Annotated in this window: 62 protein-coding genes and 2 tRNA genes (2 of these 64 running past the window's edge); 52 read left to right on the forward strand and 12 right to left on the reverse strand. The window is 45.1% G+C overall.

Going from position 1 to position 56,360, the window contains the following annotated elements:
• A protein-coding gene (locus ACJV2T_RS00990) for an APC family permease (RefSeq protein ID WP_415683279.1) crosses the window boundary here: on the forward strand, positions 1-1,191 show its 3' portion. Its footprint begins 435 nt before the window's first position; 1,191 of the gene's 1,626 nt are visible here — the last part of the coding sequence; the start codon falls outside the window, past its left edge; it ends in the stop codon at positions 1,189-1,191.
• Between the two features lie 128 nt (positions 1,192-1,319).
• Entirely contained in the window at positions 1,320-1,652 is a 333-nt protein-coding gene (gene fdxA / locus ACJV2T_RS00995; RefSeq protein ID WP_419398892.1) for a ferredoxin, read from the forward strand.
• 34 nt (positions 1,653-1,686) lie between these two features.
• Here the strand turns inward: fdxA and dinB are convergent, their stop codons facing one another.
• Positions 1,687-2,997, reverse strand: a complete 1,311-nt coding sequence (dinB, locus tag ACJV2T_RS01000; protein WP_419398893.1) for a DNA polymerase IV — start codon at positions 2,995-2,997, stop codon at positions 1,687-1,689.
• Between the two features lie 109 nt (positions 2,998-3,106).
• Between dinB and ACJV2T_RS01005 the strand changes: the two genes are divergently transcribed.
• The 43 genes from ACJV2T_RS01005 to ACJV2T_RS01215 all read left to right on the forward strand — a co-directional run bounded on the left by ACJV2T_RS01005 (position 3,107) and on the right by ACJV2T_RS01215 (position 35,645).
• Positions 3,107-4,039, forward strand: coding sequence for an EamA family transporter (locus tag ACJV2T_RS01005; protein WP_415683282.1), 933 nt, complete (start codon positions 3,107-3,109; stop codon positions 4,037-4,039).
• 112 nt (positions 4,040-4,151) lie between these two features.
• Positions 4,152-4,238: transfer RNA gene (locus ACJV2T_RS01010), tRNA-Ser, on the forward strand.
• A gap of 298 nt (positions 4,239-4,536) precedes the next feature.
• Complete coding sequence (locus tag ACJV2T_RS01015) at positions 4,537-7,434, forward strand: peptidase (RefSeq protein WP_419398894.1); 2,898 nt, start codon at positions 4,537-4,539, stop codon at positions 7,432-7,434.
• A 183-nt stretch (positions 7,435-7,617) separates the two neighbouring features.
• The gene (locus tag ACJV2T_RS01020; RefSeq protein WP_415683284.1) at positions 7,618-7,911 is read left to right on the forward strand and encodes a metal-sensitive transcriptional regulator; all 294 of its coding nucleotides are present in this window, start codon (positions 7,618-7,620) and stop codon (positions 7,909-7,911) included.
• Between the two features lie 15 nt (positions 7,912-7,926).
• On the forward strand, positions 7,927-8,595 hold the full coding sequence (locus ACJV2T_RS01025) for a YigZ family protein (RefSeq protein ID WP_419398895.1): 669 nt from the start codon (positions 7,927-7,929) through the stop codon (positions 8,593-8,595).
• A 10-nt stretch (positions 8,596-8,605) separates the two neighbouring features.
• A complete protein-coding gene (locus ACJV2T_RS01030; protein ID WP_415687221.1) occupies positions 8,606-9,232 on the forward strand; it encodes an AbrB family transcriptional regulator in 627 nt (208 codons plus the stop codon).
• Positions 9,233-9,240: 8 nt separating this feature from the next.
• Positions 9,241-11,415, forward strand: a complete 2,175-nt coding sequence (malQ, locus tag ACJV2T_RS01035; protein ID WP_419398896.1) for a 4-alpha-glucanotransferase — start codon at positions 9,241-9,243, stop codon at positions 11,413-11,415.
• Positions 11,416-11,647: 232 nt separating this feature from the next.
• Positions 11,648-12,097, forward strand: a complete 450-nt coding sequence (gene rplM / locus ACJV2T_RS01040; protein WP_004129067.1) for a 50S ribosomal protein L13 — start codon at positions 11,648-11,650, stop codon at positions 12,095-12,097.
• Between the two features lie 17 nt (positions 12,098-12,114).
• Positions 12,115-12,603: a 30S ribosomal protein S9 gene (gene rpsI / locus ACJV2T_RS01045; RefSeq protein ID WP_004105525.1), complete on the forward strand. Its 489-nt coding sequence runs from the start codon at positions 12,115-12,117 to the stop codon at positions 12,601-12,603.
• A 366-nt stretch (positions 12,604-12,969) separates the two neighbouring features.
• Entirely contained in the window at positions 12,970-15,675 is a 2,706-nt protein-coding gene (adhE, locus tag ACJV2T_RS01050) for a bifunctional acetaldehyde-CoA/alcohol dehydrogenase (RefSeq protein WP_415683288.1), read from the forward strand.
• A gap of 322 nt (positions 15,676-15,997) precedes the next feature.
• Positions 15,998-16,306 (forward strand): 30S ribosomal protein S10, encoded by a 309-nt coding sequence (gene rpsJ / locus ACJV2T_RS01055; protein WP_003808013.1) that lies wholly within the window; start codon positions 15,998-16,000, stop codon positions 16,304-16,306.
• 16 nt (positions 16,307-16,322) lie between these two features.
• Entirely contained in the window at positions 16,323-16,973 is a 651-nt protein-coding gene (rplC, locus tag ACJV2T_RS01060) for a 50S ribosomal protein L3 (RefSeq protein WP_004105519.1), read from the forward strand.
• Between the two features lie 5 nt (positions 16,974-16,978).
• Positions 16,979-17,644, forward strand: a complete 666-nt coding sequence (rplD, locus tag ACJV2T_RS01065) for a 50S ribosomal protein L4 (RefSeq protein ID WP_415687902.1) — start codon at positions 16,979-16,981, stop codon at positions 17,642-17,644.
• A gap of 5 nt (positions 17,645-17,649) precedes the next feature.
• A complete protein-coding gene (gene rplW / locus ACJV2T_RS01070; RefSeq protein ID WP_004105515.1) occupies positions 17,650-17,946 on the forward strand; it encodes a 50S ribosomal protein L23 in 297 nt (98 codons plus the stop codon).
• A gap of 34 nt (positions 17,947-17,980) precedes the next feature.
• Positions 17,981-18,811, forward strand: a complete 831-nt coding sequence (gene rplB, locus ACJV2T_RS01075) for a 50S ribosomal protein L2 (RefSeq protein WP_004574091.1) — start codon at positions 17,981-17,983, stop codon at positions 18,809-18,811.
• A 15-nt stretch (positions 18,812-18,826) separates the two neighbouring features.
• Positions 18,827-19,105, forward strand: a complete 279-nt coding sequence (gene rpsS / locus ACJV2T_RS01080) for a 30S ribosomal protein S19 (RefSeq protein ID WP_004114357.1) — start codon at positions 18,827-18,829, stop codon at positions 19,103-19,105.
• A gap of 16 nt (positions 19,106-19,121) precedes the next feature.
• On the forward strand, positions 19,122-19,481 hold the full coding sequence (gene rplV / locus ACJV2T_RS01085) for a 50S ribosomal protein L22 (RefSeq protein ID WP_004105510.1): 360 nt from the start codon (positions 19,122-19,124) through the stop codon (positions 19,479-19,481).
• Between the two features lie 2 nt (positions 19,482-19,483).
• Complete coding sequence (rpsC, locus tag ACJV2T_RS01090; protein WP_004574090.1) at positions 19,484-20,302, forward strand: 30S ribosomal protein S3; 819 nt, start codon at positions 19,484-19,486, stop codon at positions 20,300-20,302.
• A gap of 4 nt (positions 20,303-20,306) precedes the next feature.
• On the forward strand, positions 20,307-20,726 hold the full coding sequence (rplP, locus tag ACJV2T_RS01095) for a 50S ribosomal protein L16 (protein WP_004109684.1): 420 nt from the start codon (positions 20,307-20,309) through the stop codon (positions 20,724-20,726).
• Entirely contained in the window at positions 20,726-20,977 is a 252-nt protein-coding gene (gene rpmC, locus ACJV2T_RS01100; protein WP_004105502.1) for a 50S ribosomal protein L29, read from the forward strand. Before rplP ends, rpmC begins: the two co-directional genes overlap by 1 nt.
• A gap of 2 nt (positions 20,978-20,979) precedes the next feature.
• Positions 20,980-21,246, forward strand: a complete 267-nt coding sequence (gene rpsQ, locus ACJV2T_RS01105) for a 30S ribosomal protein S17 (RefSeq protein ID WP_004114365.1) — start codon at positions 20,980-20,982, stop codon at positions 21,244-21,246.
• A gap of 91 nt (positions 21,247-21,337) precedes the next feature.
• Positions 21,338-21,706, forward strand: a complete 369-nt coding sequence (rplN, locus tag ACJV2T_RS01110; RefSeq protein ID WP_004574089.1) for a 50S ribosomal protein L14 — start codon at positions 21,338-21,340, stop codon at positions 21,704-21,706.
• A 1-nt stretch (position 21,707) separates the two neighbouring features.
• Positions 21,708-22,043, forward strand: coding sequence for a 50S ribosomal protein L24 (gene rplX / locus ACJV2T_RS01115; RefSeq protein ID WP_004105501.1), 336 nt, complete (start codon positions 21,708-21,710; stop codon positions 22,041-22,043).
• Positions 22,040-22,612, forward strand: a complete 573-nt coding sequence (gene rplE / locus ACJV2T_RS01120; protein WP_004109679.1) for a 50S ribosomal protein L5 — start codon at positions 22,040-22,042, stop codon at positions 22,610-22,612. Before rplX ends, rplE begins: the two co-directional genes overlap by 4 nt.
• 1 nt (position 22,613) lies before the next feature.
• Positions 22,614-22,799 carry a type Z 30S ribosomal protein S14 gene (locus ACJV2T_RS01125; RefSeq protein WP_003808046.1) on the forward strand — a complete coding sequence of 62 codons (186 nt, stop codon included), beginning with the start codon at positions 22,614-22,616 and terminating at the stop codon, positions 22,797-22,799.
• An 86-nt stretch (positions 22,800-22,885) separates the two neighbouring features.
• On the forward strand, positions 22,886-23,284 hold the full coding sequence (gene rpsH, locus ACJV2T_RS01130) for a 30S ribosomal protein S8 (RefSeq protein WP_004105495.1): 399 nt from the start codon (positions 22,886-22,888) through the stop codon (positions 23,282-23,284).
• A 16-nt stretch (positions 23,285-23,300) separates the two neighbouring features.
• On the forward strand, positions 23,301-23,840 hold the full coding sequence (gene rplF, locus ACJV2T_RS01135; protein ID WP_004105494.1) for a 50S ribosomal protein L6: 540 nt from the start codon (positions 23,301-23,303) through the stop codon (positions 23,838-23,840).
• 1 nt (position 23,841) lies between these two features.
• Positions 23,842-24,213 (forward strand): 50S ribosomal protein L18, encoded by a 372-nt coding sequence (gene rplR / locus ACJV2T_RS01140; protein WP_004109670.1) that lies wholly within the window; start codon positions 23,842-23,844, stop codon positions 24,211-24,213.
• On the forward strand, positions 24,210-24,938 hold the full coding sequence (gene rpsE, locus ACJV2T_RS01145; protein WP_004574087.1) for a 30S ribosomal protein S5: 729 nt from the start codon (positions 24,210-24,212) through the stop codon (positions 24,936-24,938). Before rplR ends, rpsE begins: the two co-directional genes overlap by 4 nt.
• Positions 24,938-25,120 carry a 50S ribosomal protein L30 gene (gene rpmD, locus ACJV2T_RS01150; RefSeq protein WP_004105491.1) on the forward strand — a complete coding sequence of 61 codons (183 nt, stop codon included), beginning with the start codon at positions 24,938-24,940 and terminating at the stop codon, positions 25,118-25,120. The genes rpsE and rpmD overlap by 1 nt, the downstream gene beginning before the upstream one ends.
• Positions 25,121-25,122: 2 nt before the next feature.
• On the forward strand, positions 25,123-25,578 hold the full coding sequence (gene rplO, locus ACJV2T_RS01155) for a 50S ribosomal protein L15 (protein ID WP_419398897.1): 456 nt from the start codon (positions 25,123-25,125) through the stop codon (positions 25,576-25,578).
• 195 nt (positions 25,579-25,773) lie between these two features.
• Positions 25,774-27,117, forward strand: a complete 1,344-nt coding sequence (secY, locus tag ACJV2T_RS01160) for a preprotein translocase subunit SecY (RefSeq protein ID WP_415683289.1) — start codon at positions 25,774-25,776, stop codon at positions 27,115-27,117.
• Positions 27,118-27,145: 28 nt separating this feature from the next.
• Entirely contained in the window at positions 27,146-27,706 is a 561-nt protein-coding gene (locus tag ACJV2T_RS01165) for an adenylate kinase (RefSeq protein ID WP_012913828.1), read from the forward strand.
• 142 nt (positions 27,707-27,848) lie between these two features.
• A complete protein-coding gene (infA, locus tag ACJV2T_RS01170) occupies positions 27,849-28,067 on the forward strand; it encodes a translation initiation factor IF-1 (RefSeq protein ID WP_004105485.1) in 219 nt (72 codons plus the stop codon).
• A 20-nt stretch (positions 28,068-28,087) separates the two neighbouring features.
• The gene (rpmJ, locus tag ACJV2T_RS01175) at positions 28,088-28,201 is read left to right on the forward strand and encodes a 50S ribosomal protein L36 (RefSeq protein ID WP_003842636.1); all 114 of its coding nucleotides are present in this window, start codon (positions 28,088-28,090) and stop codon (positions 28,199-28,201) included.
• 144 nt (positions 28,202-28,345) lie between these two features.
• Positions 28,346-28,723: a 30S ribosomal protein S13 gene (rpsM, locus tag ACJV2T_RS01180; protein WP_004105472.1), complete on the forward strand. Its 378-nt coding sequence runs from the start codon at positions 28,346-28,348 to the stop codon at positions 28,721-28,723.
• Positions 28,724-28,806: 83 nt separating this feature from the next.
• Entirely contained in the window at positions 28,807-29,205 is a 399-nt protein-coding gene (gene rpsK / locus ACJV2T_RS01185) for a 30S ribosomal protein S11 (protein ID WP_004105468.1), read from the forward strand.
• A 79-nt stretch (positions 29,206-29,284) separates the two neighbouring features.
• Positions 29,285-30,280 carry a DNA-directed RNA polymerase subunit alpha gene (locus ACJV2T_RS01190; protein ID WP_004574084.1) on the forward strand — a complete coding sequence of 332 codons (996 nt, stop codon included), beginning with the start codon at positions 29,285-29,287 and terminating at the stop codon, positions 30,278-30,280.
• Positions 30,281-30,357: 77 nt separating this feature from the next.
• Positions 30,358-30,792, forward strand: coding sequence for a 50S ribosomal protein L17 (gene rplQ, locus ACJV2T_RS01195; RefSeq protein WP_004129014.1), 435 nt, complete (start codon positions 30,358-30,360; stop codon positions 30,790-30,792).
• 129 nt (positions 30,793-30,921) lie between these two features.
• Positions 30,922-32,160 (forward strand): Mbeg1-like protein, encoded by a 1,239-nt coding sequence (locus tag ACJV2T_RS01200; RefSeq protein ID WP_419398898.1) that lies wholly within the window; start codon positions 30,922-30,924, stop codon positions 32,158-32,160.
• 28 nt (positions 32,161-32,188) lie between these two features.
• Entirely contained in the window at positions 32,189-33,097 is a 909-nt protein-coding gene (gene truA / locus ACJV2T_RS01205; protein ID WP_419398899.1) for a tRNA pseudouridine(38-40) synthase TruA, read from the forward strand.
• A gap of 249 nt (positions 33,098-33,346) precedes the next feature.
• Positions 33,347-33,432, forward strand: a tRNA-Ser gene (locus tag ACJV2T_RS01210).
• Positions 33,433-34,388: 956 nt separating this feature from the next.
• A complete protein-coding gene (locus ACJV2T_RS01215; RefSeq protein WP_419398900.1) occupies positions 34,389-35,645 on the forward strand; it encodes an ATP-binding protein in 1,257 nt (418 codons plus the stop codon).
• 221 nt (positions 35,646-35,866) lie between these two features.
• On the opposite strand, the gene ACJV2T_RS01220 is transcribed toward ACJV2T_RS01215, so the two are convergent.
• Positions 35,867-36,916 (reverse strand): hypothetical protein, encoded by a 1,050-nt coding sequence (locus ACJV2T_RS01220; protein ID WP_419398901.1) that lies wholly within the window; start codon positions 36,914-36,916, stop codon positions 35,867-35,869.
• A 170-nt stretch (positions 36,917-37,086) separates the two neighbouring features.
• Here ACJV2T_RS01220 and nusA point away from each other — a divergent pair, with 170 nt between their 5' ends.
• The 5 genes from nusA (at position 37,087) to ribF (ending at position 44,372) form a co-directional block, all read left to right on the forward strand.
• Entirely contained in the window at positions 37,087-38,169 is a 1,083-nt protein-coding gene (nusA, locus tag ACJV2T_RS01225) for a transcription termination factor NusA (protein WP_012913832.1), read from the forward strand.
• A 320-nt stretch (positions 38,170-38,489) separates the two neighbouring features.
• Complete coding sequence (infB, locus tag ACJV2T_RS01230) at positions 38,490-41,354, forward strand: translation initiation factor IF-2 (protein WP_419398902.1); 2,865 nt, start codon at positions 38,490-38,492, stop codon at positions 41,352-41,354.
• 2 nt (positions 41,355-41,356) lie between these two features.
• Positions 41,357-41,899 carry a 30S ribosome-binding factor RbfA gene (gene rbfA / locus ACJV2T_RS01235; protein WP_419398903.1) on the forward strand — a complete coding sequence of 181 codons (543 nt, stop codon included), beginning with the start codon at positions 41,357-41,359 and terminating at the stop codon, positions 41,897-41,899.
• Positions 41,900-41,947: 48 nt separating this feature from the next.
• Positions 41,948-43,069 (forward strand): tRNA pseudouridine synthase B, encoded by a 1,122-nt coding sequence (locus ACJV2T_RS01240; RefSeq protein WP_419398904.1) that lies wholly within the window; start codon positions 41,948-41,950, stop codon positions 43,067-43,069.
• A gap of 61 nt (positions 43,070-43,130) precedes the next feature.
• Positions 43,131-44,372, forward strand: coding sequence for a bifunctional riboflavin kinase/FMN adenylyltransferase (ribF, locus tag ACJV2T_RS01245; RefSeq protein WP_419398905.1), 1,242 nt, complete (start codon positions 43,131-43,133; stop codon positions 44,370-44,372).
• Between the two features lie 49 nt (positions 44,373-44,421).
• Here ribF and ACJV2T_RS01250 read toward each other — a convergent pair whose 3' ends face one another.
• From ACJV2T_RS01250 to radA, 7 genes are all read right to left on the reverse strand, one after another.
• Positions 44,422-45,249, reverse strand: a complete 828-nt coding sequence (locus ACJV2T_RS01250; RefSeq protein WP_119527066.1) for an amino acid ABC transporter ATP-binding protein — start codon at positions 45,247-45,249, stop codon at positions 44,422-44,424.
• Positions 45,249-46,190, reverse strand: coding sequence for an amino acid ABC transporter permease (locus ACJV2T_RS01255; RefSeq protein WP_419398906.1), 942 nt, complete (start codon positions 46,188-46,190; stop codon positions 45,249-45,251). The genes ACJV2T_RS01250 and ACJV2T_RS01255 overlap by 1 nt, the downstream gene beginning before the upstream one ends.
• A 211-nt stretch (positions 46,191-46,401) precedes the next feature.
• Positions 46,402-47,247 (reverse strand): ABC transporter substrate-binding protein, encoded by an 846-nt coding sequence (locus ACJV2T_RS01260; protein ID WP_119527062.1) that lies wholly within the window; start codon positions 47,245-47,247, stop codon positions 46,402-46,404.
• Positions 47,248-47,500: 253 nt separating this feature from the next.
• The gene (locus tag ACJV2T_RS01265; RefSeq protein ID WP_415683301.1) at positions 47,501-48,028 is read right to left on the reverse strand and encodes a cupin domain-containing protein; all 528 of its coding nucleotides are present in this window, start codon (positions 48,026-48,028) and stop codon (positions 47,501-47,503) included.
• 125 nt (positions 48,029-48,153) lie between these two features.
• On the reverse strand, positions 48,154-49,575 hold the full coding sequence (locus tag ACJV2T_RS01270; RefSeq protein ID WP_119527060.1) for an amidohydrolase family protein: 1,422 nt from the start codon (positions 49,573-49,575) through the stop codon (positions 48,154-48,156).
• Between the two features lie 120 nt (positions 49,576-49,695).
• Positions 49,696-51,201: an adenosylhomocysteinase gene (locus ACJV2T_RS01275; protein WP_419398907.1), complete on the reverse strand. Its 1,506-nt coding sequence runs from the start codon at positions 51,199-51,201 to the stop codon at positions 49,696-49,698.
• A gap of 53 nt (positions 51,202-51,254) precedes the next feature.
• On the reverse strand, positions 51,255-52,754 hold the full coding sequence (radA, locus tag ACJV2T_RS01280) for a DNA repair protein RadA (protein WP_419398908.1): 1,500 nt from the start codon (positions 52,752-52,754) through the stop codon (positions 51,255-51,257).
• A gap of 107 nt (positions 52,755-52,861) precedes the next feature.
• Here radA and ACJV2T_RS01285 point away from each other — a divergent pair, with 107 nt between their 5' ends.
• Entirely contained in the window at positions 52,862-53,518 is a 657-nt protein-coding gene (locus ACJV2T_RS01285) for a hypothetical protein (RefSeq protein ID WP_419398909.1), read from the forward strand.
• A gap of 104 nt (positions 53,519-53,622) precedes the next feature.
• Positions 53,623-53,712 carry a 30S ribosomal protein bS22 gene (locus ACJV2T_RS01290; RefSeq protein ID WP_004268639.1) on the forward strand — a complete coding sequence of 30 codons (90 nt, stop codon included), beginning with the start codon at positions 53,623-53,625 and terminating at the stop codon, positions 53,710-53,712.
• Between the two features lie 415 nt (positions 53,713-54,127).
• Here the strand turns inward: ACJV2T_RS01290 and rpiA are convergent, their stop codons facing one another.
• From rpiA to pgm, 3 genes are all read right to left on the reverse strand, one after another.
• Positions 54,128-54,826, reverse strand: coding sequence for a ribose-5-phosphate isomerase RpiA (rpiA, locus tag ACJV2T_RS01295; RefSeq protein ID WP_004105437.1), 699 nt, complete (start codon positions 54,824-54,826; stop codon positions 54,128-54,130).
• A 145-nt stretch (positions 54,827-54,971) separates the two neighbouring features.
• Positions 54,972-56,093, reverse strand: a complete 1,122-nt coding sequence (locus tag ACJV2T_RS01300) for a ribonuclease H family protein (protein WP_419398910.1) — start codon at positions 56,091-56,093, stop codon at positions 54,972-54,974.
• 34 nt (positions 56,094-56,127) lie between these two features.
• Positions 56,128-56,360: the 3' portion of a phosphoglucomutase (alpha-D-glucose-1,6-bisphosphate-dependent) gene (gene pgm / locus ACJV2T_RS01305; RefSeq protein ID WP_004134346.1), read on the reverse strand. It continues 1,441 nt past the right edge of the window; only the last 233 of its 1,674 coding nucleotides appear in the window; its start codon lies off the right edge, out of view; its stop codon occupies positions 56,128-56,130.

A 56,360-nucleotide genomic window follows, 5' to 3' on the forward strand; every position in this document is an offset into this window, starting at 1 on the left:
TTTAACTTAGGTGGTTTCAATATTGATGTTGCTCCAATTATAATCGTTGCATTCTTTACAACTATGCTTGTTCTTGGAACTAAGCTTTCTGCACGCTTCGACGGCGCTTTAACAATCTTGAAGATTGGTATCGTTCTGTTCGTGGTTGTTGTGGGCTTCTTCTACATTAAAGCCTCCAACTTTACACCATTTGTGCCACCTGCAACTGACGTTGCAAGCGTAAAGGGAATAGAAGTTTCTGGCGTTATGAGCCAGCCTCTGTGGCAGTGGGTAACTGGCATGCAGCCAGCCGTTTATGGCATTCCTGGCATTCTTTCCGGCGCGGCACTCGTGTTCTTCGCATTCATCGGTTTTGACGTTGTTGCAACAACAGCAGAAGAAACTAAGGATCCGCACAAGAACATTCCACGAGGCATTGGTCTTGGTTTGCTTATTGTTACCGTTCTTTACATCCTCGTCGCAGTTGTAACAACCGGTATGGTTTCCTACAAGGATTTGGCAAATCAGCCATCTCCTTCGCTTTCCACAAGCTTCGAACTCGTGGGAGCTACTTGGGCTGCAAAGATTATTTCCCTCGGCATTGTTATTGGTTTAACAACCGTTGTGATGGTTCTTTTGCTCGGTCTTACACGTATTATCTTCGCTGTGAGCCGCGATGGCTTGCTTCCACGTAGTTTCTCTAAGGTAAGCAAGCGTGGTATTCCTGCAAGGCTTCAGATTGTTTCCGGCATTGTTGTGGCAGTTGTTGCTTCCACTCTCGATATTGGCATTCTTTCCGACATGGTGAACATTGGTACGCTTTCTGCGTTCTTGCTCGTTTCTGCTGGTGTGCCGATTATGCGTATGCGCAGGCCAGATTTGCACCGTTCGTTTAGCGTTCCAGGCAATCCGTGGCTTCCTCTGTTTGCAGCGCTTTCCACATTCTGGCTCATGCTTAACTTGTCTGTATTGACTTGGATTCGTTTTGCAGTGTGGCTGGCAATCGGTTTTGCTGTGTACTTCGGCTACTCTTACCGCAATTCGTTACTTGGTAGGCAAATGCGTAAAGCTAAGCAGCTCGGTGTTCCTGTTGAAACTTTGTTTGCTCAAGATGCTGCCGCTGCAGAAAAGGTGGCTGAAGGAGAAACAGAAGAGCAGGCTCGTGCAGAAGCTAAAGCTGAGGCTGCTGCTGCGTCCTCGCAAAATAATTAAAATTAATAAATTATTTATTTAGCAAGAAGTCGGCATACGTTTATATCGCATGCCGACTTTTTGTGTCATAGACTTTTCAAAAATGTTCTATAATAGAAAAGTTGCATAAAAGCAGAAAGGAGGGCGTTATGCCATATGTAATCGCAGAGCCTTGCGTTGATGTAAAAGATAAAGCGTGTGTTGATGAATGCCCTGTTGACTGCATTTATGAAGGCGATCGAACGCTTTATATTAACCCAAACGAGTGTGTGGATTGTGGAGCTTGTGAACCAGCTTGCCCAGTAGAAGCCATTTTTTACGAAGATGATTTGCCAGAAGACTGGGAGTGGTACCGCGATGCTGCGGTTGATTATTTCGACAAGCTCGGAGATTTGGGAGGAGCTACGGATGCTGGAGCTTCCGGATGGGACGAAGCTCGCGTAGCTGCACTGCCTCCGCGTTCAGATAAAGCAAGTAGCTAATTACTTGTAAAGTATTGCTTAGTGTGGCGCGAGTTTACAATCCAATATGAGCCGCGTTGTTGCCATATTTTTTGCGAACGGCATCTAAAGCGTGTTCTGCGTGACGTAATCTAGTATTTTTATTCATTGCGGACATGCTGTTTTGCGTAGGATTTTTAGATTCGCGAGTATTTTCCTCCATAATATCGTTTATAGAAGGCTGGAGTGAAACCTTATTTGCTGGCACAAGATTATTAGCTGTAACTCCAGCCAAACGAACCGGGCTTAAAAGCTTTGTGTTATTGCCTCCAAGAATGTAATTATGCACAGTTGGATTAGCTTTAGAAAGCAAAACAACGACATGCTCGTAAAATTCATGTGTTGAATCAGTTGCATTTTGCAAAGTAGAAGATCTAGTAACATAGTGCAAATCGCTAAATCGCAGTTTTAGCGTTATAGTGCGTGCCATAAGCTTTCTGTTTCGCAACTGCTGAGTTACTTCGCTGCAGCATTGCTGCAGTAATTGTTTAACAGCATTCTCGTCCGTTGTGTCTGCATCAAGAGTTCGCTCAGTTCCAATAGATTTTTCAGGCGCATGCGCAGTAACAGTGCGCTCGTCTATGCCTCTAACTGATTGATATACCATTCTTGCTAAGATTTGCGAACCTGTTATACGAGCAAGCGTTGCTTCGTCAACATTTTTAAGAGATGCAACAGTAGATAAGCCCCAATCCTCAAGTTTATGTATTAAAGATGAGCCAATTCCTGGTATTGCACGCAAAGGCATTATTGACACAAAATCTTCATTACATTTTTGCGGAATAAGAAGCATCCCGTTAGGTTTTGCGTTAGTTGAAGCCATTTTTGCAATAAGTTTATTGCTGGCAATACCAACCGAGCATGTAATATGATACTTTTCAAATACTTCTTTTCGTACCCAAGTTCCAATATTTACAGGCGATTTCCACTGTAATAAAGCCGATTTAACATTCATATAGCATTCGTCAACAGAAACTTTTTCAACTTGATTAGTAATATGCAAAAAAATATTTTCAAAAATACTTTTGGAAACGCTTGAATAATAAGGAATGTCAACTGGCAAGAAAAGTCCTTGTGGGCAAAGATTTCTAGCTTTAACAACCGGCATAGCGGAATTAACGCCGTAAGCGCGCGCTTCATAGCTTGCTGCAGAAACAACAGCACGATTTCCTGTGCCAATAATAAGCGGCTTTCCTTTAAGCTCTGGATGTCTCGCAACTTCTAACGAAGCATAAAATGCATCCATGTCGACGTGAAGTATGTTACAACCTGAGGTGTCGTGCCCCCAATCACGTTTCGCTGCTTGTACTCTCGGTGCTGTACTCATAAGTTTATAATAGAACAAACGTTCGATTTTGTGGAAAATTTTTGCGTATAAAACTAATGTTTTTGCAAAAAAGCGTATGTCGACTAAATATTAATGTAGGGTTGTTGCTATGAAGCAATTTGTTGTCAATCTTTTACATCGCATGCCAGTGCTGCTTATTATCGTCATTGAGGCTTCAATGGTGTATACAGCAACTTCTGTTGCAAAAGTAGCTTTTAGCCAACTGGATCCTCTGTACGCAGTGTGGTATCGCGTAGGATTTATGACATTGTTGCTTTTGGCTTGGAGGAGGCCATTTTCTCGCAGCAAACGTAGTTTTTTGCCAAAAACGCTACGAGAATGGGGAATTGTTGCAGCTGTTGGCGTGTCGTTAGTTGCTATGAACACTATGTTCTATGTTGCTATTAGTTGCATGGCTGTTGGTGTTGCAGTGACTATAGAATTCATAGGTCCTTTGCTTGTGGCTGTTATTACTGGTCATGAATGGCGAGAGCGTGTGGGAATTGTGATTGCTGTTTGTGGCATTATGTTGTTAGCTAGCGCTTCTATGCATAGTTCAGTAAGTCCGCATTTTCTAATTGGATTATTCGCCATTCTTGTTGGCGGTTCAATGTGGGGCCTATATATTGTTTCAGGTCGCATGTTGGCAAAAAGTTCGCACGCTATTGACCGTGTAAGTGTTGCAGCTCTTATTGGATGGTTGCTGCAGTCTGTTGTTCTTGCAGTTCCTGCAATTCAGCATGTTATTTCGCCTAAACCGGAAGCTACTTGGGCTGCTCGTCCTGGTGGTTCTTTTGCTTTACTTGCGTTAATGCTAGTGATTGCAATATGTGCTTCTTTCTTCCCAACTTTGCTTGATCAAGTTTTATTGAAACGTGTTAGTTCTGCAAAATACTCTGTTATGCAAGCATTGTATCCTGCAATCGCGGTTATTATTGGAATGGGATTTGGTGAAATTCCAACATTGACTGATATTGCAGGAATAATTCTTGTTATGCTTGCTGTAGTTGTAACGTTCTCTGGGGATAATAATCCTATGTAGCACTTGGCATTTTTATATTAAATCTTATTTTAAAGTGTGTCGCCAAGCTTGTTTACAGTCCTTAAGAGGTGCTATAGTGTCAATCTGTTGCTGTTATGTACAGTAAACAAGTGGAGTCATGCCTGAGTGGCCGATAGGGGCACCCTGCTAAGGTGTTAGTCGCGTAAGCGGCTCGAGAGTTCGAATCTCTCTGACTCCGCAAGTTACTCCGGATTGCTTTTTGCAGTCCGGAGTTTTTGTTTTTGTTTTATCAATTGCGTATAGAAAATGTGCAATACGCAATTAAAATGTGCTTACTTTACTACTTAGAAATAAAAAATAATATAGCAAAAGAAAAAATTGTGGATTTGTGGATAGTTTCGTATTCTTGCTCAAGCTTTTAACCACAATGTTAAAAAAATATTTACTCATACTTTCTTTAAGCTCATAGTTGACCTATGAGCGCTTATTAAAAGTGTTCAAAACAAATATTAAAGGGTTGGGTAAAGGAGATTTTTATGGAAAAGTATGGGGGGAAGCATAATAGTGTTCATAGTGATAACAATATGCGCACTAGTATGAAGCGTAAAACTACTCGTAATATGTCAGCATTTTTTGCTTCTATTTTTATAATTCCTATTATATTCTGCTCGCAGTCAGCTTTAGGTTATCATGAGGGGCCTGGAGTACTTTATAAAGTTTCAGACAAAATAGAATGGCTTAAGCCTGGTTATCTTCGCAGAAAGCTTGGTCCTACAGTAAATTATTGGGATGATGAAAAGAACGTATCTTATTGTATTGAAACAAGTGTAGATTTTGGACGTGACACAGATGATTGGAGACAAGAATTAGGTGAAGATTGGCGCATTGCTGCAGAAATGATAAAAACTCATAGCACTGATAACAATATATTTACTCAAGCGGCTATGGCCTTTGCAATTCATGATCACTTCGATATTAAAAAAGATGAGTGGAAAAAAGCTGTAGACAACGGTTTTGAAGATATCTCCACTGATACTTTGAAGCAAATAGCTAAGAATTTGTGGGAAACAGCCGAAAATGATACTCCTATGAACTTAGAAGTTAATCAAGAGTATACTTCAGGAAAGCATGCTGGAGTTGTACAAGCGAAGGTGACAAATATTAAGGATCATGTTCTTAAAGATGTTCCTATTAAAATCGAATCTGAAAACGCTTTAGTTGAATTTAATGATGGTAAACGATCTGTTGAATTAAAGTCAAAAGATGAAATAGTGAATATTCCTTGGAAGTCTAAAGGAAATGGTACCGCCAAAATTAAAATTGTATTTTTAGCTCCTAAAGCTGAAAGATATTATTCACCTAAACATCAAGACGAAATACGCTCTATTCACGATGCTGAATATGGCGAAACAATTTCGTTTGGAGTAAAAGACAGTTTCCAGCCAACTCTTACTTCAAAAGTTGCAAAACATGAGCTGCGTGTTGGGGAGAAGGTCGATAGCACAATAACTAGTGGAGTGCAAGCAAAAGATAGTTGGCCAAACGGAGTTACTTTGCATGCGCAAGGATATTATTTCGTTGGATCTGCTAAAGATATTTTGCAAATTAGACAACGTAACAATGGCGAATCTGCAGTTCAATACTTGAAGCGTATTAGAGCTTTGCCAGATTTGCGACAGGTTGCTGCGTCAAAAGCTGACTTTTCTAAAGCTAACGAAAGTGTGAATGCTAAGGCTAAACGTGCAAGTGGTGATATTAGTGCATCAGATTTGAAGGAAGCTGAAGATTACAAAGTTGCTGATAATGAAGCTGGTCTTTTTGGCACATGGGTTTGGATTATTTCTCGTGACGCGCAGAAAAAAGAAGATGCAGATAAATTAGATGATGAAGTTGTGAAAGTATTTGGTTCTGCAGATTCTACTTCTGTATACCAATCAACTGTAAGTTCTGATGTTGTTACAAAACAGAAAATTGTTGGTATTGGCACAGAAATTGTTAATGAAATCACTGTAAGAGGTCTTCCAGAAACATATGGAACGTTTAACGGTAATGAATCATATGGTTTTAATGGTGACAAAAAGGCGCATATCCGTGTTTGGTGGGCTGGAGAAGGTAGTGAAAAAAGCACTAAAAAAGATAATGAAAAGTATATGCCTGGATCTAAAGGTGAAGCAGCAGAGCAAGAGCCAAAAGAAGATGCGCATCATCGTTTAATTGGTAATTGGGAAGTTCCGGCTGTAAATGGAGTTTATAAGGTTGGTAATGGAAGCATTACAACGCGTCCTATTGATGGCGTAAATAGATCTTCTTCGGAGCCGAAAGTTTTGAAGGATAATGTGCATATTCGCGCTAATAAAAATAGTGAGTCAGGATGGTATGTGTTTGTTTATGATTTTCCTGGTTCTTCGCGCGCTTTAGCTCATAAATCCGCGTATGACGGATTGTGGAGTCGTGCTTTAGTTGAACCGAATGTTTTAACTACTCCTGTATCTGTTACAACTAGAGTAAGCGATGAAAAAGTTAAGGCTGGTGAAAAGTTCCACGATAATGCTCGTATTACTGGCACATTGCCAAAAGGAAGTTACGTAGTGTTTAGCGCATACGAGTATGAAGATGGTAAGGAAAATAAGAGTGATTCTAGTGATGCTAAGAATAGTGAAACTAAAAATAGCGATGCTAAGAATAGCGATGCTAAGAATAGTGGTACAAAAAACAGTAATTCTGAAACTAAGGAAACTAAGGAAGCTAAGGAGACTAAGGAAACTAAGGAAACTAAAGAAACTAAGGAAACTGTAGTATCTGCTGAAATTGAGAAAAAAATGCCTCAATCTCGCGTAAATATTACAGATAAACAAGCTGAAGAAAGTAAAAAGTCTTCTATCTCTGTAAGTTCTGCGGATATTACATTAGATCATGAAGGAACTGTTTATTGGAAAGCTGAAGTTTACGATGCTCAGGGTAATCCTTTAGCAACTCACGCATTGGGTGTAGAAGGAGAGACTGTGCAAGTTTCCGGCGGCGAAGATCGTTCTAAGAATGATGAAAATGATGAAAATGAGGAGAATAATAAAGAAAACAAAGAAAATGTAGAAGAAAATCATAGTAAAACTGGCAGTGATGAAACGGCTAGCAGTGATGATTCAACTGATTCGAAAAATGATGTGAATGATAATGCTTCCAATCAACACGACAGCACAAATGGCAACGAAAATGCTAATAAGAATTATGCTAATCAAAGTAGTACAATTCCAACATCACTTGCCGTTACTGGTGCTTCTTCAGTAACTGTGATACTTCTGGCTGTTATTACGCTAACATTTGCTTCAGGTTTATCGTTAGGTCGTTTTTCATCTATAGTTCCTAAGCATGGGAGAATGTCTGGTGGAGCGCGACATGGCGGGATTCCTCCAATGAGGCGTCGGTTAGTGAAATAGCGCATTTTTAATGTAGAATAATTGGCGCGTTAGTCTATTGAGATTTTTTGAAGTAGATTAACGCGTCATTTTGCAATAAATAATGTGATGTTGCATAATAATAATTACAACGATTTATTGTGTTAATTTGTATATGATGTTATAACCTTTATGTTGTTATTTAATTGATAAATCGGAGTAACGATGAAAAATTATGATATTGATAAAGAAAAACTGATAGTACGCATGCATCGAGTACAAGGTCAGCTTGAAGCAGTCAATACTATGATTGAAAACGATGCAAAATGCCAAGATGTTCTTATGCAACTTTCAGCTGCAACTGCTGCTTTACATTCTTTAGCAGTAATAGTTGCGAGAGAACATGTCAATAAAGAAATACATAAATCTGTAAAAATTGGCACTAAAGATGCTGCCAATTCAGCAATGGAAGATATTTCGGGTATTATTGACAGGTTATTGCGTTACGAAAAAGCTTAGTATTGGTAGTGTCTAGTGACTGATTTGCATAATATTTTACGCACCGTTCGTCAATTGCAATCGCATCCTTGTGAAGCTTCTTTTGCAGAGAAAAAATCAGAATTTATTGGGTGTATTTGTCATATTGATAATCTTGACGATGCTGTGGAATTTATGCAATCAGTACGTCTTAAGAATCCTAAAGCTCGCCATGTTGCTTATGCTGCAATTTGTGGTTCGTCGAAAGCTCAATTGCGTGAGCGCATGAGTGACGATGGTGAGCCAACTGGGACAGCAGGAAAACCAATATTAGATGTACTTAGATCGTCAAATTTAACAGATTGTGTAGTAACAGTAACGCGATATTTTGGCGGCATTTTGCTTGGAGCAGGCGGTTTAACCAGAGCCTATGCGCGTGCAGCAAGTATGGCAGTAGAATCTGCGCAAATAGTTGATATTATCACGTGCACTCGTTTTACTTGCAAGTTGCAATATCAACAATTGCGAATGTTGCAGCATATTGTAAGCCAAATGGAAGGCATAATTGACAACGAAATTTATGGTGCTGAAATTTCTCTTAATATTGCTATTCCAACTTTAAAGTCACAAGAATTTCTTGATATTGTTCAGAATGCTTTTTCTGGAAGCGTTGTGCCGAAAGCAGATGGTACTCTAAGTAATAAGCTGATAGATACTAAGCGTTAAAGGTGATTTCATGGAAAAAACTAATGAAAAAGCAAACACTACTGACGATTTATCTTATGAACCTTTAACTGCTGTATACGAGCATTTGCGACATAGCGAGGATTCAGCTGAACTCCATGAATTTGCTAGGAGAGAATTACCGGATCGATCAGATCAAGCGGCATTTTCTAGAGCTACTTCCTTGCTTGAAGCAGTTGCAGGTAATATCAATACTCCAGAAGAAGACCGTATTTATTTAGCTACAGAAATGCCTTTCCCAAACATATTAGTGAAACTTTCTGAAGATTCTGCTGATAAAGTGCGTTTGGCTGTTGCTGAAAATAAAAATGCTAAAAATTGGTTAGTTGGAAGACTTACTAAAGATTCATGTAACGCAGTTAGAAATGCTGCATTATGCAATCCAAAAGCTTCTTGGAAAATGCGTTTAGAGGGTGCGCAATCAGATGGCATAAGTGCTGAAACACTGAAATATTTAGCCTCCCTTGGTGTTAGTGCAGAAGAAAACGCTCCGGTTGTGTTAGCTTCCATGGTACGAAGAGCTGTTGCGCTAAATCCTGGTGTTCCACAAAACGTGCTGCAAGAATTATGCAACGATAAATCTGAAGATGTGTCATTAGCGGCGCGCAGTCGTTGCTAACGCGAATAATGGAGCGTATGGATAATACAACAGATGAAGAAGCAGCAATGAAGCCATTACACCGTCTTGCTGAATTAATGGGCGTTGGCGTGAGTTTTATTGGTTCGGATAATCAAAAACACGAGATTCAAGATAACGTATTAGTTTCTGTTTTAGGCGCATTAGGCGTAGACGCTTCTACAAATGAGGCAATAGAAAAATCTACAAACGAAGTTTTAGCGTGTCGTCACGGACGCATTATTGCGCCAACTATTTTGCACACTGTTGGAAGATGCGATGAAGTAACTGTGAATACTGGAATTCTTGAGTATCCAGTGGCAACTATTACGTTGGAAAATGGCGAACAGTATGAGGGTGAATTAGAAATCGTGCCTAACGATAATACCACCGCATACCCTGTAAATGGCAAGTTTGTAGCTACGTCTTCAATTAAAATTCCTGAAGATGTGCCAATGGGTTATCACACATTGCGTGTAACGGTTGGTGAGCGACAAGAAGAAGCAACGCTTATTAGCGCTCCAGAAAGCATTGATACGCTTAATTCCTTGGAACCAAATGGAGAACAGCTTTGGGGATGGATGGCACAACTTTACTCAATCCGTTCTTCAAAATCTTGGGGCGTTGGCGATTTTGCTGATTTGGCAACTCTTCTTACTGAAGCTAAGCAAAAAACTGGTGCTGACTTTGTGCTAATAAACCCAATGCACGCAGGTGAGCCTGTAACTCCGCTTACTCCATCTCCATACTTGCCTGTTGCTAGAGGAATGGTAAACGTAACGTATATTCGCCCAGAAAGTATTCTTGAGTACGAAACGTTAAACGATAAAACTCGCAAAGAAATTGAAAATCTGCATGGACAGGTTGAGCCACTTAACAATGACGCGCAAATAATAGACCGTGATTCCATGTGGCGTGTAAAAATGCGCGCATTGTGGCTGATTTTCAAAGCTGGTATGTCTGAAGATCGCGCTCGCATTTTTAATGAGTTTAAGCATGAGATGGGTGACAGGCTTGAATCTTATGCCACTTGGTGCTTGTGCTACGACAAGTGGGGTGCTCCAAAGGGTGACGATTGCTGGGAGAAAACTCTTACTAAGGATTCTGATCAAGTTCGCGAATTAGCTAATCGTTTCCCAGATACTCTTGAGTTTTATCGTTGGCTTGAGTGGGTTGCTTTTACGCAATTGCATGATGCTCAAGTTGCTGCACGTAAAGCTGGTATGAAAATCGGCATTATGTCTGATATGGCTGTTGGAGTGCATCCTGCAGGATCTGAAGTTTGGTGGAATCCGGAGCGATTTGCTAACGGAGCTACTGTTGGTGCTCCGCCTGATTACTTCAATCAGCAAGGTCAAGATTGGTCTCAGCCACCTTTGCATCCATTTGAGCTTGAGCGTACTGGTTTTAAAACATACCGAGATATGGTTCATGGAATGTTTGCTTCAGCAGGTGCTGTCCGCATTGACCATATTCTTGGACTTTTCCGCTTGTGGTGGATTCCAGAAGGTTCAGCTCCAAGTGGTGGTGCTTACGTTTACTACGATGCTGACATTATGCTCGGCATTTTGGCAATCGAAGCCGATCGCGCTCACGGTGTAGTTGTTGGCGAAGATTTGGGTGTTTTGCCTGCAAATGCTTTGGAAGTGTTGCGCAAGAAGGCTGTGCTTGGTTGCACTGTTGAATGGTTCGAAGAGCGTGATGGCGAGTTCCGCACTCCAGATAAGTGGCGCGAAATGACGCTTGCTTCCGTCAATACGCATGATTTGCCTCCTGCTGCCGGCTATTTGCGCTATGAGCAAGTTAATATTCGTGAGCGTTTGCACTTGCTTACTGGTTCTGTTGAAGAATTCCGCGCTGGTGCTGAGGCAGAGCATCGTGCAATGATGCGAATGCTGGTCAAAGGCGGTTATTTGGATGCTCAATTGCTTGAAGATGAAGAAGCTCACACTCAGGAGATTATTGAGGCATTGTATCGCGCTTTGAAGGATGCTCCTTCGCGTTTGCTTGCTGCTTCTTTGGTTGATGCAGTTGGGGAGTATCGTACGCAAAATCAGCCTGGAACGAATGACGAGTATCCAAATTGGCGTATTCCGTTAGCTGATGGTGAAGGCAATCCTGTGTCTTTGGACAATATGTTTGATTTGCCTCGAGTGAAGTCGCTTTCAGCAATTATGAACGCGTGACGTTTTGTAATTCGTTTTGTAATTCGTCGCAGCCTTATATAAAATATACATTTGCAAGTAGTCGCCACTTGGCGATATACTTGCAGATTGTTGTGTTTCCCTAAGGGGTCCTTCAAAGCGCTTTTCCCACTCGCCATCGAGGACTTTCAGGGAGCCCACGGATTATGAGTAAAATATTTTCTATAAACCAAGAAAATATACGCTCGAAACACAATAGAGAAAAGGTACGATTGTGAAGACTTTCACACCGAAACCAGCAGATTTAACTCATGACTGGTACATCATCGATGCCACTGACGTGGTACTTGGTCGTTTGGCCTCTCAGGTAGCAATCTTGCTGCGTGGTAAGAATAAGCCAACGTTTGCTCCTCATGCTGATTCTGGCAATCACGTTATTATTATTAACGCTGAAAAGATTGCTTTGACTGGCAATAAGTTGAGCAAGGAACTGTATTCCCACTCTGGTCGTCCAGGCGGCCTTCGTCGTGATAGCTATGAAGAGCTTTTGGAGAAGAATCCAAAGCGTATCATCATGGCTGCTGTAAAGGGCATGCTTCCAAAGAATCGTCTTGCTAAGGTGCAGCTTGACCGCCTTCGTGTGTTCACTGGCGCTGAGCATCCGCACACTTCGCAGAAGCCACAGGTCTTCGAGATCGCTCAGGTCTCTCAGCAGGCTAAGTGAGATCAAGGAGAATAGATATGGCAGAAAATAACAACTCCGCGGTTCTTGAGAACGAAGAAGAACTGACTAGCTACACCACTGAAACTAACGCTGGTGCAGGCACTGGTACTTCCGCCATCGAGCCAGGCTACGGCACTGGTCGTCGTAAGGAAGCTGTTGCTCGCGTGCGCTTGGTTCCAGGCTCCGGCAAGTGGACTATCAATGGTCGCACTTTGGAGGAGTACTTCCCATCTCGTTTGTTGCAGCGCGAAGTGAATTCACCAATCGTGTTGCTCAAGCTTGAAGGCAAGTTTGATGTTGTAGTCCTCGTTGACGGTGGTGGTACCACTGGTCAAGCTGGTGCTATTCGTTTGGGTGTTGCTCGTGCATTGAATGCTATCGATCGCGATGCAAACCGTGTTGCTTTGAAGAAGGCTGGCTTCTTGACTCGCGACGCTCGCGTTGTGGAGCGCAAGAAGGCTGGTTTGCACAAGGCACGTCGTGCACCTCAGTTCTCGAAGCGTTAAGTTTCGCGAATTTATATTTGCAAATGGCTCCTGGTTTTGCTGGGAGCCATTTTTTGTATTTTTATTATTTATTAAATTAAATTAAATTTGTTTAGTAAATGTTATAAATAGTGTGTAACTAGCCGTTAAAATTGACATTCTAGAAAAATTCATCTATTAATCGAACATAAATCATTACAAATAAGAACAAATAACGAACAGTAGAGGATAAAGCTCGCTCATAAATAGCGCAACTCGCTTCAAAGATGCGAAAGTACAGCAAAGAGGCTAAATTGTGACTTGTATCACATATTTAGCGGTGAATACTAAATTAGTCTGCTAATGAGTCTATTGATACCGCTGGTGGAACTATCGAGGAGGATACTCATGGTTGAGGCACAACACCAAGCCGAAACTGGCAAAACTGCTAGTGCTGATGACATTGCGTTAGCTGCTCAAAATGAAGTTGATCAACTTGTTGAAAAAGCAACTGTCGCTTTGGATGAGTTTGAGAAGCTTAATCAGCAACAAATCGATCATATTGTTGCTAAAGCTTCAGTGGCAGCATTGAATAAACATTTGGTTCTTGCAAAGTTGGCTGTCGATGAAACAGGCCGTGGCTTAGTAGAAGACAAAGCTACAAAAAATATCTTTGCATGCGAACATATTACGCATTATCTAGCAGGTCAAAAAACAGTTGGTATTATTCGCGAGGACGATGTTCTTGGAATTGACGAAATTGCTGAACCGGTTGGTATTGTTGCAGGCGTAACTCCAGTTACGAACCCAACTTCTACAGCTATTTTTAAGTCGCTTATTGCGCTTAAGACTCGTTGCCCAATTATTTTTGGATTCCATCCTTTCGCGCAAAAGTGCTCTTCTGAAGCAGCTCGAATTGTTCGCGATGCTGCTGTGGCTGCTGGTGCGCCAAAAGATTGCATTCAATGGATTGAGCATCCTTCAATTGAAGCTACCGGCGCATTGATGAAACATCCAAAGATCGCAACTATTCTTGCAACAGGCGGTCCTGGAATGGTTAAAGCAGCGTATTCTTCAGGAAAACCTGCTCTTGGTGTTGGTGCTGGAAATGCTCCTGCATATGTCGATAGTGACGTTGATATTGCGCGCGCTGCAAACGATTTAATTCTTTCAAAGCATTTTGATTACGGAATGATTTGTGCAACAGAGCAAGCAATTATTGCGCATAAGGATGTGTATGAGCCATTACTTCGCGAATTGAAGCGCAGGAAAGCATATTTTGTTAACGCTGACGAAAAAGCTAAGCTTGAACAATATATGTTTGGATGCACTGCATATTCTGGAAATACGCCAAAACTTAATTCCGTTGTTCCTGGTAAGTCTCCGCAATATATTGCGCACGAAGCTGGATTTGAAATTCCAGAAGATGCTGTGATTTTGGTTGCTGAGTGCAAAGAAGTTGGCGAAATGGAGCCGCTTACTATGGAAAAGCTCGCTCCTGTACACGCAATGCTTCGCGCAGAAAATAAGGAACAAGGCTTCGAGATGTGTGAGCAGATGCTTGTGCATGGAGCTGGTCACACTGCTGTAATTCACACAAATAATCAAGATCTTGTGCGCGAATATGGCGTTCGTATGCATGCTTGCAGAATTGTTTGGAATTCTCCTGGATCTCTTGGTGGCGTTGGAGATATTTACAACGCGATTGCTCCTTCACTTACTCTCGGATGCGGATCTTATGGTGGAAATTCCGTTTCTGGCAACGTACAAGCTATAAATCTTCTTAATATTAAGCGTATTGCACGAAGGAATAATAATATGCAATGGTTCAAGATTCCGGCTAAAACTTATTTTGAGCCGAATGCTATTCGTTATTTGAGGGATATGTACGGCGTTGAGCGCGCAGTTGTTGTGTGCGATAAGGTTATGGAGCAGCTTGGCGTAGTCGATAAGATTATCGACCAGCTTCGTGCTCGAGATAATCGCGTTAGCTTCCGTATTATTGATTACGTTGAGCCTGAGCCAAGCGTTGAAACGGTTGAGCGTGGAGCCGCAATGATGCGTGACGAATTCCAGCCAGACACAATTATTGCTGTTGGCGGCGGTTCCCCAATGGATGCTTCTAAGATTATGTGGCTTATGTATGAGCATCCGGAGATTTCTTTCGCTGATTTGCGAGAAAAGTTCTTCGATATTCGTAAGCGCGCATTTAAGATTCCGCCTCTTGGTAGCAAAGCTAAGCTCGTTTGCATACCAACTTCTTCCGGAACTGGCTCTGAAGTTACGCCTTACGCTGTTATTACAGATCACAAGACTGGATACAAGTATCCTATTACGGACTACGCTTTGACTCCAACGGTCGCAATAGTCGATCCTGTTTTGGCTCGTACGCAGCCTCGTCGTTTGGCGTGTGATTCTGGTTTTGATGCCTTAACTCATGCTATGGAAGCTTATGTTTCTGTTTACGCAAATGATTTTACGGATGCTATGGCTTTGCATGCTTCGAAGCTTATTTGGGAAAATCTTAACGATTCTGTGAATTGCGAAGATTCTCAGCGCAAGATTGAAGCGAAAGAAAAAATGCATAATGCAGCTACTATGGCTGGAATGGCGTTTGGTTCTGCATTCCTAGGAATGTGCCACGCTATGGCTCATACTATTGGTGCTTTGTGCCACGTTGTGCACGGTCATACAAACGCAATTTTGTTGCCTTATGTTATTCGCTATAACGGTCAAATTCCGCAAGAGCCAACTAGCTGGCCAAAGTACAACCGCTATATTGCGCTTGAGAGGTATCAGGAGATTGCTAAGAATCTTGGTGTAGATCCTGGTAAAACTCCTGAAGAAGGCGTTGAAAATCTTGCTCGTGCTGTTGAAGAGTATCGAAATGAAAAGCTTGGAATGGACGCTTCGTTTAAGGCTTGTGGCGTAGACGAAGAGTACTACTGGTCGATACTTGACAATATTGGCATGCGTGCTTACGAAGATCAGTGTGCGCCTGCAAATCCTCGTATTCCGCAAATTGAGGATATGAAGGATATTGCTATTGCTGCATATTATGGTGTTTCTCAAGAAGAAGGCCATCGCATGCGTTTGGAGCGTGAAGCGGCGTAATTATTTGCGTATTTAGTTAATAATGGCAGAAGCTCAACTAATTGTAGTTTCTGCCATTTTTTGTTGGAAAATAGCCGACACGCCCGGTTTTTAATAATCGAAGGTTGATGGTTTAATTACTTAGTTGCCTGTTTTAAGGCTCGCATATTGTAATTAAAAAAAGCGAGCGCGGAAGCAAAAACTTTGAATCGAAATCTTTTTGTATGAATAGGTTTTTGATGCCGCGCACTGATGTGGAATTACCCTAGGGGTTTATTCTCGCCGGTGCCCTTGAATTCAGGTTGGTAAACAGTAAACGAATCGCTAGAAAGGGCGGACGGCAATGGCGGGACAGAAAATCCGCATCAGGCTTAAGTCCTATGACCATGAGGTCATCGACCAATCGGCGAAGAAAATCGTCGAGACGGTGACGAACGCGGGCGCCACAGTAGTGGGTCCGGTTCCTCTGCCGACCGAGAAGAACGTGTTTGTTGTTATCCGTTCTCCTCATAAATACAAGGATTCTCGCGAGCATTTCGAGATGCGCACTCATAAGCGCCTCATTGACATCGTAGATCCAACGCCAAAGGCTGTGGATTCTTTGATGCACATTGACCTGCCTGCGGATGTAAACATCGAGATCAAGCTGTAGGAAGGGGGAGAAAGTAATGTCGCAGAATAAGAATCGCACTGCATTGCTCGGCCGCAAGCTGGGTATGTCGCAGGTTTGGGATGAAAACGGCTTCTTCGTCCCCGTAACTCTGGTTGAAGTTGCTACTAACGTAGTTACCGCTGTAAAGACTGTAGAGTCTGACGGTTATTGCGCAGTACAGCTCGGTTATGGCCAGATTGATCCTACCAAGGTGACTAAGCCATTGGCTGGTCATTTTGCAAAGGCTGGTGTAACTCCTCGTCGTCACCTCGCTGAGGTGCGCACCGAGAACGCAGCAGATTATCAGCCAGGTCAGGAATTGACTGCTGAATTGTTCGCTGAGGGTTCTGAAGTAGATGTCACTGGCACTACCAAGGGTAAGGGCTTTGCTGGCACTATCAAGCGTTGGGGCTTCAAGTCCTATCGCCGTACTCACGGCTCGCACAAGAACGAACGTCGCCCAGGTTCTGTGGGCGCTTGCGCAACTCCAAGCCGCATTTTGAAGGGCAAGCGTATGGCTGGTCGCATGGGTCATGTGACTTCCACCGCGCTTAACCTCACCATCGTTTCTTCGGATGTCGAGAACGGCATTCTCGCTATTAAGGGCGCTGTTCCAGGTCCTAAGGGCGCAATCGTTCTCGTCCGTTCGGCAGTGAAGGGAGCCTGATAATTATGGCAAACGTAACTCTGAACGTCACTGATACTAAGGGCAATGCAAGCGGAACCGTTGAAGCTCCTGCTGAAATTTTCGGCATCTCCAACGAAGACGTTTTAGCTCACGGCCCACTGGTTCATCAGGTCGTAATCGCTCAGCTTGCTGCTGCTCGTCAGGGCACCCATGCTGTGAAGAATCGTGCTAATGTTTCCGGCGGCGGTAAGAAGCCATGGAAGCAGAAGGGCACCGGTCGTGCTCGCCAGGGTTCCATTCGTGCTCCACAGTGGGTACATGGTGGCGTTGTTCATGGTCCAGTTCCTCGTAAGTACGATCAGCGCACCCCGAAGAAGATGAAGGCAGCTGCTCTTCGTTATGTTCTTTCGGATCGTGCAAATGCTGGACGTATTGCTGTAGTTGACTTTGGTATTAAGGATGTTCCATCCACCAAGACAGCTGTTTCAGCACTTACCCCTGTGACCAATAACCAATTCACTACTGTTGTTCTTTCTCGTGAGAACATCAATGAGTGGATGTCTGTACGCAACATTCCAACTGTTCACGTGATCTTCGCTGATCAGCTCAACACTTACGATGTTGTTACAGCTCAGTACGTCGTCTTCTCCAAGGAAGGCTTCGAAGCCTTCGTTGCTGCTAAGACCGAGCCTGTCGTTAAGGAGGCCTGATTTAAATGGTCGCAGTCCATAACCCAGCACATGACGTAATTCTTAAGCCAGTTGTTTCTGAAAAAAGTTATGCAGCTTCTGATCGTGGTCAGTACACTTTCGTAGTGGCTCCAGATGCTAACAAGGTTCAGATCAAGCAGGCTATCGAAGAAATCTTCAAGGTCAAGGTGACAAACGTTAACACTTTGAACCGCGCTGGCAAGTTGAAGCGCTCTCGCACCGGTTTCGGCCGTCGTGTGAACCAGAAGCGTGCTATTGTCACCGTGGCTGAAGGTCAAACGATTGACATCTTTGGTAACTGAAGGCTAGCCGAGAAAAGTAAAGGAATACTATATTATGGCTATCCGCGTTTATAAGCCGACGACTGCAGGCCGTCGTAACGCTTCGGTTTCGGATTTTGCCGAGATCACGCGTTCTACGCCTGAAAAGTCGCTGGTACGCAAACTCAGCAAGACTGGTGGTCGTAACTCTTACGGCCGCATGACTTCTCGCCATCGCGGCGGCGGTCACAAGCGTCAGTATCGTCTCATCGACTTCAAGCGTTGGGACAAGGATGGCGTGCCAGCAAAGGTCGCTCATATTGAGTATGACCCTAATCGTTCCGCTCGCATCGCTTTGTTGCATTACGCAGACGGTGAGAAGCGTTACATTATCGCTCCTGAAGGCGTTGCCCAGGGTGATGTTATTGAGACCGGCGCTCAGGCTGATATTAAGCCAGGCAACAACCTGCCTCTGAAGAATATCCCAACCGGTACCGTGGTTCACGCAATTGAGCTTCGTCCACTTGGTGGTGCGAAGATTGCTCGTTCCGCTGGTGCTGCTGTTCAGCTCGTCGCTAAGGATGGTGCTTATGCGCAGTTGCGTATGCCATCTGGCGAAATTCGTAACGTGGACGCTCGTTGCCGCGCTACTGTTGGCGAAGTAGGTAACTCTGATCACGCCAATATCGAGCTTGGTAAGGCAGGTCGCGCACGTTGGCTTGGTCGTAGACCAATCACCCGAGGCGAATCCATGAACCCTGTGGACCATCCACATGGTGGTCGCACCCGTGGTGGTAAGCCACCAGTTTCTCCATGGGGCAAGGGCGAGGTTCGTACACGTCGTCCAAAGAAGGCTTCGAACAAGATGATTGTTCGTCGTCGCCCGAATGGTAAGAACCGCAAGTAAGGGAGTGTCGAATAGATGACTCGTAGCATCAAGAAGGGCCCTTTCGTCGACGCCCACTTGCAGAAGAAAGTCGACGAGCAAAACGACAAGGGTACGCACAATGTCATTAAGACTTGGTCGCGTCGTTCGATGATCACTCCTGATTTCATTGGACACACCTTTGCCGTACATGATGGCCGCAAGCATGTGCCGGTATTCGTTACCGAAGCCATGGTTGGTCATAAGCTCGGTGAGTTCGCCCCGACCAAGACCTTTAAGGGTCATGTGAAGGACGACAAAAAGGCACGCCGCTAAAGGAGAGTTAGGACACATGGAAGCTAAAGCAATCGCTCGTCACGTCCGCGTGACGCCGCGCAAGGCTCGCCGCATGGTCGACCTCATCCGAGGCAAGCGTGCAAGCGAAGCTATTACCATTTTGAAGTTTGCTCCTCAGGACGCATCATTGCCGGTGCGCAAGGTTCTTGAAAGCGCGATCGCTAACGCTCGCGTTAAGGCTGAAAAAGCCGGTGAACCATTCCGTGAGCAGGACTTGGTCATCAAGGAAACCTATGTGGACGAGGGTGTAACGCTTAAGCGTTTCCGTGCTCGTGCACAGGGTCGCGCTGCGCGCATTAACAAGCGCACAAGCCATATCACTGTTATCGTCTCGCTTAAGGAAGGAGCCCGCTAAAGATGGGTCAGAAGATCAATCCTTTCGGCTATCGCCTGGGCATCACCGAGAATCATCGCTCTAAGTGGTTCTCTGACTCCAACAAAGCTGGCGAGCGTTATCGTGACTTCGTCCTTGAGGATGACAAGATTCGCAAGGAAATGAGCCATGACCTCGAGCGTGCTGGCGTATCTCGTATCGTTATCGAGCGCACTCGTGATCGCGTTCGTGTAGATATTCACACTGCTCGTCCGGGTATTATCATCGGTCGTCGTGGCGCTGAAGCTGAGCGCGTTCGCGCAAAGCTCGAGAAGCTCACAGGCAAGCAAGTACAGCTCAACATCTTCGAAGTGAAGAACGCTGCACTTGACGCTCAGTTGGTTGCTCAGGGAATTGCGGAGCAGTTGACAAACCGTGTTACATTCCGTCGTGCTATGCGTAAGGCACAGCAAGATGCAATGCGTGCAGGTGCCAAGGGTATCCGTATCAAGCTCTCCGGTCGCCTTGGTGGCGCCGAAATGAGCCGCTCTGAGTTCTATCGCGAGGGTCGCGTTCCACTGCAGACCCTTCGTGCCTTGATTGATTACGGCTTCTTTGAAGCTAAGACCACATACGGCCGTATCGGCGTAAAGGTCTGGATCTACAAGGGTGATATGACCGAGCGTGAGTTCGAAGAGCAGCAGGCTCAGCAGGGTAAGCGTGAAGGTCGTCGTGGTGGCGATCGTCGTCCACGTCGTGGCGCACGTCCTGCTAACCAGCAGAAGGCTGCTGAAGCACAGGCTGAAAAGCCAGCTGAAGCTGCAGCTGCTGAAGCTCCTGCCGCAACGGAAACGAAGGAGTGAGCAGATGCTTATCCCAAAGAGGACTAAATATCGTAAGCAGCACCGTCCTACCCGTAGCGGCATGTCTAAGGGTGGCACCGAGATCGCTTTCGGCGATTTTGGTATTCAGGCGCTGGCTCCGGCTTACATCACTAACCGACAGATCGAGGCAGCTCGTATCGCAATGACTCGCTACATTAAGCGTGGCGGTCGTGTGTGGATTACGATCTTCCCAGATCGTCCATTAACCAAGCACCCGCTTGGTGCGCGAATGGGTTCCGGTAAGGGTGCTCCAGAATTCTGGATTGCCAACATCCACCCAGGACGCGTAATGTTCGAGATCGGTGGTGTTTCTGAGGACATCGCTCGCGAGGCTTTGCGCCGCGCTATCGATAAGCTCCCAATGAAATGCCGTGTTATTGCGCGTGAAGGCGGTGACATCTGATGCCAGTCGGAACTGCAGACTACACCATCAAGAATTTGAACGAGAAGACAAATGCTGAGATCGAAGGCTTCTTGAAGAAGTCTAAGGAAGAGCTATTTAACTTGCGCTTCCAGGCAGCAACTGGTCAACTCGAAAACAGCGCTCGCCTCAAGGCGGTCAAGCACGACATTGCCAGGATGTATACTATCCTGCGTGAGCGTGAACTCGGCATCAGCCAAGAGCCTGGCGCCACTGAGGTCAAGGAGAAGTAAGCATGGCTGAGAACCAAGAGCGCAACTTCCGCAAGGTTCGTCGCGGCTACGTCGTGTCCGAGGCCATGGACAAGACAATCGCCGTTGAGCTGGAGCAGCGTTCGACACACCCGCTTTACGGTAAAGTCGTTCGCTCCACCCGCAAGGTCAAAGCCCATGATGAACACAACGAGGCACATATTGGCGACCTCGTGAGTATTATGGAAACTCGGCCACTGAGCAAGACCAAGCGTTGGCGTCTCGACTCGATTATCGAGCGCGCCAAGTAAACAAGTTCGGCAAGGCTCCGCGCTTCACCTGTGTCTGCTAATGTGGTAGACACAGGTGAGTGGGGAGAACCAGCTCGGCTAAGGAGAATCAATGATTCAGCAGGAAACGCGGCTTCATGTCGCCGACAACACGGGTGCTAAGGAATTACTTGCCATCCGCGTGCTCGGTGGATCGAAGCGACGCTATGCCGGCATCGGCGACATCATCGTCGCCTCCGTCAAGGACGCGATCCCTGGCGGGTCGGTCAAGAAAGGCGACGTAGTTAAGGCTGTCGTCGTCCGTACTGTCAAGGAACATCGCCGTGTCGATGGTTCCTATATTAAGTTCGATGAGAACGCCGCCGTAATTCTCGGCTCCGGTCGTGAACCAAAAGGCACTCGTATCTTCGGACCAGTCGGTCGTGAATTGCGCGATCAGCGCTTCATGAAGATTGTGTCCCTTGCTCCGGAGGTGATCTGATATGGTAGCCAAGATTAAGTCCGGCGACCAGGTGAAGGTCATTCGCGGCAAGGATCGCGGTAAGGAAGGCAAAGTAGTTCGTGTACTTGCCGATGACCGTTTGATCGTAGAAGGCGTTCAGGTCGTTAAGAAGCACGTTCGCGCCACCCAGCAGGGTCAGCAGGCGGGCATTGTTTCGGTTGAGGCTCCAATCCATCGCTCTAATGTGATGGTTATTGATCCAGAGACCAAGCAGCCTACACGCGTTGGCGTGATTGTTAAGCAAGAGGCTCGTGACGGCAAGGTTAAGACCGTGCGCGTGCGTGTCGCCAAGAAGTCCGGAAAGGAGCTGGCATGACCGATACTACAGTTGAGTTGCCGGCAACTCCGCGCTTAAAGCAACAATACAAGGATGAAATCGTACCAGCCTTGGAGAAAGAATTCGGCCACACTAATCCTATGCAGGTGGCTCGCGTGCAGAAGGTTGTCGTCTCTATGGGCGTCGGCGCTGCAGCTCGTGATTCTAAGCTCATCGAAGGTGCGATTAAGGATCTCACTTTGATTGCCGGCCAGAAGCCAAAGGTAACTAAGGCAAAGAAGTCTGTCGCTCAGTTCCATTTGCGCGAAGGTCAGGCTATCGGTGCTTACGTAACTCTTCGTGGCGATCGTATGTGGGAATTCTTGGATCGTTTGCTCACTCTGGCTTTGCCTCGTATCCGCGATTTCCGTGGTATCAATGGCAACCAGTTTGACGGTCAGGGTAATTACAACTTTGGTCTTACGGAACAGTCTATGTTCCATGAGATCGATCCTGACTCGATTGATCATCAGCGTGGTATGGACATCACCGTGGTGACTACCACCAAGGACGATGTGGAGGCCAAGTCTTTGCTTAAGCACCTCGGTTTCCCATTCAAGGAGAACTGAAATGGCAAAAACCGCTCTGAAAAACAAGGCGGCCGCCAAGCCGAAGTTCAAGGTACGCGCTTATACGCGTTGCCAGGTTTGTGGTCGTCCTCACTCCGTGTATCGCAAGTTCGGTCTGTGCCGCATCTGCCTTCGTGAGAAGGCTCATCGCGGTGAGTTGCCGGGTGTTACGAAGTCCAGTTGGTAAATATCGACGCTGAAGGTCCACTGCTTGAAGACAAAGTTCTCATATAGAGGCGGTGGAAACCACGGCGAGAAAGGGCGTTAGCCCACATGACAATGACAGATCCAATCGCAGACATGTTGACACGTCTGCGTAATGCGAGCGCGGCAAAGCACGATACCGTGGAAATGCCGTACTCCAAATTCAAGGCGAATATCGCCGAGATTCTGAAGCACGAAGGCTATATTAAGGACTTCGCTGCTAAGGAAGCTAAGGTTGGACAGACGTTGGAAATTACGTTGAAGTATGGCTCCAATGGCCAGCGTTCTATCCAAGGCATCAAGCGCATTTCTAAGCCAGGCTTGCGTCGTTACGCAAAGTCTGATGCTTTGCCAATGCCTCTTGGTGGTCTCGGTATTGCTATTATCTCGACCAGCTCGGGATTGTTGACTCAGAAGGAATGCCTCGATCGAGGCATTGGCGGCGAAATCGTCGCCTACGTATGGTGAGAAAGGAGAGCTGAAGATGGCATCGCATATTGGTAAGCTCCCCGTCGACATTCCTGCAGGCGTGGAAGTAAAGATTGAAGGTCAGTCCTTCAGCGTCAAAGGCGCTAAGGGTTCTGATTCTTATGAAATTCCAGAGGGAATCACCGCAGCAGTCGCTGACAATCAGATTGTTCTGACTCCAGTTGACGATTTGCGCCCAACTCGTGCAAAGCATGGTTTGGCTCGCGCAATTGTTGCTTCTATGGTGAAGGGTGTGCATGACGGCTACACCAAGACTTTGGATATTGTCGGTACCGGTTATCGTGCAGTGATGAAGGGCAAGGGCATTGAGTTCTCGCTCGGTTATTCTCACACTATTACCGTTCAACCACCGGCAGGTATTGAGTTCGAGTTGCCAAATCCTAACCAGGTAATCGTAAAGGGCACCGATAAGCAGACTGTTGGCCAGGTTGCTGCTAACATTCGTAAGCTTCGTGCTCCAGAACCTTACAAGGGTAAGGGTATTAAGTACACCGATGAACGTATCCTGCGCAAGGCTGGAAAGGCTGGTAAGTGATATGAGCGTTAAGATTTTCGGTAAGGGTACCAAAGTCGCACGTTTGCGTCGTCACGCCCGTCTTCGTAAGCACATTGCCGGCACATCTGAACGTCCTCGTTTAGTTGTTTCCCGTTCTAACCGTCATATGGTTGCTCAGATTGTGGATGATACCAAGGGAATTACTTTGGTAAGCGCTTCCACTTTGACTGCTGACTTCGCTGGTTTCACTGGCACGAAGACTGAAGCTGCAACCAAGGTTGGCGAATTAGTAGCGGCTAAGGCGAAGGAAGCGGGTATCACCGCTGTAGTCTTCGACCGTGGCGGTAACAAATATCATGGTCGCGTCGCAGCAGTGGCTGAAGGCGCCCGTCAGGGAGGTCTGGCACTGTGAGCGACAACGAAAAGGAAACCCAAGTGGCTGAAGAAACTCAGAACACTCAGGCATCCGCTGAGGAGCGTAACGATGATCGTCGTTCTCGCCGTAACAAGGGCGAGGGTAAGCGCGGCGAACGTCGTAATCGTCGTGAAGAAAACCGTGGCGAAGAGCTTCTGGATCGCGTAGTTACTATTAACCGTGTTTCCAAGACCCACAAGGGTGGTCGTACCTTTAGCTTTGCAGCACTTGTTGTTGTTGGCGACGGTAAGGGCACTGTTGGTGTTGGTTACGGCAAGTCTCGCGAAGTTCCAGCTGCTATTGCTAAGGGTCAGCTTGACGCTAAGAAGCATATGTTCACTGTTCCACGCATTCGTGGTACCGTCACTCATCCAGTGCTCGGTCACGATGCTGCTGGTACTGTGTTGCTCCGTCCAGCTGCTCCAGGTACTGGTGTAATTGCTGGTGGTGCTGTGCGCGCTGTTATGGAATGCGCCGGCATTACGGACATCCTCACCAAGTCCATGGGCTCTGCGACTGCTGTAAACGTAGTGCGTGCTACTGTGGACGCTTTGAAGAAGCTCGAAGAGCCAGAAGAGATTTCTGCTCGTCGTGGTCTTTCTCTTGAGGAAGTCGCTCCTGATGCTTTGCTCCGTGAGCGTGCTGCCGGCATTGCCGAAGCTCGCAAGGCTCGCGAAGAAGCTCAGGCCGCCAAGGCATCTGAAGCAAAGGATGGTGAGTGATGTCAAATTTGAAGATCACTCTGGTGCATGGTTTAGTTCATACAACTGAGCGCCAGCGCGCGAATGTTCATACGCTCGGCCTTCATAAGATTGGTCACAGCGTAGTTCGCGAGGACACCCCCGTCAATCGTGGCTTGGTTATGGCCGTTCGCCACTTGGTGAGCGTCGAGGAGGTCGACTGATTATGGCTAACGAAGAACCAATGCTGCATATGCACACGTTGCGTCCAGCTCCAGGAGCTAAGAAGGATCGCATCCGTGTAGGTCGTGGTGAAGGCTCTAAGGGTAAGACCTCAGGTCGTGGTGATAAGGGCACAAAGAAGCGTTATCAGGTTCGTCCTGGCTTCGAAGGTGGCCAGCTCCCACTGTACATGCGCTTGCCTAAGTTGCGTGGCTTCAAGAGTCCTTTCAAGAAGGAATTCCAAGTCGTCAACGTTGCAGATCTTGCTGAACTTTTCCCAAAGGGTGGCGAGGTTACTGTAGCTGACCTTATTACTAAGGGCGCTGTACGTGATGGCTATCCTGTAAAGGTTCTTGGCGATGGTGAATTGACTGTTGCTTTGACTCTTAAGGGTATGAAAGCTTCTGCTTCTGCTAAGGCAAAGGTTGAGGCTGTCGGCGGCTCCATCAGCGAAGAGTAGTTAGAAGCTACTTAAAGCTTGATGCAGTTATAAATCTGTAATAGTCCCTCTAGCATTGTCTAGAGGGACTATTTTTATCATCAAAACTCACCAATAGCCTATTCCAGTAGGTACCGTGAGTTAAACTATTGCCTCAGAGTTTGTTTTTTGCACTGTTGCGCCTAGGAGTGCGCGAAAAAAGGGAGGAAGACCCAGGTGAAAACGTTAATCCAGGCCTTCAGGACGAAGGAGTTGAGGAACAAGATCCTCTTCGTCTTCGCTATGATAATTATTTATCGTATTGGTTCATTTATTCCGATTCCGGGTGTGGACTATAAAGTTGTGCATGCTTGCACTGTTAAATTAGCTTCATCGAGCGAGAACTTTATTGGGTTAGTTAACTTGTTCTCAGGCGGCTCACTGTTGCAGCTTTCTATTTTTGCTTTGGGTGTTATGCCTTACATCACTGCTTCCATTGTGATTCAGCTTTTGCGCGTGGTTATTCCTCGCTTCGAAGCTCTTCATAAGGAAGGCCAGTCTGGTGAAACAAAGCTTACGCAGTACACGCGTTACCTAACTATTGGATTGGCAATTTTGCAATCTACTACGATTTTGGTAACAGCACGTACGGGTGCTTTGTTTAATTATCAGTGCGGAAATAATATTATTCCAGACGGAAGCATGTGGAGCCTTATTGTCATGGTTTTGATCATGACTGGCGGCACTGGTCTTATTATGTGGATGGCAGAACTCATTACCGATAAGGGTATCGGTCAAGGCATGTCTGTCTTAATCTTTATGTCTATTTGCTCTGGCTTCTTACCAAAGCTTTGGGAGATTGGTTGGGGTACCAACGGTTCTAATGGCGATTGGAATAAGTTCGCTATTGTTGGTGGCGTTTTGCTTGTTATCCTCATATTTGTTGACTTTGTTGAGCTTGCTCAGCGTCGTATTCCTGTGCAATATACACGCCGCATGATTGGACGAAAGATGTATGGCGGCTCTTCGACTTATTTGCCGTTAAAGGTAAATATGAGTGGCGTTATTCCACCAATCTTTGCTTCATCAATTCTTGCTGTTCCTACTCTTATTGCTCAGTTTGGAGATAAGAGCAAGGCTTGGGTGAATTGGATTGAAGCTAATTTGGCTAATTCCACTTCTGCTTGGTATATTGCGTTTTACACAGTAATGATTGTGTTCTTCTGCTTCTTCTACACAGAGATTACTTTTAATCCTGATGAGACTGCAGATAACATGAAAGAGTATGGTGGCTTCATACCAGGCATTCGCGCTGGCAGTGCTACGAGTCATTATCTTAGCTATGTTATGAACAGGTTGAATACTGTCGGTGCTATTTATTTGCTCTTTGTTGCATTGATTCCTACCGTTTTGATTATGGCTTTGCATTTGAATACAAAATTGCCATTCGGTGGTACAACAATTTTGATTATTGCTGGCGTTGGTTTGGATACGTTGCGTCAAGCAAAGGCTCAGACTGAACAATTCCAGTACGCTGGTTTCTTGTTCAAGCATGATGATCAAAAGCAAGTATCTAAGTAACTACAGTTAGCGAGCTAAGGAGATGAATATGCGATTATTAATTATGGGTCCACAGGGCGTTGGAAAAGGCACTCAGGCCGCTTTGTTAAGTGAGCATTATGGCATTCCAGCGATTTCTACTGGTGATATTTTCCGCTATAACCTTAAGAATCATACTGAGCTTGGAAAGCAGGTTCAGGGATATCTTGACAAGGGCGAGTTGGTTCCAGATGAGCTGACAAACAGCATTGTTAAGGATCGTCTTGCTCAGGACGATGCAAAGAGCGGCTGGATTCTTGACGGTTATCCTCGCAACGCTTCTCAGGTTCAAGCTTTGGATCGTATGTTGGAAGAGCTTGGCACTCCTCTCGATCACGTTGTGGCTCTTGAGGCTGAGCGCGATGTTTTGCTCGAACGTATGCAAAAGCGTGCAGTGGAGCAAGGTCGTTCTGACGATACTCCAGAAGTAATTGCTAAGCGTTTGGAAACGTATGAGAAGGAAACAGCTCCATTGCTTGATATCTATGATAGCCGCGGTCAGTTGGTTGAAGTAGATGGCGTTGGAGATATTAAGGAAATCAATAATCGCATTGTTGAATCACTTAATTAATTAGTGCGTTTTTAAATTTAAAAAGTAAAATGCGTTCTGTTCGACACGCCGAGTGTTGAATGGGACGCATTTACTGTATTATAGAAGATTGGCGTGTCTTCGGATGCGCAAAGTAGTATGCCCAAGGAACGGAACGAGGCTCATGGCAAAAGACGGTGTGATTGAAGTCGAAGGCACGGTAGTAGAAGCACTACCAAATGCGATGTTTCGCGTTCAGCTTGAGAATGAGCACATTGTTTTAGCTACGATCTCTGGTAAGATGCGTAAAAATTATATTCGCATTCTTCCTCAAGATCGTGTAGTGCTAGAGATGAGCCCTTACGATCTGAATCGCGGGCGTATTACGTACCGTTATAAGTAAGGTACAAGCAAAGGAAAACCATGAAGGTCAGCCCTAGCGTGAAGAGGATCTGCGAAAACTGCCGCGTGATCCGCCGTCACGGCCGCGTCATGGTGATCTGCATTAACCCACGTCATAAGCAGCGTCAGGGCTGAGCAGATTTCCATCGCGGAATACAAAGAATAAGGCGCTAAGTCACAGCAGAAGCTGAACCCTGGGTGCGCAGGCCCAGGCCGCACTTAATTTCTATTAATGCGGAAGACTTGGTGCACGACCTGCGTAACAGCAAAGGAATTACAATGGCACGTCTTGCCGGAGTAGATATTCCCAATGAGAAGCGCATTGAGATTGCCCTCACCTACATTTTTGGTGTTGGTCGTACTCGCGCTAAGGAAACGCTTGCCGCGACCGGTGTTAATCCGGACACTCGCGTCAAGGATCTTACGGATGAACAGCTGATCACCTTGCGTGATTATCTTGAGGCCAATTACAAGATTGAAGGCGATTTGCGTCGTGAGATCGACGCTGACATCCGTCGTAAGATTCAGATCAACTGCTATCAAGGCCAGCGTCATCGCAAGGGTCTTCCTGTGCGTGGTCAGCGTACCAAGACTAATGCTCGTACTCGCAAGGGTCCGAAGCGTACTGTCGCCGGGAAGAAGAAGGCCACCCGATAGTAGTCGGTGGTCGGCTCTAGGCCACGGATATATTTCCATCGTCTAGACATACCAACTCATTCGTCATTAGGAAACGAGGGTCAATGGCAGCTGCAAAGCAAGCCTCGCGCAAGCCGCGTCGCCGGGACCGCAAGTCGGTGCCGGTTGGGCAGGCGCATATTAAATCAACATTCAATAACACGATTATCTCCATTACCGATCCATCCGGTGCAGTCCTTTCTTGGGCTTCCGGCGGTGATGTCGGCTTTAAGGGTTCCCGTAAGTCGACTCCTTACGCTGCAGGTATGGCTGCTGAGTCTGCCGCACGCAAGGCAATGGAGCATGGCCTCAAGAAGGTCGACGTGTTTGTTAAGGGTCCAGGTTCCGGTCGTGAAACCGCTATCCGTTCCCTCCAGTCCGCGGGTCTCGAAGTTGGTTCTATTACCGACGTTACCCCGCAAGCGCATAACGGCGTACGCCCACCAAAGCGTCGCCGCGTCTGAGCACTCTTACGAATCCATCCATCCAACCCGCTTATGGGCGGCGAGTGCACCACCGACCAGAAGCTGAAAGGATACCAAAGTGCTTATCGCACAGCGTCCGACACTTACCGAGGAATCACTGAATCCCCAGCGTTCTCGCTTTACTATTGAGCCGCTGGAACCAGGTTTTGGCTACACTCTCGGCAATTCGCTGCGTCGTACCTTGTTAAGCTCTATTCCAGGTGCTGCCGTTACTTCGGTTCGCATCTCTGGAGCTTTGCATGAGTTTACGACTCTGCCAGGTGTTGAAGAAGATGTCACTGAAATTCTGCTGAACATCAAGGGCATCGTGCTCACGAGTGAGTACGACGAGCCTGTAGTGATGTATTTGCGCAAGAATGGTAAAGGTGAGGCCACTGCTGGAGATATTACTCCTCCAGCCGGTGTTACTATTGCTAATCCTGACTTGCATATTGCTACACTCGCAGAAGATGGTGAACTTGAAATTGAGTTTACTGTTGAACGCGGTCGCGGCTACGTGCCAGCTCAGATGAACAAGCAGGAGAACAGCGAAATCGGCCGCATTCCTGTGGATTCGATCTACTCACCAGTTTTGAAGGTGAGCTATAAGGTCGAAGCTACCCGCGTGGAACAGCGCACGGACTTCGATAAGCTCATCCTGGATGTGGAAACCAAGCCAGCTATTACACCGCGTGATGCAGTTGCATCTGCAGGCTCGACTTTAGTTGAGCTTTTCGGTCTTTGCCGTGAGCTTAACGTTGATGCCGAAGGTGTTGAAGTTGGTCCAGCGCCAACTCATGATGAAGCTGATTCTCAGTTGGCTATACCGATTGAAGATATGAATTTTACTCAGCGTAGCTATAATTGCTTGAAGCGTGAGGGTATTCATACAGTCGGCGAACTGGTAGTTCACACTGAGCAGGATTTGCTCGATATTCGTAATTTCGGCATGAAATCCATCGATGAAGTTAAAGAAAAGTTGCAGGCAATGGGTCTGTCTTTGAAGGCTTCACCGATTGGCTTCGACGCCAATAATCTCGAAGGTGGCACTTTCTTCTCGCCTGAAGACGAGTAAGTTCCATCTGCAATCGTCGTAACGTTCGGATGTTCGGGTTGATGCCCACCTGAACGATGCGACAATAAGGAGTAATAATGCCTACACCGAAACAAGGCCCTCGTCTGGCTTCTAGCCCGGCTCATGAGCGCCTGATGCTGGCCAATATGGCGACCAGCCTCTTCCAGCACGGTCGTATCGTAACGACGTTGCCAAAGGCAAAGCGTCTTCGTCCGCTTGCTGAGCGTTTGATTTCATTCGCTAAGCGTGGCGATTTGCATTCGCGTCGTCGTGTGTTGCGTGTAATTCGCAACAAGTCCGTGGTTCACGTGCTTTTCACTCAGATCGCTGAGCAGATGAAGCAGCGTGAAGGTGGTTACACCCGCATCGTGAAGATTGCTCCACGTCGTGGTGATACCGCTCCTCAGGCAATTATTGAGCTCGTAACTGAGCCAGTAAGCCCAAAGAAGGCTGTTGTGAAGGAAGCTGAAGCAGCTACCAAGGTTGCAGCTAAAGAAGAAGCTGCCGAGTAGTTTGCATTCCAGCTTTACGCATCGGTAAAGTGAATCTTAAAGCAAGCGTTTAATCGCTTCTTAAAGAATTGCTAAGACGAGTCGAGGTTAATTCCTCGGCTCGTTTTTTATTTGTATTATTATTGAATTATGCCGAATGTTATTGATTTGTTGCGCAACGATTTCTCTACCTTCGCTCAGCGCAAGTTTAATGCCGTAGATGCGCTGATTTTGTGCGAGCTATCTTATATAAATATGCCAACTTCCGTGCCAAAATATTGCGATAATCCAAAGAATATTTCGACTGTATCTATTAACGAATTGCTTAGAATAGAAGACTATTCGTCAATGTTTGCTTCTGGAGCTCCTAAAGTAGATAAATTCCGTAGGAAGCTGCTTCTCGCTGTCGCTTCCAGCCCTAGGTATAGGGGAATTCGCGTAGGGGAGTATCTTGAGAGGTTTGATGAATCAAATATTGACGAATCATTAGAACAGCAGTTTGCTGGAGTTACTTTTGATCTTAGCAATTGCGAGGGGATTGATAATCCTCATACTCTTGTTGTTGCGTATCGTGGCACTGACAATACGCTTGTTGGGTGGAAAGAAGATTTCAACATGGCTTTCCGCTGCCCAGTGCCAGCGCAAGAATCTGCTGCTGAATATTTGACTTCTGTAGCGCAAAGATATAGCAAACGTTATTCTAATAAAAACTTCTTTAATAAACTTTTTGCGAACAAACTTTTTGCCCGCTTTTCAAAATCTTCCGTAGACTTGCAAAATAATAATTCAAATATTATTGTTGTCGGTCATTCAAAAGGTGGGAACATGGCTGCTTATGCGGCTATGCGCTTAGATGCTACAAGTCAAAAACTAGGTGACCTTGTATCAAAAATTTATTCTATGGACGGCCCTGGTTTTGCGTCTGATGTAGTGGATACAAGCGTTTTTGCGAATGTTTCAAGTCGTATTGAAAAAGTAGTTCCGCAGTCTGCTTTTATTGGACTGATTATGGATACTGGGGTGCCGTATAAAGTCACGACTGCCGATTCTATTGGCTTAATGCAACATTTTGGCATGTATTGGCAAGTTAAGAATGGCGATTTTGATTACTGCGATTGCGTAACGCCGCGCGCGCTGGCAGTTTCTAAGGCAGCGAACGAGTGGATGATGAATTTGCCGTTTGAAGAGCGCAAGCGCAGGATTGACGCTGCTTATAAGATTTTTAGTAATTTGGGTTACCCAACTTTTGATGAAATGTCTTCGCATTGGTCGGAAGTTGTTCCTAAATTATTGAAGGTTGCGATGCATATGGATTCAAAGACTCATGAGCTGATTCGTAGTGTTATGAGCGCTTTTGCGCTTGTGGGCGGTTCGGATAAGAAAAGTTAGTGTAAAGTCTGTTTGGAAAGGTTTTTAAATGCGACTTCGCTTGGATTTAGCTTATGACGGCGGCGGATTTTATGGTTGGGCTAAGCAGCCGGTTTTGCGCACTGTTCAAGGTGATATTGAGGCAGCGTTGCATATGGTTTTGCGTGTCCCGGAAAATGATCCTACTGAATCGTTGCGTCTTACTGTTGCTGGTCGTACGGATACTGGCGTTCATGCATCTCATCAAGTGTGTCATTTAGATATTTCAGATGAAACATTGCAGCGTTGTATAGGACATACTGGTTTAGATGGTGTTAGTGCGCTGGAGTATAGGCTTAGGCACGTTCTTGCGCAGGATATTGTCATACACAAGGTTAGTGTTGCGCCTTGTGGCTTTGATGCTAGATTTTCTGCGTTAGAGCGCACATATGTGTATCGTATTGCTGATGGGTATTGCAAAGCTAAATATGATCCTCGTATGCGCGGCTTTGTTTTGCGTTTTGATTCAGAGCTTGATGTTGACGCTATGAATCAAGCTGCGCGTCTTATGGTTGGTTTGCATGATTTTGGTTCATTTGCTAAGCCAAATCCTGGAGGAACTACTATTCGCGAAGTTAAGCAGGCTCGATGGCACAGAGTTGGGTCAAATGATGCGCAAAATAGCACTGGGTTTGTTCTTCCTATTGAACAAGGTTTGCTTGAATTTACTATTGTCGCTGATGCTTTTGCGCACAATATGGTGCGTTCTTTGGTGCAAGCTTGTGTGCAAATTGGTTGCGGAAAGCGTTCTCTTGATTGGTTTGAGGGAAAGATTAATGTTCCTCTTCGTGAAGGCTCGACGGGTCCAATTGATCCTCATGGATTGACATTGGAATATGTAGCTTATCCTCCTGATGAGGAGCTTGCTTCTCGCGCTGAAAAAATTCGCGCTCGCCGTGATTCGTCTGAGTTGCCTTAGTTTGCGCTACGACTTGCCTGAGCGCTGCGATTTAGCGCGCGACGTCTCGTGTTTGTGGACTTGCAGTGGGTGTATGTACACAAATGCGCGCATAGTTCCTCGTGTTTGTGGATTTGCAGTGGGTGTAAGTCCACAAAAGCGCGCAACGTCTGCTATGCGCTTCAACGCACCATGGGTTTTATATTCGCAGCATGGTTTACAATTGAAAAGTTGCGTTTGTGTGCGTTTTCAGTGCAGCAAATCGCAAGTGGATGAATGTCCGAGCGGTCTAAGGAGCACGCCTCGAAAGCGTGTGAGGGTAAACTCCTCCGCGAGTTCGAATCTCGCTTCATCCGCAGAATAATAAGCTTCAAGCGTATTTTGCGCTTGAAGCTTTTTTATTCTGCCGAGCTTTCTCAAAACTGAAAGTGCAGTGCACTTTCAGTGAAAGCTCGGTCTGCCTTCGTCTCGATTGACGAAGGCAGGGCAGGTTAGTGTGCTTCCAACGCAAGCGAGGTCTTTCTGCGTCAATAAAGACGCAGAAAGTGTGAGCTATCGTGTTTAGCGTAGTGTGTTAGGTTTGCGTTGCTGCATTTTGCGCTTGAAGCTTTTTTGTTCTGCCGAGCTTTCTCAAAACTGAAAGTGCAGTGCACTTTCAGTGAAAGCTCGGTCTGCCTTCGTCTCGATTGACGAAGGCAGGGCAGGTTTGCATGGCTGTGTTTTAGAAACTAGGTTGTGACTGGTGTGCGCTGACGACCTGCTTGAGCGCTGCGTTCCAAGCGTTTTCCACGATTTTTGCAGCTTACTAAAATGTCGAAAATACCAAATCGTTTGGTGAAATAAACAAAACGCAAGCCAAAACTGTCGAAAATGCATAATCGCAAGATGTTTTCGACATTTTCTATTGACTGCAAAAATATTTAACGCGTGTATCGATTCGCTAGCAGCGAGATTGTAAAGTTTCTGCCGTTTTTTCGCGCGTAGGCGACCGTTTCTTTACATCGCTGTACAGTTTCTGCCGGATTAAGGCGTGCAAACGGCTTTTCCTTTACACCGCTGTAAAGTTTTGGTCGTTTTTTGTTACTGGTGCAGATGGGTGATTGGCGTGCGCTGACGACCTGCTTGAGCGCAGCGATTTAGCGCGAAAGCAACTCGGAGCTGAAACTCGCTTGAGTTGGAAGTCAAGTGTGCTTCCAACGCGAGTTTCGCGCGCGAGCGTAATATGCGCATATCGTAGTTTTTGTACATCCAATGTACAAAAAATTGTACATCGAATGTACAAAAACTACGTTTTTCCTGTATAGTTGTTTTTATGAGCGAATATTTTCCTAGACCAATTGCTGATGCTATTCTTCACGCAAAACGAAAAGTCGTAATTCTTGAAGGCGCAAGGGCTGTAGGCAAAACTATGATGTCAAAGCGTCAGCTTGTGTCTAAAGGGTTTTCATACGTGAGTCTTGCGGATGAAAATACGTTTGCTCTTGCCTCAACAGATTTATATGGGTGGCTAAAAAATCTTAGTACTCCAGTTGTTATTGACGAAGCGCAAAGACTTTCAGATCTTCCGCTTGCAATAAAAGAAATAGTTGATAATTCAACTTCAAACAGTCTTCAGTATGTTTTAACAGGTAGTGCGCTTATAAATCGCAACGGATTAGATGGTCAAGATCCTCTTGCTAGGCGCGCTCAGCACTTTATAATGAGTCCTTTTACTCAGTGCGAAATTACTCAAAATAGTGGAAATATTGTAGATAATCTTATAGAAAGTAATCCAAATCTTAAATATGAAAAAGAAATAAGCAGAGAAGAAGTATATAAAATGATGGCTGCTGGCGGATTCCCAGAATATCAGCAATCATATGATTCTTATGAAGATTGGGAACGCGAAAAGCTTGTATCAAGCGATATTCTTGCGGTGTTGGGAGATACTATTCTTCCAGGAGAACGATTAGACAGAAGTTTGGCTGTTAGCATACTTAATAAATTGCTGTGTACGCCTGGTGGGATTCTTAACACGAGTTCAATAGGTCAAGATCTTGCTTTAGATAGGCGAACTATTGAGCGTTATGTTAGCGTATTCTTGCGCAGGTTTTTAATAAATGCTCTCCCGAATATAAAAACCACGCCGAATCGTCAAACTTTTACTAGAGCTAAGATGCATCCGGTTGATACGTCTTTAAGCGTTCAAACAATGATCAGTAAAGGTCATAATCCTTTGGAAGATCCAGTTATGTATGGGAATTTGCTAGAAAGTTTTGTTGTAAATCAGATTACGCCTGCCGTTCAATGGTCTAAAATGCACCCGGATTGCTTCTACTGGCGTGAAACTGGCAGCAGTCCTAAAGAAGTTGACCTTGTGCTAAGTTTCCGTGGAAATCTGGTTGGGGTGGAAGTAAAAAGCTCTAGCATGTTGAATCGTAACGATTTTAAGGGACTTGTAGCTCTTTCGCGAAGACATGAATTTAAGCGCGGATACGTTGTTTATTTGGGTCAAAAAATTATGCAGTGGGCGGACAATTTGTGGGCAATACCATTAAGCGCACTGTGGGAGCGTGAAGCATTTGAATAACTTGAGATAAATAATTTAAGATTTATAAATATAAGTTTTGTAATATTCAGCTTGCATTTGTTATATATCTATGTTGAATATAAAAGAAGCCTGCTAGCTATTGCATAGTAGGTCTCTTTTTGCCGATTGCCCTTTCTGGGTAGGCGATTAGACAGTGTGCGTTTTAAATAATGGAGTAATGACATTAGTTATACCTGTATTGGAGACCATACCAAATTATGCTATTTCAAAATTAAATTTGAGTCTGTTGGGTATCCGAATGCGTAGGCGCGTAATAATCGCGAAGTGATTAGTTTTATTATCGCATCCTTAAAAACATTATTCGCTTGAACTGCAGAGTATTCGTATCCTGCTTCGTTGTTATTGCTTTTTGCTGCGCTTTTAGTTTTATTTTCTTCAATAACTATTACTTGATTAAAAGCATCTAGCTCTTCTCTAGCGCAATCCATGTAAGCTATAGCAGCAATCGGCAGATCTTTTCCGCTTGCTGAATCATGCGTTTTTCCGCTTTCTAACGCCTCTTGAGGAATATCGTAAACTTTTTTGCGCAAGTCTGTTCCTTCTCCTGCAGCTCGCATAAGAGTTTGAGCGTTTGTTGACGCCATATCGCTGTATTCCAATGCTATATTTTGATCTTTTCTCGCTGCTAGTGTTTGCAAAATAAAAGCGAGTTTGTCTTCAGCTTCTGCAGCTTGAGCTAAGGGTTGATGCGTCCATTTGAAGTTTTTGTAATGATTTATTACTTCTATAAGATTCGCGTATGAATCGTGCTCCATTTGTTGCGCTGTTGTAGTTTTTGTATTTTCTGAGATTTCGTTTCCGTTTCCGTTTTCGTTTCCAGTTTCAGTTTCAGTTCCGTTTCCGTTTTCGCTTTTATTGCTTACATTATTTGAATTTTCGTCACTATTTTTCTTCGAAAGCATTTCCCATTGAGCTTGCGTGCTGTATACAATGCTTTCGCTTAATCTTCCAGGGCATTGTTGAGCGACAGTTTTCCAATATTTTGCTGTTGTTTCCAAATCCTTAGTGGATGTGTTATTTTGGTTCTTCTTGATTTCGCGCTGCCTTTTTTGCGCAAGCCTGTATGCTTTAGCACACGCATTTTCTGGAGCTGCTGTGTGAACAGTATGTTCGACGTGAATGTTTTGTAATGTTCCGCAAGCTGTTAGAAGTGGAGATATTAAAACGCATATAAGAAGCACGAGTGCTCTGGCAATACTGCGTTTTACTCGTTTGCGCATATCATTTAACAAAACATAAAGTGTCTGCATAATCTACTAAAATAGCCACTGACTGTGACCAATATCGATTTATTAATTTGGTATTTGTTTTAAGTCTGCAACAATTAAAGCTAACTATTATTAGAAGAAAAAATAAGTGTGCTTTAATAGTTACAATTAATAATCATAAATTAATGCGTTATAACGAGAGGACGTGCGCGATGGAATTGGATTTGGCGGGAATGCATCAGCTTGCGGCACAGCAGGGGATTAATGCCGAGGAGCTGGACGAGGCACTCGCCGAGGCCTTGCGTCTTGCGTATATGAAAACCGCTCATCCTGCAAAGCATGTGCGAGTTGAATTGGACGAACGTGCAGGTTCGTTTACTGTGTGGGCTAGGGATGAAATTCCTGGTAAACCTACTGAAGATAACCCGTATCCAGCTCCAACGCTGGGAGAGGAGTATGACGATACTCCGCGTGATTTTGGTCGTTTAGCTGCTGCGACAGCTCGTCAAGTTATTAGTCAAATTTTCCGTAAAGCTGAAGATGACCGCGTATTTGGTGCGTTTTCTGGTCAAAAAGGAAAACTTATTAACGGCATTATTCAGCAAGACGCAAAAGATAACACTAATATCCACGTTGCTGTTGGAGACGTTGAAGCTATTTTGCCTCGTCGCGAGCAGGTTCCAGGTGAGCGTTACCGCCATGGCGAGCGTATTCGCGTATATGTTGTAAATGTTGCACGTGGTTTGCGCGGTCCGGAAATTGTTGTTTCACGTTCGCATCCTGAATTAGTTCGTCGTCTTTTTGAGCGAGAAGTGCCGGAACTTGTTTCTGGAGCAGTTTCTATTATGTCGATTGCGCGTGAAGCTGGCGCTCGCACAAAGATTGCCGTTAGAGCTAATACTGAAGGTGTGAATCCAAAGGGTGCTTTAATTGGTCCTGGCGGTTCGCGTGTGCGTGCTGTAATGGAAAACTTGGGTCAAGAGAAGATTGATATTGTCGATTGGTCATCTGATCCAGCAAAGTTTGTTGCTGCTGCTCTTTCGCCTGCTACTGCCACACAAGTGCAAGTAGTGAGCGAAAAGAACCAAACTGCAGTTGCTTTTATTCATGATGCTCAGCTTTCTCTTGCTATTGGCAAAGAAGGTCAGAACGCTCGTTTGGCTGCAAAGTTGACTGGTTGGAAGATTGGTATTGAGTCTGCAGAAGAGCATGCTAAGAAGGTTGCTGCAGCTCAAGCACAAAATGCGCAGCCTGCTTCAGCTGATTTGAATAATAACGCATCTGCTGCTGAATAGATTGTTAATTGAGAAGTGCTGAATATTGTTTTGGATTGATATTTCCGCAATGTTTAGCACTTCTTGATTGTTTATTTTATTAGCGGTGTGCAAATAAAGTAGTCTCTTACGTGGCATTTAGCGACACTCGAGCCAATCCAACGTTTCGAGTATGCTAAAAGCTGGAATCTGGGCGAAAGGCAATAGCCATCGTCCGGCGGGAGACGAGGTATAAGATCATGGTCGCACGATGATATATCGCACGATAATAAATAATAAGCTCGCAATAATGTAAAGTGGTCGCGTGTACTAGCGCTGCCACAGACAGAGGAGAACACTGAGTGGTTAAAAAGCGCGTGTATGAACTGGCCAAAGAATTTGGTGTAGACAGTAAAACCGTGTTGGAGCGTTTGAAGAGCATGGGCGAATTTGTTAAGTCTGCTTCTTCAACAGTTGAGGCTCCAGTAGTCCGTCGTTTGCAAACAGTATTAGCATCTGACGGAAATAAGTCCGAAAAGGCATCTAGTGCAAGTAAGCCTGCTGCACCAAAAGCTAAGCCGCAGGCTAAACCTCAAGCTAAACCTCAAGCTAAAGATTCGTCACACAGTGATTCTGTAGCTGACTCTTCTGCTAACAAGCCTGTGCATAACGCAGCTTCTCATTCTGCTCCAAAGCCGGGTGCAAATCATACTCGCTCAAACAATACTTCCCGTCCTAATGCGGCTGCCGGCGAAAATAGAAAAAATGATCGTCGCAATGAGAATCGCGATAATCGTGGCGAATCTCGACAGCAAGCTCAAGGTCAATCTCACTCAGATCGTTCTCAAATGCCTCCTCGCCCTCGTCCGCACCAGAATGCGCAAGGTGCAGGCGCATCTGCTCCACGTCCTGGCAATAATCCGTTTAGCCGTAAGCAAGGCATGCGTGCTCCTACACCTGGAGATATTCCACGTCCTCATCCGATGTCTCGTCCTGGCGCTGAAAATGGTCGCGGTGGTCGTCCGGGTCAAGCTGGCGCTGGAGCTCAAGGTTCGCGTGGTGAACGTGCAGAACGCGGTGGTCGCTCACGTGGTGGCCGCTCTGGTCAAGGTGGCGCACGCTCATCGCAGTGGTCGGGTCAGCGTCGCGGTCAAGGTGGCGCAGGTGCAGGCTCTGGTGCATCTTCTCGCCCATCTGCAGAATCTCGTTTTGCATCTCAAGGAGCTAGCTTCCAGGCTGCTGCAGCAGGTGCACCTAATGGTGGTCCATCGCGTGGCGGCGGTCGCGGTCGTGCAGGAGCTGCAGGCGCATTCGGTCGTCAAGGTGGTAAATCTTCTAAGGCTCGTAAGAATCGCTTAGCGAAACGTCGTGAATACGAAGAGCTTAAAGCACCAGTGATTGGCGGCGTTCGTATTCCTTCTGGTAACGGCGCTACGATTCGCTTGCGTCAAGGCGCAACTCTTTCTGATTTGGCAGAAAAGATCGATGTAAATCCAGCAGCTTTGGTAACTGTTCTCTTCCACTTGGGTGAGATGGCAACAGCTACACAATCTTTGGATGAATCAACATTCCAAATTTTGGGTGAAGAAATCGGCTGGAATATCAGCATTGTTTCTGCTGAAGAAGAAGATAAAGAGCTTTTGCAGCAGTTTGACATCGATTTGGACGAAGAAGAGCTGCAAGAAGATGACGATTTGCAATCTCGTCCGCCTGTAGTAACTGTTATGGGTCACGTCGATCACGGTAAAACTCGCTTGCTCGATACTATTCGTAAGTCGAATGTTATCGATCGCGAAGCAGGTGGCATTACTCAGCGCATCGGTGCTTATCAAGTAACTGTAAATCTTGAAGGAAAGCCTCGTAAGATTACGTTCCTCGATACTCCAGGCCACGAAGCGTTTACTGCTATGCGTGCTCGCGGTGCTGAGCTTACAGACGTTGCAATTCTTGTTGTTGCAGCAGACGACGGCGTGATGCCTCAGACTGTTGAAGCTATTAACCACGCTCAAGCTGCTCATGTGCCAATTGTTGTGGCTGTGAACAAGATTGATGTTGAAGGTGCTAACCCAGACAAGGTTCGCGGTCAGCTTACAGAATACGGTTTAGTTGCTGAAGAATACGGCGGCGACACCATGTTTGTGGATATTTCTGCAAAGCAGGGCACTAACGTCAATAAGCTTCTTGAAGCTGTGTTGTTGACTGCTGACGCTGAGCTTGATCCTAAAGCAAATCCAAATATGGATGCTCGCGGTGCAACTATCGAAGCTCGACTCGATAAGGGTCGTGGTGCTGTTGCTACTGTTCTTGTGCAGCAAGGTACTCTTCACGTTGGTGATTCTATTGTTGCTGGCACTTCTTATGGTCGTGTGCGCGCTATGCTCGACGAGAACGGCAAGCATTTGCAGGATGCGGCTCCTTCCACTCCTGTTCAGGTGCTTGGTTTGACTTCTGTTCCAACTGCTGGCGACTTGTTCTTGGTTACTTCGGACGACCGTTCTGCTCGTCAAATTGCTGAAAAGCGTGCGGCTACAGAGCGTGCGGCTCAGCTTGCAAAGCGCCGCAAGGTTGTGTCTCTTGAAAGCCTTAAGGAACAGTTCGCTAAGTCTGAAGTTGATATGCTGAACATCGTTATTAAGGGTGATTCTTCCGGTTCTGTTGAGGCTTTGGAAGATTCCTTGATGAAGATTGAGGTTTCTGAAGAAGTCGGAATCCAGGTTATTCACCGCGGTGTTGGTGCAATTACTCAAAATGATGTGAACTTGGCAACTGTCGATAAGGCTGTGATTATTGGCTTCAACGTGCGTCCAAACCGCCAGGTTGCTGATTTGGCAGACCGCGAAGGCGTGGAAGTTAAGTACTACTCAGTTATTTACAAGGCAATCGAAGATATCGAAGCTGCTTTGAAGGGTATGCTTAAGCCAGAATTCGAAGAAGTTGTTACTTCGCATTCCGAAATTCGCGAAATCTTCCGTTCTTCCAAGTTCGGCAATATTGCTGGTGTTATGGTTCAAGACGGCGAAGTCAAGCGCGGTACGAAGTGCCGTATTTTGCGCGACGGCGTTGCTACAGTCAACGACCTGGAGATTTCCAGCTTGCGTAGGTTTAAGGATGACGTGCAATCCGTTAGCGAAGGTTACGAAGCTGGTATTAATCTCGGCAGCTTCAACGACATTGAGCTTGGCGATGTAATCGAAACCTTTGAAATGAAGCAGATTGAGCGCAAGTAATCATGGCAGGAACGAATCCTAGAGCTGCACGTATTGCAGCATTAATTCAGCGCGTAATCGCTTCCAATATGGAATCGCATTTGCACGATAAGCGTTTGGCGAGTGTGACTATTACGGAAGTGCGCGTTACGAACGATTTGCAAATTGCAAAGGTCTACTGGACTCAACTTGGTCACGAAGGCAAAGAGCAGGGCGAGCGTCAGCGTGCAGCACAAGCTTTGCAGCAGGCTCACGGTCGACTGCGCTCTTTGGTCGGCGCAAAAGCTGGGTTGCGTTTGACTCCTCAATTGAAATTCATTTATGACGAAGTGCCTTCTGAAGCGCACGAAATTGAGGATATTCTTGTTGCAGCTCGTCATCGTGATGAAGAATTAGCTAAGTTGCGTGAAAATGCTAAGTATGCTGGAGATGTCGATCCGTATAAGAAGCCGCGCGAAGTTGAAGAATCTGACGATGATTTTGACGACGACGATGACTTTGAAGAGGACGATGCCTTTGAAAGCGACGACTTTGAAGACACGTCTGAATCGTCTGACAACAATTAAATCTCAAAGCAAACTCAATGTGAATCGTATAGTAGCTAGATTTAACTTATGTGCATACCAGATTCAGGATTACTGCTTGTAGATAAGCCGCAAGGTGTTACAAGTCACGATATTGTTGCGTGCGCTCGTCATTTGTTGCATACAAAGCGAGTTGGTCACGCAGGAACGCTTGATCCTATGGCAACAGGATTGCTAATCATAGGTTTTGGCAACGCAACGCGACTTTTAAATTACATGTTGGGGCACAATAAAACCTACGAAGCAGTAATCCGCTTAGGAGAAGCAACTACTACTGATGACGCTGAAGGTGAAATTCTTCCGGATGACGCATTAAATATAGGTCCGGGGGTTCATGTTGCTAATAGCGACACGTCTTTTGAAAGTTCACTATCTTTTGAAAAGCAACTGTCTTTTGAGCGAATTAAGCAAGTTGTTAGCGAAAATTTAGTAGGCAAAATTATGCAAGCTCCTACTGCTTTTTCTGCTATTAAAATTAATGGTCAACGAGCTTATGATTTAGCGCGCGAAGGAAAATCAGTAGATATTGCTCCTAGAGAGATATTTGTTAGTGATTTTTCAGTGAGAAATCCTCGAATTACTAGGGGAGTGAGTGGCAAACTCGTATGCGATATATCTGCAAAAGTTTCTTGCAGTAGTGGAACATATATTCGCGCTTTAGCTCGCGATTTAGGTCGCTTACTAGGAGTTGGTGGGCATCTTATTCAGCTTCGTCGCACTAGCGTTGGTGATTTTTCGGTTACTGATTCGCGAGTTCTTAAACTTCGCGCTCAAATGCGAGAATTTACTGATCGCAATGGAGTATTGCAGCATCGCTCAAAAGCAGTTCCTAGTGACGATTTTGACGCAAATAATATGCTTCCTAAAATTTGCTTAAATATGATGGATGCAGCTTCGCATTCGCTTCCAACTTTAAGCATTGATGAGAATCAAGCTAAAGACTTACGTTTTGGGCGCTGGATTGATCTTAAATCTGGCATAAATTACGAAAATTATCCTGCAATAGCGTACGTTCCAAACGCAAATATTGCGGAATGTGACGTTGTTGCAGTAGTTGAATTGACAAAAAATATAAAAAGTAATCAAATCAAACCAATTGTGGTATTTCCGGCAAGCGAGAAGACTGGTAAACTAGATAAGTATTTAAAATAACGAATTGCGTATTTTGCGTAGTTTGCTTGAGTAATGCTTGAACGCGGATAGTAAGGATATCATGAAGGTCATCGACATTCGACCAGATGCCAACGGCATGATTAATTGGCCAACGTTAAGTGCGGAGCGTAAAGCGGTTGTTACCATTGGCGTATTCGACGGCATGCACAAAGGTCATCGCGAGGTTATTCGTCGTACTGTGGATCTTGCGCATCGTCATGGAGCGTTTTCAGTAGTGATTATGTTTGATCCACGTCCAAGCGTAGTGCATGCTAATCCTGATTTATACGATGATTTTGGCGACGTTAATTCTAAACTTCCGGACGATCCGGATGCTCTTACAAGCGTGCGTCAACGTTTGCGCGTGATGTCGCAGTTGGATGTTGATCATGTTGTGATTGTGCGCTACAGCCTTGCTTTTGCTGCAAAATCGTACCGTTTCTTCTTAGGCCAGCTTGTTGGAAAGCTTGGTATGCGAGCATTAGTTCTTGGCTCTGATGCTGCGCTTGGTGCTCGTCGTGCTGGTGATATCAAAGCAATTCGCGAGTTGTCTCAAGCAACTGGAGTTTTTGAGCTTATTGAAGTAGAGGATTTGGGTCCAGATGACGTTCGCGTGCCTGATCCTATTGTTCATGAAGTTCCACAGGAGCCTGGAGATCCTAAAGATCCTTCTGAGGGCATGAATAAAGCTGAATATCGTGCTTGGAGTAAGAGCATGCCAAATAAGAAAGTGCGTGCTTGGAGCTCTACAAATGTGCGCTGGATGTTGGCTACTGGTCGAGTCAAAGAAGCGCGTGAAATTTTGGATCAGCCGCATCGCGTTGAAGGAACAGTAGTTCATGGAGACGAGCGTGGGCGCGAGATTGGATTCCCAACAGTAAATCTTGGCGAAAAAATTGAAGGCTATGTGCCAGTTGATGGCGTGTATGCAGGTTGGGTTGTTGATTTAGATGCTGACAATAAGAACGATGTCAGGCCATCGAAAAATGCTGTTCCAGATGTGAGTGTTTTGCGTCGTGATGAGCTTCATTTAGGCGTTCATTCTCCGTGGCGTTGGCCTGCTGCGATTTCTATTGGAACTAAGCCAACATTTAATAAAGATGGCGAAGAAGATGCAGAGCGCACTGTTGAAGCTTACGGATTGTTCGACGATTGGAAAGACTTGTACGGGCATCGCGTTTGCATTGAGTTTGCTAGTTTCTTGCGTCCGCAACGGGTTTTTGACTCAGTTGACGCGCTAAAAGATATGCTCAAAGCTAATGTTGAGCAAGTGCGCGAGATTACGCAGTCAGAAAATATTTAATCTTAAAAACTAGCTTTTAGTTAGTAACTTTCAGATAGTCACGTTTGCTTTAGTGGTGGAACGACTTAAAGAAGTTTTGCGTTTCTGGGTCTGTGCATGCGTCCATAACTTCGTATGGCGTTCCGTTTTCTGCCACAATGCCGTTTCTCAGCAAAACAATCCTGTCTGCTGCTTCGTGTGCGAAATGCATTTCGTGCGTTGCCATCAGGATTGTTGTTCCTTGTGCTTTTAGCTCCGAAACCATGTCTAAAACTTCACCAACGAGCATAGGGTCAAGAGCGGAAGTAATCTCATCTAAAAGTAAAAGCTGTGGACTTGTCATAAGCGCTCGCGCAATCGCAACTCTCTGCTGCTGTCCACCAGAAAGCTGATCAGGATAAGACTTTGCTTTATTTTCAAGCTTAATCCTAGCTAGAAGCTCCATTGCGCGGCTTTCTGCGCGATCTTTATCCCAGTGGTGTACTTTACGTGCGGCTAAAGTAACGTTATCCAAAACGGTCATGTGCGTGAAAAGATTGAATTGTTGGAATACGACTCCAATTTGAGACCGTATTTTATCCTGGTTTACGCGAGGGTCAGTAATATCCGTATTTCCAAGCCAAATTTGCCCGTCGTCCACGCACTCAAGCAAATTAATGCACTTCATAAGAGTGGATTTTCCGCTTCCGGAAGGGCCAAGAAGTGCCACTACTTCGTGTGAAGCGATATCAAACGAAATACCCTTAAGAACAGGAGTTGAGTTATATGATTTACGAATATTGCTTAAGCGCAAAACTGGAGTTGAATCTGAGTTATCGTTTGCGTTTGTTTGCTCGCTCATTTTCTGATTTGCTTTCTGATTTGCTTTCTGATTTTCACGCTGATTTAAGTTATTCATCACACAGTTCCTCCGTTAAGCTCGCGTTTGCGCAACCTTGCTGTATACCAATCGTTCAGCACAATAAACGGAATACTTAGCGCTATGAACACGACGCTTGCCACAACGTAAGGCGTAAAATTATAAGAAGTTGCAACAGATATTTGCGCAGCTCTAACAGCGTCAACAGCACCTAAAACAGATATAAGTCCAGCGTCTTTTTGCATTGATATAAAATCGTTCATTAATGCAGGCGCAACTTTCCTTAAACCAAGCGGAATTACCACTAATCGCACAGTTTGCCCGGATGTTAATCCTAACGATCTTGCGGATGCTCGCATAGAAGGGTGAACGTCCTCAAAACCTGCTCGCAATACCTCTCCGACATATGCGGAGTAGCTCATAACAATGGCGATTGTGCCAAGTATTGACGGCGGAATGCGTCCAAAAAGTTGCAATCCAGGTATGCCAAAGCCGATTAAGTAAAGCACAACAAGCATTGGTATGCCGCGCATAATAGTCGTATAAAATTGCGCTATGACTCGCAAAGGGAACAGCAGTGGGCTTGTGCTTGTGCGTATAACTGCGATTAAAGTTCCGAGTATTGCCACACCAATAACAGCGAATACAAGAACTTGCAAATTAAGCATTAAACCTTGCAAAACAGATGGCAAAGATATCATAAAGTATTTGCCAGAGAAGAATGTTTCGCGTACTCTTGGCCAACCTGGGCTCATTGCAAGCGTTATAACAACAACTCCAACAAGAACAACAGTGCTGAGAATACTGATTCCTACAGAACGTAGATTCTGCTTCTTTCTTATAAGTCGACGATTCCGCTCTACTTTGCTTATGTTTGCGTTTTCTACGTTCGCTTTGCTTGACGTATTGACATTGTAGTCTTCTGCGGATGTTGTTTTATTCGTTCGGGTTTCAGCAGTATTGCCTGTAAGTGCTGTCATTGGCGTAGCCTTAAGCCTTTCAACGCGATGAACATTCCTTAGTTATTGTACTAAAGCATTTAAGTACTTCAAACGATTATTTATTTAATTAAAATAAATGTGTTTTATCTGAAATTATTTAAGCGGTAAATCAAAGTGATTGCGCACTTAAATTTACCGCTTAAATATATAGCTTATTTTACAATTCGTTTGGTATGGCGCGAGTTTTGCTTTACTTCAACTCGCGAACTTTAGTCGTAAACTCAGCAAGCCACTTATCTTGCAGCTTCTTAAGCGTACCGTCTTTCTCAAGTTCATTAATAGCTTTAGTAACATCTTTAGTGAGCTTCGAATCCTTAGGAAGCACAATTCCCATGCCTTCCTTATCTTCAGAACCAGCAATCTGACCAACCACAGTGCTGTTCTTAACTTCGTCGGTTTGAACCATTACGAAAGCAGAAGGAGTGTCTATAACAAGTGCGTCAATTTGACCTGAGTTCAAAGCTTGAGCTAAAGCATCGTTGTCGTTAAAGGTTTGAATATCGCCCTTAATCTTCTTAGCAGCATCGTAGCTAGTAGTTCCAACCATTGCGCCAATAGTAGAGGACTTCAAATCTGCAAGCGACTTAGCTGAAGCGAATTTTCCGTCTTTTTTAACTACTACGGACTGAGTTGCGTTGTAGTAGCTTGGGGAGAAGTCTACTGTTTTCTTGCGTTCTTCTGTGATCGAGAACTGCTGAATGTTAAAATCAAAATCTTTTGGACCAGGGGTTACGGCAGAGTCGAAAGTTGTGCGAACCCACTTAACATGACTTTTATCGTAGCCGAGCTTTTTGGCCACAGCGTACGCAACTGCTGATTCGAATCCTTCGCCGTTTTCAGGCTTGTTATTGTGAATCCACGGCTCGTATGCTGGCTGAGCGGTTCCAACTGTGAGCACATTTGCTTCTACAGTTTTGTTACCTTCAGGCTTACTTCCGCCGCATGCTGCGGTTCCTGCTAAAGTTGCTACGCTTAGCAGAGCTGCTGCAAACCTTATAGCATGTTTAATCAGCGTCTTACGATAACGAATAGTCATATTCTCTCCTTTTATATCATTGTGTATTGGCTGATAATTGCAATACTTTCGAAATTTTATTGTATAAATTATGTACTTCGCGTAGCAGATTCTGCGATTCTTCTGTATTTACGCAAGTGCGTGCGGCAAGTGCGTGAGTAAGCTGCGCAAAACAAGTCTATATTAAGATACCGGAATAGTAAGCCCTGTTGTTATTGCAGTTACTTATAGCAAGTTATAGAATCCGCGAAAAATCAGCGTGACGCACAAATCTTTAAGCTAAATCAAATCCGCTAAAAGTAAATCCAGGACTTACAACGCACGAAACTAGAACATCTGCATTGCTAGGAACTGTTCGCTGCCAAGTTCCAGCAGGAATCACAAGGTGTCCACGCACTTCTAAGCCTTTACTATTCTCACTATTTCCAAGTGTAAATCTCTGCAAATCAGCTTCGTCACAAGGGCTTTTAGCGCATCCTCCAAGCTCAATCGTAAGATTTGCAGGTCCGTGCCAAAGCCAAATCTCGTCTGCGTCAACCTTATGCCATGCGCTTGAATCTCCAGCGGGAAGAAGGAAGTAAATAAGCGATGCCAATGGTCTTGGTGCGTCTGCACTAGCGTTCTCGTCGACTTTCGTATTGATTGCGCTCGCGTCTGAAATATTTTCAGTGTTGGCTTCGTTGTAAAGCTGCGATGCTTGCCAGTCGCGGTTATACCAGCCGCCTTCTGGGTGGGCTTCTAGGTGCAGTTCTTTAACTAGATTCTTTGCGTAATCGCTCATATTTTCTAAGCTGACACTCATTGTAATATCCTATTTTTATTTGATTTGACTTGTATTTTGTTGTTTTGCTGGGTAAGTGTTTGGTAGGCGATATTTTGTAAGTATTGTCGCGTAAGCGCTACTTTGCAAGCGCTACTTTGCAAGCGCTACTTTGCAAATGCACCGTCGTTATAAGCAAGATTTCCAGAAATAACGGTAGCCTTCGCACTACCGGCACCGTGGCGAACAAAATTGTGCAAAGTTTCCTCAATTCCTTGAGGAGAATCCGTATCGGTTTGAATATCAAAGAAAGAAAGATCTGCTGTAGCTCCAGCGTTAATCTGACCAATTCTGTGTGGTCCAACGTGTAGGCCCATAACGCTTGCTCCGCCCAAAGTCATCATTCTTATAATTCGATGAGATAAATCATCTTTTCTATAACCTTGAGCTGTTGCTAAATCGTAAACTTTCGCGGCATCGTCCAAAACGTCAAGAGATGGTGAAGAAGATAGCGAATCCGTGCCAATAGCAAGCAAATTACCTTCTTCCATGTAGTCGCGAATTGGTGCGTCTCTTTCTGTAACAGTAATGCGGTTAGATCTTGGGCAAAGCGCAACTCCAACTCCACGCTGACGTAAAATCCTTCTATCTTCGCCATCTGCCCAAACTCCGTGCGCAATATGAACGTCTGGCCCAAGAGAGCCAAGCTGATCCAAAAACTGAATTGCGGAAGCTGTCATTCCGTGCTCTTTCAGCTCGCTGTAGCTTGTCCAAATGTTTGCGTTCCAATCTGGAGCTGAATACGTGGTCAGAGTATCTGCGTGATTTCCTGCTTCCATTGGGGTTTCGGCCAAGTGTATATGCAATCGCATGTTCAGCTGTCTTGCAATATCCGGCAAGTCCACAAAAGGCTCAGTTTCTAAGCTGTAAGGAGCGTGTGGGCTAATTCCTATGCTTGGCACGCTTCCATTGTTCATCATATGCTCAAGCATTTTAAGCAGCTTAGCGTAGCCTTCTTCCTTCCAATCAACGTTTTTCCAGCCCATTACTTCCCAGTAGGCTATTCCGTGCATTCCCTGGCTTGCGAGCGCTCCAACGGCTTCAATGTCGGTTACAATATCGGCTGCAGCAGTTGTGCCAGCTTCAACCATCATTCTGGCGCCTTCGTATGCTGAAGTTTTCCAAGGCGTTATAGAAGGGTTTTGTTTCTTTTCTTCTTGGAGCTTGTCGTATACGACGTTGAATCCCTGTTCCCAATCGTGAAAATTGCGATATTCTCCTAGTCCAACGCTTGCCATATTCGTGTATTGCAAATGCGTGTGGGCGTTAATAAGGCCAGGTGTCATAAGCCCATGCCAATGCTTCTCATTGTTGAACATTTGCTTGTAGGATTCGCTTGGCATCTCGTCTTTTAGAGTGTTCAGCACCCACTGTCTTGTTCCAACGTGTACAACGTGTCCGTTAGATACTGCTACGGCTCCTTCGGTAATAATAGGTCCTGTTACTGGAATAACCATCGCTGCGCTATACAATGTGACTTCGTTAAGTGGCGTTGGGTGGGCGAGTGCGCGTATTGGATCTTGAAGCATTGTGTTCCTTATGGAATTGTTATTAAATAATTTCGTTGTTTTACTTTATTATTGCTCAGTTTTATTATGTTTTTGTTAATTAGATTTTAGTCAATTGAACTTTTGTTAATTGAATTTTAGTTAATTTGATTCTTCTTCTGCAAATCGCGTTAAATCCCATCTGTAGCCGTTGTTTTTATTAGCTTCACTCGCGCTGTAACCTCGTTTTTCTAATGCAATACTTGCTATTTGGTTATCGGAAGCTTCGGGTAGCTGGTATATTCCAGCATTAAGGCGATTTTTCCCATTGTGCTCTAGTAAATATGCAACTGCGCTCACCTGAACTGCAAAACTAAAGTCCATTATTTCAATCGGATTTCCGCCTCCAGTAGTGTAGTTGGTTCCGTCGCCTTCGCTTATCAGTGTGATTTGTGGGCCGTTCGGAACCTGAATTTGCCTTTGCGATGTTCCAACAATTGGCTTAAAATCGCGTATTTCGTCTAGCGCAATTTCGTTTGCGATTCCGCCAATAACTGCCAAAATCGCATTTTCTTGCATTTTTTGCATGTGTTGCAAAGTTATAGTGTGACGAACTCCAGTTGCCGAAACAATCATTGTGCTTGAAGTAACAGCGCATTCAAGGTTTTTAGCTTCAAATCCGTCGAATACTGCGCGCAAAGATTGAACTGGATTTGTGTCGCAAATAGTAACGTTAGCGCCGAGAGCGCGTATTCTTAATGCAAAACCGCGACCAACCGGGCCATACCCAACTACCGTAACTTTAGCGTTTCTAAAACATGCGCTTCCAAGAACTTTCTGCATTGTTGTAACGCATGTTTCGCCAGTCCCGTGCCGGTTGTCAAAGTCGGTTTTTAAGGCGCTGTTGTTTACTGCGATTACTGGGTAGTTTAGCTGGCCAGCTTCTTGCATTGCTTCGAAAGCGCGCACTCCGCTTGTTGTTTCTTCCGCAACTCCTATTAGTTTTTCGGCGATTTGCGGGCGCTCTAAGCTTGCCAGTCGTGCAAAACTAGCTCCGTCGTCAATGATTATGTTTGGCTGTATTTCGTCTAAGAGTTTTAGTGCGCCTTCGTGTGTTTGTGCAGGTGTCCAACTGCGATTTGCTTGTACTACAATTCCTTCTTTTTTAAGCTGATCTGCTACTCGCTGATCCGTTTCGTCTGGTGCACAAAAAACGCCAACTGTTGCTCCATAAGCGTGTAATTCCCTAAGTAACACAGCTGTTTTTGGCTCCAACACAAGGCAAACAGCTATTCTGACTCCTTGCAAGTCAAGTTCTTTTTTTCGCAATTCGCTAAGAAGTGTTTGCATCACGGGCATGTGTTTTTGCGCGTAGTCGATTGCGTCTTTTCCGCTTAAGCTAGGGGCGTTAATAGTAGTGTTTTTTAGGTTTTCTAATGATTGTGTGGCGTCAAAATCTGCATCTTTTTTGCAGGTTGTAGGAATTATTCCCCAGGACTGTGAGCTTTTTAGGAATTTTTCAATATTTTTGTTGTTATTTTTAGTATTATTTTCAGCACTATCGTAAGTATTATTTTCTGCAGTATCGTCAACAAGCACGCGCGATCCAGCAAGCGAGCGATTTGTCATTTGCGAAGCAACAGACACCCATTCGCTAAAGTCAATCATATTAAACTCCTATATTAATTCCTAAAATTGCAAATCTATAAAATCACGAATCTTCACAATCCAAGCGCTTGTAACGCATCTCGAACGTTGCGCACTTCAACAATCTGCAATCCTGGAATATTAATCTTTTTTCGAAGCGGGCACACAACAGCGCGCTTATATCCTATTCGCGCAGCCTCACGCAATCGCGGCTCTATTCTTGGCACTGGGCGAACTTGACCAGTTAAGCTCATCTCACCAATTGCGCAAGTTTGAGGAGTTACTGCTTTCCCGGCGGCAGCGCTAGTTAAAGCTGCTACAATTGCCAAGTCGCAAGATGGCTCTTTTGCCAACGCTCCTGCAATAGTAGATACGTACAAATCTTTTGCAAGTAAATTAACGTGTCCGTGACGATACAAAACTGCTGTAAGCATTGCAAGACGGTTAGAATCAACACCTGAAACTGCACGGCGAGGAGTGGGCAGAGCTGATTGCGTTACAAGTGATTGTATTTCAATCGGCAGGCTTCTGTGTCCTTCAAGCGTAAAAGTGACGCAAGTTCCGTCGTTTGTGCCATCTTGCGCATTTTTACCTTGATTATCGTTTTCTGTAGAAGACAAAAACAGTCCGGAAGGATCCGGCACTTCCTCAATTCCTTCACCGCTCATATCGAAGCAGCCAACTTCGTCTGTAGGTCCAAAGCGATTCTTTACAGCTCTTAGCATGCGTAACGCTGTTTGTGTATCGCCCTCAAATTGACATACTGTGTCGACTAAATGCTCAAGCGTACGCGGTCCTGCTATTGAACCATCTTTTGTAACGTGCCCAACTAAAAGTATCGGAATATTGTTAGTTTTAGCAACGTCTATAAGTGCGCTCGCAACTTCTCTAACTTGTGTAGAACCGCCTGTAATGCCATCTACTTCTTGTGCGGAAATCGTTTGCGCAGAATCGACAATAGCAAGCGTAGGATGATGCGTTTCAATAAGATCTAGTACAGTGTCAAGATCGCCTGTTGTTGCAAGTAATAAATAATCGTTTACAGCGTTAATTCTAGACGCGCGCAATTTAACTTGCGCTGCTGATTCCTCGCCGGAAATATACAATACAGGGGGAGTGTTGCTTTCTTTTGATTGTTTAGATACGTAAGCTGCTGTTTTTAGAAGTAGTGTTGATTTTCCGATACCTGGCTCTCCAGCTACAAGAGTTACGGAGCCTGGCACAAGTCCTCCGCCTAATACGCGATCGAATTCGCTAAAACCAGTGTGGATGCGCATTGCGTCGTCTGCTTGAATTTCGCTAATTGGTTGCGCGGACGTTGTTGAATCGAGAGTTGAATGCGCGATATTGCGATTGGAAGTAGTTATGCTATCTGGTGAATAGGTGCGCGATGCTGTTGTGTGCATTGCTGTTGCTCGCGATGCACGTGTTGTACGAGATAATCCGCTAACTCGCGCTTCTCTAAACTCGTTCACTGTGCCCCATTCGCCACATTCAGGGCAGCGACCGTACCATTTTGAGCCGCTCCAGCCGCATTCGGAGCATAAATAGTGAAGAGTAGATTTACTAGCCATATCTCGACGCTATACGCTTTATTAGACAATCATATTTTGTATTTGTTTTTGATTGTAAAGCGTTTTTGCGTGCTAAAAGCGTCATCGCGATGTGACATAATGCAAGTATGTCGAAATCGAATGCTTCAAGTATGAATGCTTCAAAGATGGGTGCGTTGAATATGAATTCCTCAAGTGTCAATAATTCATCACACAGCAAGTTATTAGTTGTGTTGACTTCAGCTGCAGTAATTGTGGTTTTGGCTTTAATTTCAGCGTTTATGTGGCCAGGTTGGGCATTGAATCACGAAAATGTTGCGAGCAAAAATCATATGGTAATGCCTAAAACGCCTTCTATACCATCGAAACCTTTGCCAGCATCTTCTACGGCATTGCTTAAGGCTATGCCAGATAGCGTACTTGATTTCGCTCGTGTTGACGCTATACCTAGTGCAAATTGGACTGAATCGTCGCCTTTGGAAGAGTATTCTGTTAAGTACTCAACTGGTCAGCCAGATGGGGAAGTGTCTGTAACTGTTGCTCAATGGTCGAATCGCGATTCTGCGAACAAGCAGTATGAAGCGTTAGTTGATGGACTTAAGGGTTCTGATATTACAAGTGGAAAAATTCAAGTTTCTGGTAAGACTTCCGGTAGCTATGTGTTGCGAAATGATGAAAATGATAAATCGCAAGCTAGTGCATTGTGGCAGAACGATACTGCTGTTTTTGAAGTGAAAGGCGCAAAGCAAGCAGTAGAGCGTTTTTATCACAAATTCCCAATGTAAATTGTTGTAAAAAATGATGTTCTTTGTAATATCACTCCACAAAGTCGTTCAAACGGTGTAACATTAGGCAAGTTGCACACTTTACATAGGAATGGAGGCTTCAGATGGGTTCTGTCATCAAGAAGCGCCGCAAGCGGATGAGCAAGAAGAAGCACCGCAAACTGCTGCGTAAGACTCGTCACCAGCGCAAGTAATTTTCTTGCTATGCGTTGATGCGTGTCTGAACGTTTAGGCACGTAAGACTTTTTTAAAGCGTCGGTTTTTCCGGCGCTTTTTTGTTTTCGCTTTAATGCGCTCCATAAGTAAACAAAATCAAGTAGCCATTCTTGGTTTTGTTTACTTAGGTACCCAGTAAGTAAACAAATTCGGGGGAGTGTTCTTGGTTTTGTGTACTGACACGCTACTTAAGTACACAAAGTCGTGGAAGGGTTCTTGGTTTTGTTTACTTAGGTACCAGATAAGTACACAAAGTTGGGGGAGTGTTCTTGGTTTTGTTTACTTAGGTACCTGATATGTACCCCTTTTTCTGGACACTCCGTGCAGTAATAAAAAAATAGAGCCCGCGTTTGCGGACTCTACTTTCGTTTTATTTAGTTGCGCTTAGTTTCGTTACTTATTTGGGTTTGTAAGCGTGCGAGGACCGTTTGGATCGCCGACGATCACAGTGTCAACCATGTTCAAGAACAAGCCGTGTTCCACAACGCCAACAGTCTCAATCAAATCCTTCGCCAACTCCTGCGGATGCTCAATGCGTTCCATGTGCAAATCAACCACGAAGTTGTTCTCGTCGGTGCGCACTTCCTTGCCGTCCGCATCAAGACGCAAAACTGGCTTATATCCGCGCTTTTCGAACTTACGAATCACCTGCGCGGAGCCGAATGGAATAACCTCAACAGGAAGTGGGAACTTGCCAATCGTGTCGACTACCTTGCTTGCGTCAACAATCCACACAATGCGGTCTGAATTAATAGCCACAATCTTTTCCCAAAGAAGAGCTGCGCCGCCGCCTTTAATACCGTTGAAATTCTTGTCAACTTCGTCAGAACCATCGATTGTAACGTCAATGTGATCCACTTCGTTAATGTCGAGAATCTTAATGCCGTAGCCTTCTGCTTGCTCTTGCGTGCGACGAGAAGTGGTGACTCCTGTGAAGCTCAAGCCTTCTTCCTTAACTCTGCGGCCAAGTTCGTCAACCAAGAAGCGCACTGTAGAGCCGGTGCCAAGACCAACCATCATTCCATTCTTTACAATCTTCGCGGCTTCAATGCCTGCTGCCTTTTTAAGCGCATCTTGTTGTGCTTTATCCATTATTCCTGCTTTCTTGTTTTTGTTATTCCCGAGTTCGCCGATGAACTTCCATCGCTATTTGCGGGAGAGGCTTTGTGCTTTTATGCGTGCCTCATTTTCGTACATTTCCATATTAGTCTGCGTGCAGATTTTTAGTATGCCTTTATCATTGATTTAGGTAGAAGGCGGTTGGAGATAAATGCAAGGTGCCGTCTGGCTCGACGTATCCGCTTACGTTGATTGTGCCGGAAATAAAACGCGCTTCGCCGTTAAAACTTGGGCTTGTGTTTGGTGGAGGAGTAAACTGCAGCACGCCAGAAACGCTTAATCCTTGAACTGCTTTAGATGCAGTTTGCGTAACATTTTGCTTTGTTTTTGGAACTTCTTGAACAATAGTTATAGCGTCTTGTTGGTGTAAATCTTGTTCATTTTCTATTGATAGTGCATCTTTTTCGCTATTTTCTAACGTTTCACGCTTTGTTTCACGCTTTGTTTCACGCTCTTGTTCGCGCGCTGTTTCACATTCTGCTTCTTGCGTTTGTTCGCGCGCTGACTCATTCGTAGATTCAGTTAAATCACTATCGTTTTTACTATTTTGTGCAGAAAAATCAGGATTAATATCTTCGCCAACTGTGCGTTCAAGATGATATTCTGCATTGGAAATTTTGCCATCTAAAAGCATTTTCGCATCACTTGGCACATTCGTACCTTTTGCATATTCAGAAGCAAGAAGCGACTTCCAGCCTTCTAAAGGCAAGTATCCATCCTTCAAACCATTTCGGCAATCTTCCGCATATCCGCGTGCTAATGTATCAACTTTTTCGTTTCCTGCGTTTCCTGCGTGTCCCTTAACCCACACGAATTTTACGGCACCTTCGCGCTTAGTAATTTCCGCGTCGATTGCGCGAATCAGCTCAGAGTTTTTAACAGGCTCGTTTTTAGAGTTTTTCCAACCGTTCTTTTTCCATCCGTGAATCCACGTAGTTGCGCAGTTTATAGCGTATTGTGAATCACTTTCGATTGTGAGCGGCTCGCTTCCAGGATGTGCTCGTAAAGCTTCCAAAACAGCGCATAATTCGCCAATTTGATTTGTGCCATTAGTTGCGCCGCCAGCATCTGCATTGCCTGTGTGATGGTGTTCGTTAGAGCTACCAGACTCGTCAATGTGGTCTGCCCACGCCCAACCCATTGAACCGTTTGGGTTTCCGAGCGCGGAACCGTCTGTAGAAACAACAATCATGACAAAACCTTTCAAAAATGCGCCGGCTGCAGATTGCAACCAGCGCAATTAGTAGATTCTTTATTTACGCAAGATTATTACGTTACGCTAAAGCCTTGTCGACTACAGCAGTAGCTTCCTCAAGCACCTTGTCAAGTGCTTCTGGAGAAACGAAGGATTCTGCGTAAACCTTGTAAATATTCTCGGTACCAGATGGGCGAGCAGCGAACCAGTTGTTCTTAGTTGTCACCTTCAAGCCGCCAATCTTTGCGCCGTTTCCAGGAGCTTCCGTAAGCTTTGCGGTAATATCTTCGCCAGCAAGCTTGGTTGCTTCAA

It is taken from the genome of Gardnerella phocaeensis, from assembly GCF_048545075.1.
Taxonomy (GTDB): Bacteria; Actinomycetota; Actinomycetes; order Actinomycetales; family Bifidobacteriaceae; genus Bifidobacterium; species Bifidobacterium vaginale_J.

Excerpts from the sequence above, each read along its gene's own strand:
- ACJV2T_RS01020 (WP_415683284.1), top strand. The coding sequence starts at position 7,618 with ATGAAAAATTATGATATTGATAAAGAAAAACTGATAGTACGCATGCAT.
- ACJV2T_RS01005 (WP_415683282.1), top strand. The coding sequence starts at position 3,107 with ATGAAGCAATTTGTTGTCAATCTTTTACATCGCATGCCAGTGCTGCTT.
- rpmC (WP_004105502.1), top strand. The coding sequence starts at position 20,726 with ATGCCAGTCGGAACTGCAGACTACACCATCAAGAATTTGAACGAGAAG.
- rplD (WP_415687902.1), top strand. The coding sequence starts at position 16,979 with ATGGCAAACGTAACTCTGAACGTCACTGATACTAAGGGCAATGCAAGC.
- rplN (WP_004574089.1), top strand. The coding sequence starts at position 21,338 with ATGATTCAGCAGGAAACGCGGCTTCATGTCGCCGACAACACGGGTGCT.
- rplC (WP_004105519.1), top strand. The coding sequence starts at position 16,323 with ATGTCGCAGAATAAGAATCGCACTGCATTGCTCGGCCGCAAGCTGGGT.
- rpsJ (WP_003808013.1), top strand. The coding sequence starts at position 15,998 with ATGGCGGGACAGAAAATCCGCATCAGGCTTAAGTCCTATGACCATGAG.
- rpsK (WP_004105468.1), top strand. The coding sequence starts at position 28,807 with ATGGCAGCTGCAAAGCAAGCCTCGCGCAAGCCGCGTCGCCGGGACCGC.
- rplR (WP_004109670.1), top strand. The coding sequence starts at position 23,842 with ATGAGCGTTAAGATTTTCGGTAAGGGTACCAAAGTCGCACGTTTGCGT.
- rplO (WP_419398897.1), top strand. The coding sequence starts at position 25,123 with ATGGCTAACGAAGAACCAATGCTGCATATGCACACGTTGCGTCCAGCT.
- ribF (WP_419398905.1), top strand. The coding sequence starts at position 43,131 with ATGAAGGTCATCGACATTCGACCAGATGCCAACGGCATGATTAATTGG.
- rpmJ (WP_003842636.1), top strand. The coding sequence starts at position 28,088 with ATGAAGGTCAGCCCTAGCGTGAAGAGGATCTGCGAAAACTGCCGCGTG.
- rplX (WP_004105501.1), top strand. The coding sequence starts at position 21,708 with ATGGTAGCCAAGATTAAGTCCGGCGACCAGGTGAAGGTCATTCGCGGC.
- rplV (WP_004105510.1), top strand. The coding sequence starts at position 19,122 with ATGGAAGCTAAAGCAATCGCTCGTCACGTCCGCGTGACGCCGCGCAAG.
- rplQ (WP_004129014.1), top strand. The coding sequence starts at position 30,358 with ATGCCTACACCGAAACAAGGCCCTCGTCTGGCTTCTAGCCCGGCTCAT.
- rpmD (WP_004105491.1), top strand. The coding sequence starts at position 24,938 with ATGTCAAATTTGAAGATCACTCTGGTGCATGGTTTAGTTCATACAACT.
- rplE (WP_004109679.1), top strand. The coding sequence starts at position 22,040 with ATGACCGATACTACAGTTGAGTTGCCGGCAACTCCGCGCTTAAAGCAA.
- rpsC (WP_004574090.1), top strand. The coding sequence starts at position 19,484 with ATGGGTCAGAAGATCAATCCTTTCGGCTATCGCCTGGGCATCACCGAG.
- rplW (WP_004105515.1), top strand. The coding sequence starts at position 17,650 with ATGGTCGCAGTCCATAACCCAGCACATGACGTAATTCTTAAGCCAGTT.
- ACJV2T_RS01220 (WP_419398901.1), bottom strand. The coding sequence starts at position 36,916 with ATGCAGACACTTTATGTTTTGTTAAATGATATGCGCAAACGAGTAAAA.
- rpsH (WP_004105495.1), top strand. The coding sequence starts at position 22,886 with ATGACAATGACAGATCCAATCGCAGACATGTTGACACGTCTGCGTAAT.
- ACJV2T_RS01290 (WP_004268639.1), top strand. The coding sequence starts at position 53,623 with ATGGGTTCTGTCATCAAGAAGCGCCGCAAGCGGATGAGCAAGAAGAAG.
- radA (WP_419398908.1), bottom strand. The coding sequence starts at position 52,754 with ATGGCTAGTAAATCTACTCTTCACTATTTATGCTCCGAATGCGGCTGG.
- rpsS (WP_004114357.1), top strand. The coding sequence starts at position 18,827 with ATGACTCGTAGCATCAAGAAGGGCCCTTTCGTCGACGCCCACTTGCAG.
- rpiA (WP_004105437.1), bottom strand. The coding sequence starts at position 54,826 with ATGGATAAAGCACAACAAGATGCGCTTAAAAAGGCAGCAGGCATTGAA.
- ACJV2T_RS01165 (WP_012913828.1), top strand. The coding sequence starts at position 27,146 with ATGCGATTATTAATTATGGGTCCACAGGGCGTTGGAAAAGGCACTCAG.
- ACJV2T_RS01260 (WP_119527062.1), bottom strand. The coding sequence starts at position 47,247 with ATGACTATTCGTTATCGTAAGACGCTGATTAAACATGCTATAAGGTTT.
- dinB (WP_419398893.1), bottom strand. The coding sequence starts at position 2,997 with ATGAGTACAGCACCGAGAGTACAAGCAGCGAAACGTGATTGGGGGCAC.
- ACJV2T_RS01250 (WP_119527066.1), bottom strand. The coding sequence starts at position 45,249 with ATGAATAACTTAAATCAGCGTGAAAATCAGAAAGCAAATCAGAAAGCA.
- malQ (WP_419398896.1), top strand. The coding sequence starts at position 9,241 with ATGGAGCGTATGGATAATACAACAGATGAAGAAGCAGCAATGAAGCCA.
- ACJV2T_RS01125 (WP_003808046.1), top strand. The coding sequence starts at position 22,614 with ATGGCAAAAACCGCTCTGAAAAACAAGGCGGCCGCCAAGCCGAAGTTC.
- adhE (WP_415683288.1), top strand. The coding sequence starts at position 12,970 with ATGGTTGAGGCACAACACCAAGCCGAAACTGGCAAAACTGCTAGTGCT.
- ACJV2T_RS01240 (WP_419398904.1), top strand. The coding sequence starts at position 41,948 with ATGTGCATACCAGATTCAGGATTACTGCTTGTAGATAAGCCGCAAGGT.
- ACJV2T_RS01215 (WP_419398900.1), top strand. The coding sequence starts at position 34,389 with ATGAGCGAATATTTTCCTAGACCAATTGCTGATGCTATTCTTCACGCA.
- ACJV2T_RS01285 (WP_419398909.1), top strand. The coding sequence starts at position 52,862 with ATGTCGAAATCGAATGCTTCAAGTATGAATGCTTCAAAGATGGGTGCG.
- truA (WP_419398899.1), top strand. The coding sequence starts at position 32,189 with ATGCGACTTCGCTTGGATTTAGCTTATGACGGCGGCGGATTTTATGGT.
- fdxA (WP_419398892.1), top strand. The coding sequence starts at position 1,320 with ATGCCATATGTAATCGCAGAGCCTTGCGTTGATGTAAAAGATAAAGCG.
- rpsI (WP_004105525.1), top strand. The coding sequence starts at position 12,115 with ATGGCAGAAAATAACAACTCCGCGGTTCTTGAGAACGAAGAAGAACTG.
- rplB (WP_004574091.1), top strand. The coding sequence starts at position 17,981 with ATGGCTATCCGCGTTTATAAGCCGACGACTGCAGGCCGTCGTAACGCT.
- rpsQ (WP_004114365.1), top strand. The coding sequence starts at position 20,980 with ATGGCTGAGAACCAAGAGCGCAACTTCCGCAAGGTTCGTCGCGGCTAC.
- rplP (WP_004109684.1), top strand. The coding sequence starts at position 20,307 with ATGCTTATCCCAAAGAGGACTAAATATCGTAAGCAGCACCGTCCTACC.
- ACJV2T_RS01270 (WP_119527060.1), bottom strand. The coding sequence starts at position 49,575 with ATGCTTCAAGATCCAATACGCGCACTCGCCCACCCAACGCCACTTAAC.
- rpsM (WP_004105472.1), top strand. The coding sequence starts at position 28,346 with ATGGCACGTCTTGCCGGAGTAGATATTCCCAATGAGAAGCGCATTGAG.
- ACJV2T_RS01030 (WP_415687221.1), top strand. The coding sequence starts at position 8,606 with ATGGAAAAAACTAATGAAAAAGCAAACACTACTGACGATTTATCTTAT.
- ACJV2T_RS01200 (WP_419398898.1), top strand. The coding sequence starts at position 30,922 with ATGCCGAATGTTATTGATTTGTTGCGCAACGATTTCTCTACCTTCGCT.
- ACJV2T_RS01265 (WP_415683301.1), bottom strand. The coding sequence starts at position 48,028 with ATGAGTGTCAGCTTAGAAAATATGAGCGATTACGCAAAGAATCTAGTT.
- ACJV2T_RS01015 (WP_419398894.1), top strand. The coding sequence starts at position 4,537 with ATGGAAAAGTATGGGGGGAAGCATAATAGTGTTCATAGTGATAACAAT.
- rbfA (WP_419398903.1), top strand. The coding sequence starts at position 41,357 with ATGGCAGGAACGAATCCTAGAGCTGCACGTATTGCAGCATTAATTCAG.
- ACJV2T_RS01275 (WP_419398907.1), bottom strand. The coding sequence starts at position 51,201 with ATGATTGACTTTAGCGAATGGGTGTCTGTTGCTTCGCAAATGACAAAT.
- rplF (WP_004105494.1), top strand. The coding sequence starts at position 23,301 with ATGGCATCGCATATTGGTAAGCTCCCCGTCGACATTCCTGCAGGCGTG.
- ACJV2T_RS01255 (WP_419398906.1), bottom strand. The coding sequence starts at position 46,190 with ATGACAGCACTTACAGGCAATACTGCTGAAACCCGAACGAATAAAACA.
- nusA (WP_012913832.1), top strand. The coding sequence starts at position 37,087 with ATGGAATTGGATTTGGCGGGAATGCATCAGCTTGCGGCACAGCAGGGG.
- infA (WP_004105485.1), top strand. The coding sequence starts at position 27,849 with ATGGCAAAAGACGGTGTGATTGAAGTCGAAGGCACGGTAGTAGAAGCA.